Source organism: Streptomyces sp. WMMB303, from assembly GCF_029351045.1.
Taxonomy (GTDB): Bacteria; Actinomycetota; Actinomycetes; order Streptomycetales; family Streptomycetaceae; genus Streptomyces.
In genome coordinates, this window is sequence record NZ_JARKIN010000001.1 from 5,633,022 (window position 1) to 5,689,029 (window position 56,008).

The window sequence follows — 56,008 nt, forward strand, 5'->3', positions numbered from 1 at the left end:
CCCACCGAGTCCGAGGCCGCACCGACCGCGACCGCGAGGACGAGCAGCAGGACGCAGGCGTAGATCTCGTAGCCGTCGAGGAAACCGATCCGCTGGACCACCGTCCACAGATTGAACCGGCCGCCGGTCACCTCGTGCAGGATGCCTCCCGCGCCCTGGGTGAGGAGGACGAAGGACACGAACCCGAGAAAATTCTTCATGGCGGCAGACTGGCCCGCTCGAGCCTGCCGCCGGATCGGGCTTCGGCCCCGGCGGAGGCGACGAAAGTCTGCGAGATCCCACGCCGGTGTCATACCGAAGTCGGCAACCCCCGGCGCACCGGCCCCGACAGCCTCCGGTCCGCCGTAGATTCGCCGCATGGGATTGCTCGGCATCGAACGCGACGAACGGCCACCCGCCGCGGGACGGCTGCTCCACCGCGGCAGCGAACCGGCGCGCCGCGCCGCGCGACGGACACGCCGACCCCTGCGGCACCACGAGGAGGGCGGCACCGCCTCCCGCGCCCTCCGCGGGGTACGGGACCGGGCCGTCGACACCGGCGCGTTCCTGTTCGCCGGGTGCTTCCTGGTACTCACCGCGGACTCGGTGGTGATCGACCCCGGCACCTCAGAGACCGCACTGTTCCTGGACCAACTGACCGGCGCACTGGCCTGCGCGGCGCTGTTCCTGCGGCGTCGGCAACCGGTGGCGCTCGCCGTCGGACTGCTGCTCCTGGAACCCTTCTCGCACTTCGTCACCGGACCGATCCTGGTGGCGCTGTTCACCGTCGCGGCCAACAGACCGCCCCGCGTGACCGGGTACCTGGCATGCATGACCTTCGTGCCGGTGCCGTTCCTCCTGGCGATCGGACCGGCGCCGGACGACCCCAGAACCGCGTCGGCCGCCACCTACTTCGCACTGGTCGCCGGGAGCATCGGCTGGGGGCTGTACGTACGGTCGCGGCGGCAACTCCTCGCCTCGCTGCGCGAGCGGGCCGCACGGGCCGCGGCCGAGGCGCGACGCGAGGCGCGGGAGGACATCGCCCGCGAGATGCACGACGTGCTGGGCCACCGCCTCTCCCTGTTGAGCGTCCACGCGGGCGCCCTGGAGTTCAACCCCGGCGCCGGCCCGCAGGAGATCGGGCAGGCCGCCGCTGTGATCCGCGACAGTGCCCACCGGGCGCTGGAGGACCTGCGGGACGTCATCGGCGTACTGCGTGCCCCGGAGGACGGCAACCGCCCCCAGCCGGTGCTCGCCGACATCGGAGACCTGGCGGACGAGGCCCGGCGGACAGGCGCCACGGTCGCACTCGATGTCGCGGTGACGGGGGGCCCGGACTCGGCACCCGCGGTCGCGGGCCGCACGGCGTACCGCATCGTCCAGGAGGGCCTGACGAATGCCCGGAAGCACGGCGCGCATCCCACCGCGCCCGTCTCCGTGACCGTACGCGGCGCCTCGGGTGAGGGCCTCACCGTCGAGGTCCGCAACCCGGTGCGGCACGACGGGGCCGCCCGCGGCCCCGCCGGTCCGCGGCTCCCCGGCGCGGGGCAGGGCCTCATCGGACTGGCGGAGCGCACACTGCTCGCCGGCGGCACCCTCGAATACGGCAGGGACGGCGCGGACTACCGCCTCTACGCGGCGCTTCCCTGGCCCGGCTGACCGGGCGGGCGGACGGCCGGCACACGCGGGCGGCCCGCACCACCAGCCGCGCCAGCTAGCCGCGCCCGCGGCACCGCCGTCAGCGGCCGGTGATCAGCGACCATCAGCGTCTCGTCCGGATTCGCGCCGAGTTCCCGACAGACCGTCCGGCAGAACGCCGGGTCCGGCTTCTCGGTGGCGTGCTCGTAGGAATGCACCCAGCACGAGAAGCGCATGCACGTCCCCGGCGCGGACCCGGAACCGGTTGCAGCGGGTGTGGGGGTGGTTGCCGGGTGTGGCGGGGAGGGGGTCTGGTGGGGTGGGGGTTGTGAGGCCGCCCATAGGGTCCACGTCACCTACGACCCACCCTCGTATGTCCGAAATGCCGGTATCGGAGTGGGTGAGGGGGTCACGGCCCCGGACCGGCACGGAGGGACGAATACGGGTCGTAGGTCACCTGTTTGCCCGGGTGGGGGGTGCCTCCCGCACGGTGGGCCCCACGCCGCAACCAGACCACCGGCACCCCCACGCCGGAACGCGGCGCCACGTCCCCCCGCGAAAGGTCCCCCGCCCCTCATGCGCACCACTCTCACCGCCCTGAGTACCGTCCGCCCCACCCGCCGCCTGGCCGTCAGCGGCCTGACCGCCCTGGGCGCGGCCGGAATCGCCGCCACCGCCCTGACCGGCACCGCCCACGCCGCCCAGCCCCAGACCCAGACCGCCGGCCCTGCCACCCACCAGGCCGCCGCCACCGCCCAGCACCTGACCGCCCAGGCCGACCACGCCGCCAAGAACACCAAGAGCACCGAGAACGGCAAGGATGGCGGCAAGGGCGAGTACGCCGACAACCTCGACGGCTGGATCCGCGAGGCCCGCGCCATCATGGCCAAGCACGACATCCCCGGCAGCTACGACGGCATCAAGCGCAACATCATCCGCGAATCCGCCGGCGACCCCCACGCCGTCAACGACTGGGACGTCAACGCCAAGAAGGGCACCCCCTCCAAGGGACTCCTCCAGGTCATCCAGCCCACCTTCGACCAGTACCACGTCAAGGGCACCCCCGACGACCTCACCGACCCCGTCGCCAACATCGTCGCCGCCTGCAACTACGCCGCCGACCGCTACGGCACCATGGACAACGTCGACTCCGCCTACTGACGGACACAAACAACACGCCACCGCCACACCCCGGCAACGCGCCACGGAGCGGGCAGGCGGGAGGAACACACCTCCCACCCGCCCGCTCCCTCGCATGTGCTCTGCCGGGACCACCGGTCAGCTGCCGCGCACCTCCTCGCCTCCCTCGTCCGGCGCCGCACTGTCGCCGAAGACGCGGGACACCATCGCCTGGATCAGGCGGTCGGCGCCGAAAGGGTCGCGCAGGATGTCCGGGGCCGTCATGTCGTCGAGCAGCAGGCCCGCCATGGCGAGGTAGAGAAGGGCGACACCCAGGTCGTCGCCGGGCATCCCGGCGTCTCGGTGGTAGCCGAGCAGGCCCTGGAACTCGGCGCGCAGGAAGCCGGACAGCTCCTCGTACAGCTCGGGGCGGCGGGTGGCCTCCAGTCGCAGTTCCAGCATGGCCAGATAGCTGCTGCGGTCGGCGCGCATGCGGGCCAGCAGGTCGCGCATCAGCTCCACTTCGAGCCCGAGCGTGCGCGGGGCGCTCATGCGCGCCGCCAGTGCCGCTTCGTCCGGCGTGAGCCGCTCACGGGTGCGGCGCATGGCCTGGGTGAGCAGGTCGCCGCGGTGGGCGAAGTAGTTGGAGGCGGTGCCGGTGGGCACTCCGGCTTCCTTGTCGACGGCGCGCAGTGTCAGCCCGCGGGAGCCCTCCCGCGCCAGCACCTCGATGGCCGCGTCGAGCAGCGCGGTGCGCCGCTCGGTGTTCTGCCGCATGACGACTCCCTGGTCTCCTGACGGTTGGCGGTTCTTTCCGAACCCCCTTGCACCACTTCACTTGAAGTACTATGTTCAAACCACTTCAACCAGAGTACTCCGCGTGAGGCGCAAAGGTGCCCACCGGCCCGAGACCCGGTCGCGCCGACGGCTCGACCCCACCCGGGATCCCGACGGCACCATCCCCTCACGCCCGGCTCACCCGCGGACACACTCCTCGGCGACGGGGCCGCGGCACCACCTCATCCCGCCCCCGGCAGAACAGCCACCGGCCACGAAGGAGCAACCTCATGCGCAAACTCGTCTACTACGTCGCCGTCACGATCGACGGATTCATCGCGGGCCCGCAGGGCGAGTACGACTTCTTCCCGGTGCCCGACGACTTCGTCGCGGCCACCGTGGAGAATCTGCCCGAGACGCTCCCCACCCCCGCACGGGCGGCGATGGGCCTGTCGGAGGCCCCGAACCGGCGTTTCGACACGGTGCTGATGGGCCGCGGCACCTACGAACCGGCCCTCAGCCAGGGCGTCACCAGTCCGTACGCGCATCTGCGCCAGATCGTCTTCTCCCGCACGCTCCCGACCGAGACGGACCCGGCGGTGGAGATCGTGCGGGACCGGGACCCGGTCGAGGTGGTACAGGAGCTCAAACAGCGGCAGGGCCAGGACATCTGGCTCGCGGGCGGCGGGAAGCTGGCAGGTCCGCTGCTGGAGGAGATCGACGAGCTGATGATCAAGCGCAGCCCCCGGCTGGCCTGCGCCGGAGTCCCGCTCTTCGACGGCGACTTCGCGCCGACCCCGTTCCTGCCCGTGGCCACCCGCGACTTCGCGTCGGGCATCAGCATGACCACCTACGAGCGGGAGCGCTGACCCGGGCGGCAGCACGCCCTTCCGGTCGCGGCGCGGGACCCTTGCCCGGGGTGTCCCGCGCCGCGGACCGGGTGTCAGGCGCTGGTGGTCGAGCCCGGGCGGAGGATCATCAGGATCACCACCGTCGCCCACAGCAGGTTGAAGACGCCGGTCACCATGGCCAGTCGGGCCGTTGCGGCACGCGGGTCGGGTATCCGCGGCACGCTCTCGCCCTCGTCGAGGCCGACACCGGCCGCGCCCAGCAGTCGCGCCTGGCGAGGCAGGACGACGGCGCCGAGGAGGACCGCGGCGAGGGTCGTCAGGACGACGGAGGCGAGCAGCCAGGCGTCGGTGAGGACCCCGAGCTGAGCGCCGGTGGCCACACCGAAGACCGGTACGGCCACACCGAAGACGGCGTAGGCCCGGCAGACGCGGTGCAGCAGCGCCGCACCCGCCGCGCCGCCGGGCGACGCCTCGCCACCCGGGCCACGAGAGGCACCGGAAGCACCCGAAGCACCCGAAGCACCCGAAGCGAGCAACTCCCGGGCTCTGCGCGGGAACATCGAGGCGGCGACGGAGATCGGCCCCACCGCCAGGATCGCGGCCAGGACGTGCAGGGAGAGCAGCAGCTTGGTCACCAGGGCTCCGATTCGACAGGGCGAGGCGGCAGGGCCGCCGACGCGTCCGCTGGGGGCACCGACGTCGATACGTTGGCAGCCAATAGGTAGCACAGCAATATATTCACTGCCTACACTCGACTCATGAAGACGGAAGCGGTACGCGGACACCTCGACGGGCTGCTGCTGGCCGCGCTCGAGGACGGGCCGCTGCACGGATACGCGATCATCACCGCGGTCCAGGAGCGCAGCGGCGGGGTGCTGGAGCTGCGGACGGGCACGGTCTATCCCGCGCTCAACCGGCTGGAGCGGCTGGGTCTGCTGGCGAGCGACTGGCAGTCCGTCGGCGAGAGGCGCAGGCGCTGCTACGCCCTCACCGGAGCCGGGCGGCGGACACTCGCGGACGAGCGCACCGGGTGGCGGCAGTTCACCGCGGCGATCGGCGCGGTGCTCGACCCGTCCGGGTCGACCGGGAACGCCCCCACCAGCGGCCCGGCGGCCCTCGGGCCCGCCCGGCACCGGCCCGCGACATGAGCGCGCCACAGCGGCGCCCCGACCCGCTGCTCGCCTACACCGCGGAGCTGCGCGCGGCACTGCCGGGGCCGGCCCGTGCCGCGTCCCGCATGGTCGAGGAGATCCACCACGGGCTGCTGGACGCGGCGGACACCTACGTCCGGGAGGGCGTACCGCGCGCCGACGCCGCACACCGGGCCGTGCGCGACTCCGGGCCGGTGGCCGAAGTCGCGCCCGCATGCCGGCGGGAACTGGCGCTCGCCCAGACCCGGCACACCGCGCGTGCGGCCGCGCTCTGCGCCCCGCTGCTGCTGGCGTGCTGGGCGCTGGCGCGCACGACCCTCGGCACGGCGGCCGCTCCGCTGGCGCTCCTCGCCGCCGTCAGCGCGCTGCTGGCCGTGGCCGCCCTGGCCGGGACCGGCGGCCCATCGGCGCGCCGGTTCGGCGTCCCCGAGGCGCTGCCCCGGCTGGTCGCCTGGACGGGGACCGGCGCGAGTGCCGCCATGGCGGCGGCCACCCTGACCCTGGCGTGCACCGCCGCCGCCACCGCGCGGTGGCCGCTGCTGCTGCTCGCGGGGGCGCTGTCCGCCGCCTCGCACGCCGTACTGGGCACCTCCGTCCGGGTGTCCCGGCGCTGTCTCGCGCACGCGGGCTGACTCCGCGCCCCGCGAGCCCACATCCTGCTGAATCGGGCGTTCCCGAGGGGTCCGGCCGGCGCTCTCCAGGCCGCCTGGGAGCCTGGGACCATGTGCGTCTCCCTGGGCCCGGCCGACTTCTCCGGCACCACGCTGTACATGGGACGGCTGCACCACCCCGAGCACGGGCTGGTGCACGTCCTCGGCTACCAGAACACCGCCGTCAACCGCGCCGACGGCCCCAACGCCATGTTGCTGCATCTGCCCGCACGGACGATGACACAGGACAACTTCCTCGATGTGGGGCGCAGTTCCGACGTGCTGGAGCGGATGGTGGAGGCCGTACGGCCCCGATCGGTGGCTGCGGGCGGCATGGCCTGGATGGGACACGGCACGCCGACGCCGGAGGTGCAGGTCTTCGAGCACGACATCTACACGGTGCTGCTCGCCTCCGACCCCACGGCGCTGCCCGCCGCGCTGCACCGCGTTCCCGCACCCAGGCGGCCGTCCCTCGACCCGGCGCTGCTGCGGTTCTACGCCGAGCGCTATCCCGGGTACGCGATGGCCGTGTGCTGCTTCGACAACACCGAGGCGGCCCAGGCCAAGCCCCTGCTGATGTGGTACCCGCCGCTCGCGCCCGATGTGCTGACGGCGCCCGCGCTGGACGCCCACACCGGTCGGCCTCCCGGCATGGTGGGCAAGGTGCCGGTCGACCACTGGGTGCTCTACGGCAGTGACGAGACACCACCGGACTGGGGCGCACCGGTGGACTACGGCCGCGGAATGCGCCATCGGCTGCGGGAGTTCCTGCCCGCCGCGGTACGCGGCGAGCACTTCTCCGGGCTGCTGCCCAACGGGGACTTCGCGCTCGGCCACGCCGACCTGCTGTCCGGCGCACCGGGCCGGGTGGCGCGGATCGCCGAGCCGGTGGGCTGAGCGGCCCGTTCACCCCGCGCCGTACACCGGTTCCGGCGGAGGCGACGCGGCGAGCGGTTCGCGCTCCGGCGTTCCGGTGCGGCCGCCTCCCGGCAGCCGCCCGCCGTGCCCGCGGCCTTCCCCACCGGCCGTGGGTCACTCCTGCGGGTGATCCGGGCCCCGGACGGCGGAGCCCGGCCGTGCGGCGGCGGCCGCAGCCGCCGACACTCGAGGCAGAGCGCTCGCGGTGTCAGGTGCGGTGCCCGCGCACCGGAGGCGCCGCCCCGCCGCCGTCCCCGCCCGTGCCACCGCCTCGCCGCCGGAGCCCGTATGGCCAGCAGGAAGAATCTCGTCGCCGACCGGACCGCCCTCGCCCACAAGGCCCGGTACGCGCTGGCGCACCCGCAGCGCGTCCCCGGCCATCTCCGGCGCGCGGGCCGCGACCGGTGGCTGGCGTTCAAGCACCGCGACCACGTCAGCTACTACCGTGCGGTGATGGCCTCCGACACCCGGCGCGATCCGGACGCGGCGGTCGGCAGCCCGACCCGGGAGGGGTGGCTGAAGCTGGGCGAGTTGCAGTTCAGCTATCTGCGGCGGCACGGCCTGGCGCCGTCGGCGCGGATGCTGGACATCGGCTGCGGCAATCTGCGTGCGGGCTGGCGCTTCATCGAGCACCTGGAGGCGGGCCATTACTACGGCATCGACATCTCCCCCGACGTGTTGATCGCCGCGAAGCGCACGCTCACTGAGCGCAATCTCCAGGCCAAGCTTCCCCATCTGACCCTGACCCAGGATCTGACGTTGGATTTCCTGCCGGCCGCGCACTTCGACGTCGTCCACGCGCACAGCGTCTTCTCGCACTCGCCGCTCGACGTGATCGAGGAGTGCTTCGCGCACGTGGGCCGGGTGCTGGCTCCGGGCGGCTTCTTCGACTTCACCTTCGACCGCACGGTCGGTGCCGAGCACCACGTGCTGCGCGAGGACTTCTACTACCGAACCGAGACACTGACCGAACTGGCCGCGCGGCACGGCCTGCGCGCCCGCTTCATGGACGACTGGGAACTCCTGGGGCACGGCCAGTCCAAGATCCGCGCCAGCGCCGGGACCGCCCGGACGACCGGAGCGGCGCCGCCCCTTCCGGCGTGACCGCGTGCCCGGCCCGGCGACGCCGGGCCGGGCACGCGTGAAGGCCGGATCACGGCGGCCGTCCGTGCGCGGCCGCGGCTCAGACCGTCAGCACGACCTTGCCGAACAGGTCGCCCTCCGCCATCTTCGCGAAGCCCTCCCGGGCCCGGTCGAGCGGGAGGACGGAGTCGATGACGGGCCGGATCCCCTTGGCGGCGCAGAAGTTCAGCAGCCCCGCCAGCTCCTCCTTGGTGCCCATCGTGGAGCCCACCACCCGCAGTTCCAGGAAGAAGATCCGGTTCAGCTCGGTCGCGGGCGGATTCGGGCCGCTGGTGGCACCGGAGATGACCAGAGTGCCCCCGGGCCGCAGCGACTTGACCGAGTGCGACCAGGTGGCGGCGCCCACCGTCTCCAGCACCGCGTCCATCTTGTGCGGCAGCCTGGTACCCGCCTCCACCGCCGCCTCGGCGCCGAGTTCCAGGGCCCGCTTGCGTTTGGCCTCCTCCCGGCTGGTGGCGAAGACCCGCAGCCCGGCGGCCGCGCCCAGCACGATGGCGGCGGTGGCCACGCCACCGCCCGCGCCCTGCACCAGGACCGAGTCCCCCGGACTGACCCCGGCGTTGGTGAACAGCATCCGGTAAGCCGTCAGCCAGGCCGTCGGCAGACAGGCCGCCTCCTCGAAGGAGAGTTCCGCCGGCTTCGGCAGTACGTTCCACTGCGGCACGGCGACCCGCTCGGCGAACGTGCCCTGGTAGCGCTCCGTGAGGATGGACCGGGGCTCGCGCGGGCCGACCCCGTGGCCGGACTGCCCGATGACCGAGTGCAGGACGACCTCGTTGCCGTCGTCGTCGACCCCCGCCGCGTCGCAGCCGAGGATCATCGGCAGCGCCTCCTCGCCGATCCCCACGCCCCGCAGTGACCAGAGGTCGTGGTGGTTGAGCGACGCCGCCTTCACCGCCACGGTCATCCATCCCGGAGGCACCTTGGGCTCTGGCCTCTGCCCCAGCTCCAGCCCGCTGAGCGGCTCTTCCTTGTCGATACGAGCGGCGTAAGCAGCAAACATGCCCCGACGCTACGCCGCCTCGCCGACCCACCGACAGACCATCCGACCCCGGAGCGACCGATCTCACGCCGTCGGCGCAGCTCCGTCGGGCCCGGCGTCGCTCCTCGACGCCGCTCAGTCCCGCAGCGGCATGGCCTCGGCCAACGCCCGCCACTCCGCCCGCGGGAGGTCGGTGCCGGTGGCGGCGGTGACCACCTGGAGGGCGATGTGGTCGGCGCCCGCCGCCAGGAACGCGTCCGCCTTGGCGCGTACCGTCTCGGCGTCGCCGATGGCGAACAGCGCGTCGACGAGCCGGTCGCTGCCGCCGCCGTCGAAGTCGGACTCCGCGAAGCCGAGCCGGAGCAGGCTGTTGCGGTAGTTGGCCAGGGCCAGGTACCGGGAGAGATAGTCGCGGGCTGTGGCGTACGCGGCGGCGGGGTCGGCGCCCGGCTGTTGCAGGACCACCTTCAGCTCGGGGGCCAGCAGCGGGTCGGCCCCGAGGATGTCGCGGGCCTCCGCGGTGTGCTCGACGGTGACGAGGTAGGGCAGCGCGCCCAGCGACCGCTCGGCGGCCAACTGCAGCATCTTCGGACCGAGCGCCGCCAGCGCACGCCCGGCGGCGGGCACCGGACGCGGCGCGTTGTCGAGCGTGTCGAGATAGGAGCGCATGGCCGACCGGGGCCGGCCGGCCAGCGGATGGTCCAGCGCGTGCCCGCTGCGCGTCTCCGGGTGGCTGACGCCGAGACCGAGCAGGAAGCGGCCGCCGAACTCGTCCGTCAGCTGCGCGTGCCGGGCGGCGACCTCGGGAGCCGCGTGCTCCCAGATGTTGAGGATGCTGGTGCCGACGGTCGCCCGAGAGGTGGCGGCGAGCAGCCGGTACGCCATGTCCGGCGAGGGGCTGCCGCCGACCCAGAGGGTGCCGTACCCCAGCTCGTCGAGTTCGGCGGCGGCCTCTTCGACCAGAGGGCGCCGCGCCGCGTCGTCGGTACGCAGTGCGGAGGCCCAGATGCCGACCCTGCCCAAGGATGCGTGATGTGCCATGGCGGACACAGCATCACACCGCGCGCCGGTATTCCGGGAACCGCGGTCCGTCCCGGCCCGGCGGGGCGGGACGGACCGGACCGCGGTTCCCGGAGAACGACGGCCTAGATGTATTGCTCTGTGAGGTTGGGGACGCGGCTGGCGGGTGGTTTGCCTGCGAGTGCGGTGTGTCCGCGGTGGTGATTGTAGGTGTGCAGCCACTGCGGGAACGCGTCGCGTCGTTCCTGTTCTGACCGGTAGGGGCGGGCGTAGGCCCATTCGTCGAGCAGGGTGCGGTTGAGGCGTTCGACCTTGCCGTTGGTCTGGGGCCGGTAGGGCCGGGTTCGCTTGTGGGTGATCCCGGCCGCTGCCAGTGTGTCGCGCCAGGTGTGGGACTTGTAGCAGGCGCCGTTGTCGGTCAGGACGCGTTCGACGGTGATGCCGACGCTGGTGAAGTAGGCGTGTGCCCGGGCCCAGAAGCCGGTGGCCGTGTCCTTCTTCTCGTCGGTGTGGATCTCGCTGTAGGCGAGGCGGGAGTGGTCGTCGACGGCGGTGTGGATGTAGCTGTAGCCGGCGTTCTTGCGGGTCTTGCGGCCGGCCTGGCGGCCGAGGACCTTGTGGCCGCCGCCGTCGGGGATGTTGCCCAGTTTCTTGATGTCGACGTGGACGAGCTCGCCGGGATGTTCGCGTTCGTAGCGGCGTATGACGCGGCCGGTCGCACGGTCCAGATGGGTCAGCCGGGCCAGCCCGAACCGCGTCAGCACGCGGTGCACGGTCGAGGGCACGAGGTCCAGCAGGTGCGCGATGCGGGCCGGGCCCCACCGGCGCAGGAGGCGGACCTTGATGATCCTTCGCTCGGTCCGTGTCGGCGTCCGCCGCGGGCTGTGACGGGGACGCGAGGAGCGGTCGGTCATCCCGGCCTCGCCCAGCAGCCGGTAGCGCTCAGCCCACCGCTGAGCCGTGGTCGGCGAGACCTGGAAGCGTTCGGCAGCCCGCCGGAGCGGCCAGCCGTCCTCGACCACGCAACGGGCCAGACGCAGACGTCCGGTCTCGGTCAGGGGTGCATTACGGTGGGGCACGAGGGCCTTTCTGGTCGGTGTAGACGTCGCAATCCACACCGAACCCGGAAGGCCCTCACCCGTTCAAGATCCCTCAGCCGAGACCTGCATCACCCGTCCACAACCTCCCGAGACAGAACACCTAGAGCACCTTCGAGAGGAACGACTTGGTGCGCTCGTGCTGCGGGTCGGTCAGCACGTCCCTGGGGTTGCCGGACTCGACGACGACACCGCCGTCCATGAACACGAGCGAGTCGCCGACCTCCCGCGCGAAGCCCATCTCGTGGGTGACGACCACCATCGTCATCCCGTCCCGGGCCAGCGCCTTCATCACGTCCAGCACCTCGCCGACCAGCTCCGGGTCCAGTGCGGAGGTGGGCTCGTCGAAGAGCATCAGCTTGGGGTCCATGGCCAGCGCCCGCGCGATGGCCACGCGCTGCTGCTGGCCTCCGGACAGCTGCGCGGGGAACGAGTCGATCTTGTCGGCCAGCCCCACCCGGTCCAGCAGCTCCGCGGCCCGCTTGCGCGCCTCGGTGCGCGGGGTCCGCTTGACCTGGACGGGCGCCTCCATCACGTTCTCCACCGCGGTCATGTGCGGGAAGAGGTTGAAGCGCTGGAAGACCATCCCGATGTCGCGGCGCTGGGCCGCCACCTCGCGGTCGCGCAGCTCGTAGAGCCTGCCGCCCTTCTCGCGGTAGCCGACGAGCGTGCCGTCGACGTACAGCCGGCCGGCGTTGATCTTCTCCAGGTGGTTGATGCACCGCAGGAAGGTGGACTTGCCGGATCCGGACGGACCGACGATGCAGAACACCTCGCCGGTCTTCACCTCGAGGTCGATGCCCTTGAGGACCTCGACGTGGCCGAACGACTTGCAGACGCGCTCGGCCCTGACCATCGGGCCGCCGCTCTCCGTCTTCTTGACCGACGTGCTCATGCGCCCTGCGCCCCCGATCCGGTACCGCGCCCGAAGGCGAAGACGTTCTTGCGTACGCGCTGCCACGGGGTCTCGGGCAGTTGGCGCAGGGAGCCGCGCGCGTAGCGCCGCTCCAGGTAGTACTGGCCCACGCTGAAGATGCTCGTGATGACCAGGTACCAGATGGTGGCGACCAGCAGCATCTCGACGACGGCGCTGGAGGTGTTGCCGATGTTCTGCGCCTTGCGCAGCAGTTCCTCGTACATCACGACCGAACAGAGCGAGGAGGTCTTCAGCAGGTTGATGAACTCGTTGCCGGTGGGCGGCACGATCACCCGCATCGCCTGCGGGAGGACGATGCGCCGCATGTTCTGGCCCTGGGTCATCCCCAGCGCCTGGGACGCCTCGGTCTGTCCCTCGTCCACCGACTGGATGCCCGCCCGGCAGATCTCCGCCATGTAGGCCGCCTCGTTCAGCCCGAGGCCGAGGAGCGCCGCCATGAACGGGGTCATGACGTCGGTCATCTCGTCCTTGTAGAGGGGCATCAGGTTCAGCACCGGGAAGATCAGCGCCAGGTTGAACCAGAGCAGCAGCTGCACGTAGACCGGCGTGCCGCGGAAGAACCAGATGTAGCCCCAGGCGACGGACGAGGTCACCGGGTTCTTCGACATGCGCATGACGGCCAGGACGATCCCCAGCACCAGCCCCATGAGCATCGAGAGCACGCTGACGACCAGCGTGTTCCGGACGCCCTCGAGGATCTGGTCGTTGAAGAAGAAGTCCCCCACCGCCTGCCAGCGCAGCCCCTCCGCGGTGGCGAAGGCGCGGATCAGCAGCGCCAGCAGCGCGAGGACCACGACGGCGGAGACGTACCGCCCGTAGTGCCGTACGGGGATGGCCTTGATGGCCTCCGGTGCGTCCTTCGACGGAGGTGCCCCGCCGGAGGGGATCTTGTCGGTGGTGGGTGGTGTCACGGGGGCTTGCCTCTCAGCGTCCTGGACGTCCTGCGGGGTGTGTCTGGTGCGTCGTCGCCGGGCGGCTCAGGAACCGCCGTTGATCGCGGCCTTCTTGACGCCGCCGTCCTCGACGCCCCACTTCTCCAGCGCCTTCTTGTACGAGCCGTCCTCGATGATCGCGTCCATCGCGGCCCGGAGGGCGTCACGGAGCTGCTTGTTGTCCTTGGCGACGGCCATGCCGTAGGGGGCGGACTGCATCTGGTCACCGACGACCTCGAAGTCGGAGCCGGACTTGGCCGCGTTGGCGGCGACCGGGAAGTCCGAGATGTCGGCGACGACACCGCCGGCCTTCAGTCGCACCCGGGCCTCGTCATCGGTGTTGTACGCCTCGATGCCGATCTTCTTCTTGCCGTCCTCGACGCACTTCTTCGTCTGCGTCTTGAGGATCTCGTGCGAGGTGGTGCCGCGCTGGGTGGCCACCTTCTTGCCGCACATCTGGTCGACGGAGTCGATCTTGTCCGGGTTGCCCTTCTTCACCAGGATCGAGGAGCCGGCGGAGAGGTAGTCGACGAAGTCGACGCCCTTGCCGGCCTTCTTCCCCTTGTCGTCCAGGCCCTCCTGGCGGTCCTTGGTGTCCGTCATCGACGACATGATCATGTCGAAGCGGCCGGTCTGCATGGAGGTGATCAGACCGTCGAAGGTTCCGTTGGTGAACTCGAAGCGGACCCCCAGCTTCTCTCCCATCGCCTTGGCGAGGTCGGGGTCCAGACCGACGATGTCGGCCCCTTCCTTGAACTCCATCGGCTTGTACGCGGCGTCGGTGCCGACCTTGATGACGCCGGCGCTGCGGATCCTGTCGGGCAGCTTCGAGCTCAGCTCGGCCTTCTCGCCGGAGCTGCCGCCGTCGGCACCCTCGGTCTGGTCGCCGCAGCCGGTCAGCAGCAGGGCGCCGCCGGCGAGGAGGGCGACGGGGATGATCCCGGCGCGTCGAGCGGCCGTACGTGCGGCCCGGCCGGCGGTCATGCGCCTGCTAGCGGTCATGAGCGGGTCCTCCTGCGATGAGGGAGAGCAGCCGTGGGGTCGGGCACACACCTTCGGATGTCGCGACCGTGTCCGACGGATGAACGGATGAACGATGGGGGGCATCTTGCCATCCGGACAAGCGGCAGCAGGACGCCTCCGAGGTCAAAATCGGATAACGGATACAGGACTCCGGATACAGGGCGGTGGGAACGGCCGTAAAGGGGGTTACGGGCCGGAGTGCGGTCTCTCACATCGCCAGACCGTCTCACCCTGCGGACTTCAAGTCGGAGTCGAGGCGCTTTGCCCCGCATTCCGCCAGCTTGGACACCGGTGCGGCCGGAAGTAGGTCGTCCCCGGCGGCGGGTGTCGGGTAGAAAGGTCGATTACACCCCTCACCCGGGGACCAGGGCGCGTGTGCGGCGCGCCCGGCGTCCGTACCTCCCTCCGGGCAGCGGCAGGCCGCTCGCCCGGGAAGCGGACGCGGTGCCCGCCCGTTCCTCACCGCAGGGAGCGGTCACCCTCACCAGATTCGACTAAGGGGTTCAACACAGTGGCAGCGGAGATCGTCAATCAGAAGGACGGGCTGGAGTCGGACGTGATCGATCCGGCGTTCGCCCTGCACCGGGGCGGCAAGATGGCCGTTCAGGCGACCGTGCCCGTGCGGGACGCGGACGACCTGTCCCTCGCCTACACGCCGGGCGTCGCCAAGGTCTGCAGCGCCATCGCGGAGCAGCCCGAGCTCGTCGACGACTACACCTGGAAGTCCCAGGTCGTCGCGGTGGTGACCGACGGCAGCGCGGTGCTCGGGCTGGGCGACATCGGCCCCGGCGCCTCGCTCCCGGTCATGGAGGGCAAGGCCATCCTCTTCAAGCAGTTCGGCGGCGTCGACGCGGTGCCGCTCGCGCTGGACACCCAGGACACGGACGAGATCGTGGACACGGTCCAGCGGCTGGCGCCCTCGTTCGGCGGGGTCAACCTCGAGGACATCTCGGCACCCCGGTGCTTCGAGATCGAGGCCCGCCTCAAGGAGAAGCTGGATATCCCGGTCTTCCACGACGACCAGCACGGCACGGCCATCGTCACGCTGGCCGCGCTGCGCAACGCGGCGAAGCTGAGCGACCGCGCGCTGGGCTCGCTGCGCGCCGTCATCTCCGGCGCGGGCGCCGCCGGGGTGGCCATCGCGAAGATCCTGGTGGAGGCCGGTATCGGAGACGTGGCGGTCTGCGACCGCAAGGGCGTCGTCTCCCGCGACCGCGGCGACCTCACCCAGGTCAAGCGGGACCTGGCGGGCTTCACCAACAAGGGGAACCGCACCGGTTCCCTGGAGTCGGTGCTCGAGGGCGCCGACGTGTTCATCGGCGTGAGCGGTGGCACGGTGCCCGAGGAGGCCGTCGCGCGGATGGCCGAGGACGCCTTCATCTTCGCCATGGCCAACCCGAACCCGGAGATCCACCCGGACGTGGCGCGCAAGTACGCGTCCGTGGTGGCCACCGGCCGCAGCGACTACCCGAACCAGATCAACAACGTGCTGGCGTTCCCGGGCGTCTTCGCCGGAGCCCTGCAGGTGCGCGCCACGGACATCACCGAGGGCATGAAGCTGGCCGCCGCCGAGGCGCTGGCCGCCGTGGTGGCCGACGAGCTGAGCGCGGACCGGGTGATCCCCTCACCCTTCGACGAGCGCGTCGCCCCGGCCGTGACCTCCGCGGTGGCGGCGGCGGCCCGCGCGGAGGGTGTCGCCCGCCGCTGAGCCCCACCCGGGCCGCCCCGCCCCGCCCAGTGGGCAGGCGGCCCGGGCGCCTGCCCGGACCGGCGCGGGTGCCGGCCCGGCGGCGTACACCGGCCCGGTCGCCCGGACCTGGTGCGGACCGTTCAGCGCAGTCCCAGGACCATGGCGTCGGCGGGCGAGGACCACACCGCGCGGGCCTCGCCGAACCCGACCTCGCGCAGGGCGGCCGCGTGCCACTCGGCGCTCTGGAACTCCTCGTCGTTGTGGTCGCTGTGCCGCACCTCGGCCGGGTTGCCGAACAGGGCGAACCGTTCGGCGGCGACCGCCCCCAGCTCCGGGTCCTCCCCCAGCGCGCGCCACCACCCCTTCCAGTCCTGCGCCCCCTCGGCGGTCCGCCGCGCGCGCCGCTCCTCGTCGAAGACGTGCACCGCGGCGTTGATGCGCGGGGTCGACTCGTCCGGCATGTGGTCGGCGTTCAGGAACACCCCGCCCTCCCGTACCAGACCCACGAGCCGGCCGTAGAGCGCGCGCAGCGGCTCGGTGCGCATCCAGTGCAGGGCCGTGGCCGTCAGGATCGCGTCGTAGGGGCCAGGAGGCAGCGCGGTCGGCCAGTCGGGGTCACTCAGGTCCGCCGTGACGAAGTGCGCCCGCCCGTCCCCCTCGAAGGTGCCGCGCGCGATGGCCAGCAGCGCCGGGTCCCGGTCGACGCCGACGGTGGTCGCGCCCGGCATCCGCCGCAGCACGCGGTCCGAGATACTGCCGTAACGCAGGCGAGGTCGAGCACCCGGGGCTCGGGGCCCACCAGGGCCTCGGTCATGTCGAGCATGACCCGGAACCGCTCCTCGCGGTCGGGCAGATACCACTCCTGCTGCCGGTCCCAACTCTCCTGCCGGCGCCGCCAGTCGGCAGTGCTCCGTGCGTGGGTCGCCATACCCGTCCTCCGCCGTAATACGCTCTAACGACTTTCAACCATTACTGACGATAGACCGCCCGCCGTAAGGACCACAAGTGGAACTGAACTATTACTCAGATCTGGCAGTGCGACTGGTGAACAGCGAGCAGCCCGAGCGCGGCGAAGACACCCTCACCTCCGTCGGCGCCGTCCTCGAACTCTTCGGGTCGCACGGGACCATGGCGCGCCGTGTGACCGAGGCGGACGTCAGCCGGCTGCGCGCCGTACGCACCCGACTGCGCGCCGTCTTCACCGCGGCCGCCGAGGGCGACGAGGTCCGCGCGGTCGACCTGCTGAACGCCCTGCTGATGGAGTTCCCCACGAGTCCGCAGATCTCCGGGCACGGGGACCTGGACGACGAGGGGCGGCCCCGCTGGCACATGCACCTGGCCGAACAGCCCGCCAACGCCACCGCCGCCTACGCGGCGACGGCCTGCATGGGGCTCGCCTTCCACCTCACCGACCTGGGCGTGGACCGGCTGGGCATCTGCCAGGCCACGCCCTGCCGCAACGCCTACCTGGACACCTCCACCAACCGCTCCCGCCGCTACTGCTCCGACCGCTGCGCGACGCGCGCCAACGTGGCGGCCTACCGGGCCCGCAAACGCCTCGAGAGCAGCCCGGCCGCCTCCGAGGGCACGCCGGACCCCGCGGGCGGCCGCGACCGCAGCGGGCCGACCAGCGGGCGCACGGCGGAGACCGCCCAGCGCACCACGGAACCCGGCGAGCGCTGAGCCCCGCGCGGCGGGCGCACCCGCAGCCAGGCCCGGGCCACGACCAGGTCGTCCGGAACCGCGCCGAACTCCCGGCTGTCGTTCTTCACCCGGGGGTTGTCACCGCGCACCCACCACCCGCCGGGGCGCCGTTCGACCGCGCGTTTGACGATGAGCAGGTCGTGCTGGAACGGATGGCGCAGCACCACGACGTCCCCCGGACGCACGGCGGCCCCGTAGCCGACGACCAACTGGTCGCCGGGCAGCAGGGTCGGCCGCATCGAGGGGTTGTAGACCTCGGCCAGCCCGATCCGTTTCAGCGGCCCCTCGTTCCGATCCCCCTCCCGGCGCTCCGTCCCGTGGCTCGGCCCGCGCTGCGGCCTACGCTCCGGCATATCTCCGCCTCCGGTCCCACGGCCGTCTCCGGCCCGCTCACTCCAGCAGATCCAGTCCGTCCTCGGACTTTTGTCCTGAGCCCGTGGGGGCACACGCGAAAAGACTTCCCACACGGAGTAATCTCGCACGTGAGAAGACGATCACGAGGAAGGACGGCTTTTATGCTCTCCCGACTGTTCGCCCCCAAGGTGCAGGTCAGCGCCCATTGTGACCTGCCCTGCGGTGTCTACGACCCGGCGCAGGCCCGGATCGAGGCCGAATCCGTGAAGGCCGTTCAGGAGAAGTACCAGGCCAACGACGACCCGCACTTCCGGACGCGGGCCACCGTCATCAAGGAGGAGCGCGCGGAACTCGCCAAGCACCACGTCTCGGTGCTGTGGAGCGACTACTTCAAGCCGCCGCACTTCGAGAAGTACCCGCAGCTGCACCAGCTGGTGAACGACACCCTCAAGGCGCTCAGCGCGGCCAAGGGCTCCACCGACCCGGCCACCGGGCAGAAGGCGCTGGAGCTCATCGCCGAGATCGACAAGATCTTCTGGGAGACCAAGCAGGGCTGACCCGGCCCGCAGGTCACCCTTCCGCGGGTACACACGGCCGCGCCCGGTCCGCGGGACTCCTGCCGAGTCCCGTCCGGACCGGGTGCGGCCGTTTCCCGTCCCGGCGCCGGACGGGAGTGCCGGCAGCGCGCTGCCGCGCGGGCACCGGAACCCGCCCCGCACCGGCCGCCGCTGCGCTCACCAGGTGACCGGAAGCCCGACCGGTCCTCTGATCAGGACGCTGCCCTGCCAGGCGATCTCCTCGGCGGGCACGGCCGGCCGGAGCCCCGGCAGCCGGCGCAGCAGCGCCGACAGCAGCTCCTCCGCCTCCATCCGGGCCAGCAGCGGTGCCACGCAGTGGTGCGGCCCGTGCCCGAAGGCCAGGTGCGGCGGGCCCTGGCGGTCGATGTCGACCGCGTCCGGGTCGGGGAAGCGGCGCGGGTCGCGGCCCGCCGCCACGTAGGACACCTGCACCACCTCGCCGCGGCGGACCAGCACACCGCCCACCTCGACGTCCTCGGTGGCGATCCTGGGCTGCCCCACCCCGTGCTTGTGCGGGATCCAGCGCAGCAGTTCCTCCACCGCACGCGGCAGCGACTCCGGTTCGGTGCGCAGCCGTTCGCGCAGCTCGGGGCGGATCAGCAGCAGGTAGACCATGTTGGCGGTGTTGTTGCGCACCGCGTGCCACCCGTTGAGCCCGATCAGGGTGGCCAGCGCGAGCAGTTCCTCCTCGTCGATGCGACCGGCGTCCACCGCCGCCACCATCCGCGTCAGCAGGTCGCCGGCCGGCCGGGACCGGCGCAGCTCCGCCAGACCCAGAAAGTACTGCCGGGCGGCGGCCTTCACCTGCCGGGCCCGTTCGGCCGCCGCCTCGTCCGAGGCACGGGTCAGCAGCGTCGAGGCCCAGTCGCGTACCTTCGTGCGGTCCTCGGGCGGTACCCCCAGCAGCTCCCCCACCACGGCCAGCGGCAGCGGTGAGACGACATACCGCACCACGTCGGCCGGGGGCCCCGCCGCCAGCATCCCGTCCACCAGCTCCGCCACGAGCGCCCGGACCCGGGGCCGGAGGCGCTCCACCGCGCCGCTGCCGAACACCGGCGCCACCACGGAGCGCACCCGCGCGTGTTCGGGCGGGTCGACGAAGCTGACGGCGCGGTCGAGCGGGATCAGATGCCGGGTCATGCGCGGGGTGGGGCGGCCGACGATGTCCCGGCTGAACCGGGGGTCCGAGGTGACGAAGCGGACGTCGTCGTACCGCGTGACCAGCCAGCAGTCCCCCTCGCCGTGCGGCAGCCGGATGCGGGACGGCGGGCTCTGCAGCGCCGCCCGCAGGAACGGGTCGAACTCCAGCTCCGGCGGATCGGCCGGGACGTCGTAGAGCGGGCACTCCGTCATGGTCAGCCCTTCTCGGTCCGGTGCGGGGCCTCCTTCGGCGCCGGTCCCGGGGGCGGGCCGTGCCTGAGCGGGGTGAGCTGCTCGATGTCGTAGCGGGCCCGCAACTCGGCGACGGCCGCCTCGTCCGGCGGGCCGTCCGCGGCCAGGATGTCGAGCAGTTCGTCGAAGTACCGCTCGTGGTCGGGCGGCGGTGCCGCCTGGAAGAACATCCGCGCGGGGGAACCGGTCGGGTTGGCGAACGCGTGCGGGCAGCCCGGCGGCACCAGCACGGTGGTGCCCGCGGTGGCGCGCACGGGCCGGTCTCCGGCGGCCGACTCCCACTCCCGCCAGCCGTCCCGGGTGCGCACCCGGGGCTCGAAGGCGAGCAGCTCCAGCTCGCCCTCCAGCACGTAGAAGAGTTCCTCGCTGCGGGTGTGCACATGGGCGCCCACGTCGAAGCCGGGCGGTACGACGACCTCGAAGCTGGAGGCGGCCCGGGAGTGCTGCCCGGTCACCTTGAAGGTCACCTGCTGGGCGGCGGTGCGCAGGGTGCGGCCCTGACCCGGCGGTACGACCAGGCCGCTGGGCGGCCGGGCTCGGCGCTCCGAGCCGGGCTCCGCTGCTCCGGTGAAGGTCATGACGGGCTCACTGCTCCTTCCGGTGGGTTCTCCGGGCGGGGGCCGGGGGGCCTCTCCGTCCCGGCGGGCGGCGGGACGTGCCGGGTTCCGGGGCGGTGCCGGACGGCGTCCGCCGGGCCGGCCTGTGCCGTGGCGCTTCCCCATCGCCCCAGGGCCATCTCCGCGGTGATGCCGGGACCGAACCCGGCCAGCAGCCCGCGCGCGCCCTCCCCGGGTCCGCCCTCGTCGAACAGCCTGCGGAGGGCGTCCAGGACGACGACGCTGGCGGTGTTGCCGTACTCCGTCAGCGTGGCCCGGCTGAACCGGAAGGCGTGCTGCGGCACCTCCAGGTACTTCCCCAGGTCCAGCAAGATCCGCGGACCGCCGGCGTGCACGATGTAGAAGTCCAGCTCGGAGGCGTTCCAGCCGTGCCGGGCCGCCAGTTCGCACAGCGCGGGCGCCAGCGGGCCCATGGTCGAGGGCACCCGCTTGTCCAGCAGGAAGTGGAAGCCGGTGGAGCGCACGTCGTAGGAGATCCACTCCTCGGTGTCCGGGATCAGGTAGGACCCGTTGCGCAGCAGCCGGATGCCCGTTCCGCCCGAGCCTCGGACCACGGCTGCCGCCACCCCGTCCCCGAAGAGGCCGTCCGAGAGCAGCGCGCCGACGCCGACGTCGGTGGGCTGGTAGCACAGGGAGCAGAACTCGCACGCGACGATCAGCGCGTTGGCCTCGGGGTAGGCCGTGCAGAAGTCCTGTGCCCGGTTGATGGCCGCACCGCCGCCCGCGCAGCCCAGTTGTGCGATGGGCAGTTGGCGGGTGGTGGAGCGGAACCCCAGCGTGTTGATCAGCCAGGCCGTCAGCGAGGGCATCATGAAGCCGGTGCAGGAGACGTAGACGATGAGGTCGATCTCCTCGGCCTCCAGTTCGGCGGCGGCCAGCGCCCGGCCGACGACCCGCGGCACCCGGGCCTTGGCCTCCGCCTCGTAGACCGAGTTCCGTTCCGCGAAACCCGGATGACGGAGGGTCAGTTCCAGGGGTTGGACGAGATGTCTGGTCCGGACTCCGGTGTTCTCGATCAGCCGCAGCACGAGCGGGAGCTGAGGATGTTCCGCGTGCTGGGAACGCGCCAGTGCGAGCGTGTCCGCCATCGTGATCACGTGTGGCGGGACCTGTACAGCAGGTCGGCACAGAGTCGCCATGACAGGCACAACGAGAGGCCGACGCGGCACGATACTCCACTATAGGGTGGGAAATCAATCTCAACCAACTCCATAGTAGTCAACTGCCCCATAAAGGACAGAGGTTGCGTACCCGGCGGCGCGTGCCCGGGAGTCAGCGGTCCGTCCCCCGGGGCGGCGCGGCCGCCCCGGGTAAATCCGTGGCCCGCACGGCACCGCCTGTGGAACCGTCCCGCTCATGACGCCCCACAGCACCGGCACCGTCGAGATCACCCGCCTCGCCGACCGGCCCGAACTGACCGGCAGGCTCGACGAGATCGCCGACGACTGGCCGGCCTTCGTCGCGCACGACCTGGCCGCCGGCACTCTGCTCCCGCGGGTCCCGGAGGACTTCCCGGAGTACTGCGTCGTCGCCACGGACGGGGACCGCGTCGTCGCACGCGGGTACGGCGTGCCCTTCGACGCCCACTCGGCCGGCCGCGAGGAGACCCCCGACCAGGGGTGGGACAGGGTGCTGACGTGGGCCTGCGCCGACCGGCGGCGCGGCCGTCCGGCCACGGCGGTGAGCGCGCTGGAGATCACCGTCGACCCGGCACACCGGGGCCGCGGGCTCTCCTACCGGATGCTGGAAGGACTGCGCGCGGCGGCGCACCGGCAGGGGCACCGGGAACTGGTGGCCCCGGTACGCCCGACGGCCAAGCAGCAGCGGCCGGATGTGCCGATGGCCGACCACATCGGCGAGTTGCGCGCCGACGGGCTGCCCGCCGATCCGTGGCTGCGGGTACACGTCCGCGTGGGCGGCACCGTGGAGAAGATCGCGCCCGCCTCCATGACGGTCAGCGCGTCCCTCGCCCGGTGGCGGGAGTGGACGGGCCTGCCGTTCGACCGCGCGGGGGAGGTGCGGGTGCCGGGTGCGCTGGCGCCGGTGCACTGCGATCCGGTGCGGGGGCACGCCGTCTATGTGGAACCCAACGTCTGGGTCCGGCACCGGTCGGCGGGGCCGAAGGGCTGACCCGCGGCAGGGCGGGCCGACCGCGGCCGGTGCGGCGGGTACGGCGGGTGCTGTCGATCCGGCGGGCGCAGCCGTCGGCGGCTCAGCCGGCCGCCGGGCGCAGCCGCCACAGCCGCGTCGTCTCGGCGGCCCTGGCCGCGTGCAGGGGCGCCTCCGGGTCCTCCGCCCTGCCGTGCCGGGGCCGCGCGTCCAGCCGGCCGGCCACCTCCAGTCCGGCCCCGGCGATCCACTCCAGCAACTGCTCGCGGGGGCGCAGGCCCAGGTGCTCGGCGAGGTCGGAGAGGATGAGCCAGCCCTCGCCGCCGGGGGCGAGCCGCTCGGCCAGCCCCGCGAGGAAGCCCCGGAGCATGCGGCTGTCGGGGTCGTAGACCGCCTGCTCCAGCACGGACGTCGGTTTGGCGGGCACCCACGGAGGGTTGCAGACCACGAGGTCGGCGCGCCCGGCGTCCGGGGATGGGAACAGGTCGGAGCGTACGACCTCGACCGCCTGCGCCACGCCGAGCCGCGCCGCGTTCTCGCGCGCGCACTCCACCGCCCGCTCGCCCAGATCGGTGGCGATCACCCGGCCCACTCCGCGCCGGGCCAGCACCGCGGCCAGCACGCCTGTCCCGGTGCCGACGTCGAAGGCCAGCAGCCCGGCAGCCGGCCGGTCCGGCAGCGGAGCCCGCGCGACCAGGTCGACGTATTCGCCGCGCACCGGCGAGAACACCCCGTGGTAGGGGTGGATCCGGTCGCCGCCCAGCGCGTCGACGGGCACCCCGTTGCGCCACCACTCGTACGCGCCGAGCACGCCCTGCAGTTCGCGCAGCGACACCAGCGCCACGTCGCCCACGGCGCCGGGCGCGCCGTAGGCCGCCACACAGGCGGGGCCCACCTCGGGCGCGCGGCGCAGCGGCACGGCCCACGAGCCGCCGGGTGCGGTCTCCAGCGGGACCAGCAGCATGCCGAGGATCCGGGCACGGCGCGAGCGGGCCTGCCGGTGGAGGTGGAAGCCCTCCAGGGGGGTGGCCCCCGGTTTGGGCTGCTTGCGGTCCACCCGGCGGCCGAGCGCCGCCAGCAGTTGCCGGGCGCCGTGGTAGTCGCCGCGCCACAGCAGCGCGGTCCCCTCGCAGACCAGCTTGTAGGCGAGGTCGGCGGCCATCCGGTCGTCGGCGACGGCGATCCGCCGCGGCGGCCGGGCCCTGCTCTCCGACCGCCACGCGGCGGTCCGCTCGCGGCCTCCCTCGTCCCACCGGACGGTGCCGTCCCCGGCCTCTGGCTGTGCGTTCACCGGACAACCGTAACCGCGCCCGCCGGTGCCCCCTCCGCCGCCGCCGGGCACCGGCCCCCGCGGCGCCCCGAAGGACCGTCGGGCGATCGTGTGAAATGGACTGACCAGCCGGTTCGGCGCAGCCGGGGACGGCGGGGAACCGGCTGATCACGGCATACGTTGACGGGTGTACCGGAGCCGACCCGGCCGGTAGAGCCGTACACGACGGAGGCAGGACCATGGCAGGCTTTCTCGACCGCGCCAAGGAGCAGGCTCAGCGGGGCATCGCGCAGGGCAAGGAGAAGGTGGGGGAGGTCCAGGCCCAGCGCGCCGGCAACGACCTGCTGCGCCGCCTGGGGGCCGCCTACTACGCGGAGCAGCAGGGCACCGGTTCTGCGCAGGAGGTCCAGCGGGCGCTCGCCGCCGTCCAGGAGCACGTGGCGCAGAACGGCGACGACTTCCTCAGGAGCTGAGGCCACCGGGCTCGGGCCGCTCCTCACCGGCCGAGGGGCGGCCCGAGCCGGCTCACCCGAAGCGGACGCGGTGGAGCATCAGCAGCGCCGCGGCCATGTTCGCCGCGGGGACCTCGCCCGCGGCGATGAGGTCGGGCACCTCCTTGAGCGGGACCCATTCGCGCTTCTCGGACTCGAAGTCGTCCTCCGGAGGGCCCACGTAGTCGGCCCCCGGCGACCAGTACATGTGGTGCCGGGCGTCGGTGAGTCCGTTGGACGGCTCGACGGTCATCAGGTGACGGAGCGGTCCGGGGCGCCAGCCGGTCTCCTCCAGCATCTCCCGGGCCGCCGCCTCGACCAGATCCTCGCCCTCCTCGACGACGCCCGCCGCCAGCTCCCACCCCCAGCTGTCCGTGATGAAGCGGTGCCGCCACAGCAGCAGCACCTCGTTGCGCTCGTTGACCGCGGTCGCCGCGGCGACGGGCCGCAGTCGGATCAGGTAGTGATCCAGGTGGCGCCCGTTCGGCAGTTCCACATCCGCCAGATTCACCCGAAGCCACTGGTTCTCGTACACAGTGTGTTCACCCAGGTTCTTCCATCGCACGTATGTGCCCCCTTCCCGACGGAGGTTGGGCACATCCCAGCATGTCGTGCGCTCCCGCTGACAGGGGCGCAGTGTGCGCCCCGGCTCAGAACGGCACGCTCAGCGAGTCCTCGATGAGCTTCGCCGCTTCGACCGCCGAAGTCCCGGGGTGCTGCTCCAGCCGCTTCCTGACCCTGCGCATGCGCCCGCGCAGCCGCTGCGACTCGATGCCCTGCGCGGTGTCCACCATCTGCGCGGCGGTGACCGCGGCGCGTTCGGGTTCCCCGGCGTGCAGCGCCACGTCGGTGAGGGTGGCGAGCCGATTGACCCGACCGCGGGCGTGCGCGGGCGCGCGCGCCGCCCGCTGGGCGTACTCGGCAGCCGCGGACAGCTCTCCCAGGAGGATCAACGCCTCGGCCAACCGCACCTCGACCAGCCCCGGTTGGACGTAGCTGGTCTCCTCGGGCTCCTCCTCGGGGCGGATGCGCTCGGAGTACGCCTCGGCCCGGCGCATGCAGGCGTGCGCGCTGCGCCGGTCCCCGAGCCGGGCGTACGCACCGGCCTGCATCGCGTACACATCCGTGGCGAGCGCGGCGCTGATGCGCGGACCCGTGGTGCGCAGCAGCGCCTCGGAACAGGCGAGCGCGTGCCGGGTGTCGCCGAGGAACAGCGCCTGATTGACGAGGAGAGCGACCACGTAGCCGCCGAAGACCAGGTCGCCGGACGCCTTGCCCAGCCGCAGCGCCTGGTGGAAGTAGCGCTGGGCCAGCCCTTGCGCGTCGGCGTCGTAGGCGCAGATACCGCTGATGGCCGCCAGCGAGCCGGCGGCACGGCACAGCGCCCGGCCGATGGTGTCGTCGTAGCTGCCGCGCAGCAGCGGGGCGACCTCACCGTGCAGGAAGCCGACCACCCGGCCGCGGGTGGCGACTCCCCCGGCGTTGCGGTACAGATGCTCGTAGTGGCCGCGGGCGGCGTGCAGTACGCCCACATCCGCGCCGGTGACCTCGGCGCCGCCGGTGCGCGAGACGTCCCGGTCCTCGGGCGGGTTCTCCCATTCCCACACCGGTGCGACAGCGGCGCCGCCGGTCAGCAGGGCGGGGCCGAGCCGGTCCCCGTGCACCCGGTCGGAGCGCCACAGGGAGGCCGCGCGCTCCACGAACCGGTCCAGGCCGGCCGCCTCGGAGCCGAGCGCGGGCCCGGGAAGCCGGCCGTCCGTCGGGACATCCATGCCGATGTCACTGAGTGTGAGGGTTCTGTCGAGCTGGTGCCCGAGGATCTCACAGATCAACTCGGGGACCCTGCCACGTGGCCGTTGTCCCTTCAACCAGCGCGCCACGGCCGTGTGATCGTAACGCAGGGTTATCCCTGCTTGGTCGCCTAATCGATTGATTCTCGCCGCAAGACCGGCTCGGGACATCCCTGCCTGGTCAAGGAGCGCGTCCAGCTGGCTGTTGGGCTCCATGCCGCCCTCCGTCGGGTCCAACGTGTCGTTTCGCAGAGTAATGGACCTGCTTTCACACGGGGTGTGAAAGCACCACGCAGTCGTGCGCCCGGCACATGCTCCCGCAGCGGGAAGCGATGCGGTTCCCTGAAAACGTCCGGGTGCATGACAGCACATCAAGCACACGGAGAGCTACGGAAAGACATCACCTGATTCCGGAAGTGAGGCAGAACAGTGAACGACCCCCTCCGGTTCCACCCCAGGAACAACCATGCGACCCGCTGACCCCGTACGCGTCACGGCGTCCCCGAGCACCGGTTCCCGCATCCGCACCCCCAACCGCGCGCTGCGCGCCCTGCTGGAGGAGAGCGAGTGGACGCAGGCGGCGTTCGCGCGGGCTCTGGCTCGTCTCGGCGCCGAGGTCGGCATCCACCTCCGGTACGACAGAACTTCAGTCGCCCACTGGCTGCGCGGCAGCCGCCCCGACCCCCGGGTGCAACACCTGATGGCGGAGGCGCTCTCGCGCCGCCTCGGCCGCCGGATCACGGTGGCGGACCTGGGCATGCTCGGTGCGCGCGGCTGCCGCCCCGGCACGGCGGCCCGCCCGCGCGGCGACAGCGGCGGCGGGGACGACACCTCCGACCCGGCGGAGGAAGGACCACGGCCGGCTGCCGGACCCGCACCGACCGGGCACCGGGAGCGGCTCCGGGAGCAGCGCGGCTCCGGCGCCCCGGCGGCCGACACCGAGGCCCTGGCAGGGGGCCGGGAACATCCGGTGGACGCCCGCCTGTTCGGCCTCGGCAGGCCGTTGGCCCCGGCCGACCAGCTCACCGCGCTCACCGCGCCGGTGATCCCGCCGCCCCGCGCGGACACCCCGCCCCCGGCGCCGTACAGCCTGCGGCTGCTCACCGAAGCGGCACCCGGGCACCGGGACGGCCGTGCGGACGATGCCCCGCCGGACCCGGGCGGCGATCCGGCCGCAGACGAACCTGCCACCGCACCGGGTTCCCCCACGCCGGCGCCGCTGCCCGGTGCCCGGAACGGCTGCACGGCCCGCGGCTCCCGCTCCGTGCGCACCCCCGAGCCGGGCCAGGTCGCCTCGGTCCACGAGCACGCCCGGTTCTTCGCGCTGCAGGCCGACCGGTACGGCGGCGGTCATATCCGCACCCCGCTCGCCGCCTGCCTCTCGGGGCTCGTCCGCTCGCTGCGCCGCGGCGAGGAGGGCGTGCACCAGCGCGGCATCCAGGCGGGGGCCGCACGGCTCAGCTTCCTGCTGGCCCGGGTCTATGTGGACGAGCAGCGGCACGGGCTCGCCCAGCGCGCGTTCCTCACCGCGGCGGAACTCGCCGCGGAGGCCGCGGACCCGGAGGGGGTCGCGCTGGCCCGCCGGGCCCTCAGCTCGCAGGCGCACCAGCTGGGGCACCCGCGCGAGAGCCTGCTGCTCGCCCGGGCGGCCCTGGCCGCGGCGCCCGCGGACACCGACCCCTCGGCGCGCGCGTTCCTGTATGCCGGACTGGCCGTCGCGGACGCGGCCTGCGGTCGGGAGGGCCGGGCGCTGGAGGCACTGGAGCGCGCCGAGCGGCAACTGGCCCGGTCCCCGGTGGATCTGACCACCGGCCCGGAGAGCCCCACCGGAGAGCCCGTCGGCACGTATCGGAGTGCGGCGCTGCGCTACCAGGCCGGCCAGGTGCGGGCGGCGCTGGGCGACCGCGAAGGCGCCATCGACGACCTGCGCGCCTCGCTGCACGCCCGGCCCGCGAGCGAGCGCCGCACCCGCGCCGTGTGCCAGGCGGAACTGGCCGAACTGCTGCTCTCCCGCGGCCGGCTGGAGGAGGCGTGCGCCGCGTGGACCGGATTCCTCGAGGTGTCCGCGCAGGTCCGCTCCGGCCGGGTACGGGCGGCCCGCTCCCGGATACCGGGGCTGCTGCGGCCCTACGGGCGGGACCCCCGGGTGCGGGACCTCCTCGTACAGGTGATCCCCGCCGCGGGTGCGGCCCGGCGCGGCTAGAAGCGGCGCCGCAACGGGTATGTCCCCGGGACAGGTTCCGGCCACGGCCGGACACCCGGCAGCCGGAGGCGAGCATGGCCACACCCATCACCGCGACCGCGTTCGTCCGGGCCCTCCGGAAAGAGGGGGCCCGGGTCGAGGAGGTCCGGGACTGGCGCAACCACAACCGCAACCAGCAGGGGCCGTGGGGCCCGGTGCACGGTGTCGTGATCCACCACACCGTCACCAGCGGCTCGTCCGCGACGGTCGATCTGATCTACGACGGCCGCCAGGACCTGCCGGGACCGCTCGCCCACGGCTGCGTCACCAAGGACGGCACCGTGCATCTGACCGGCCACGGCCGGGCCAACCACGCGGGCTCCGGCGACGACGACGTGCTGCGCGCCGTTGTCGCCGAGCGCGCCACCCCGCGGCCGAACCAGCAGAACACCGACGGGAACCGGTACTTCTACGGCTTCGAGTGCGAGAACCTCGGAGACGGCGAGGACCCGTGGCCGGAGGAGCAGCTGGAGGCGATCGTGCGGGCCGCGGCAGCGCTGTGCCGGCACCACGACTGGGGCGCCCGGTCGGTCATCGGCCACCTGGAGTGGACGGACCAGAAGAGCGACCCCCGCGGCTTCACCATGGACGCCCTGCGGGAGCGGATCGAAGAGCGCCTGAAGTGACCGGCCCCGCGGTGTCCCCGCGGCCGGGAGGTGAGCCGGAGTCCGCTGACGCCTGAGCCCGGCCGCCACAATGGAGGGGTGAGCCACCCCGTCGACATCGCCGCGGCCCTGCGGCCCCGCCCGCCCTCCCCGCTCCAGGAGGTCGAGGACGAGCGCTTCACCCGCCGGGGCGTGCGGCTGCTGCTGAAGCGGGAGGACCTCGTGCACGCGGCGGCCGGTGGCCCGGCGGCGCCGGGACCCGTGGACCTGTACCCCTCCGGCAACAAGTGGCGCAAACTCGCCCCCAATCTGCGGGCGGTGGCCGAGAGCGGCCACCGCCGGCTGCTGACCTTCGGCGGGGCCTACTCCAACCATCTGCGCGCCACCGCGGCGGCGGGCAGGCTGCTCGGGGTGCGCACGGTCGGGGTGGTCCGGGGCCACGAGCTGGCCGACCGGCCGCTCAACCCGTCCCTCGCCCGCTGCGCCGAAGACGGCATGCTGCTGCACTTCGTCACCCGCGCCGACTACCGCCGCCGCGCCGACCCGGCGTTCCACCACGAGCTGCGTGCCCGCTTCGGCCCCTGCGCCGTCGTCCCGGAGGGCGGCAGCAACGCGGCGGCCGTGCGCGGGTGTGCGGCGCTGGGCGCGGAATTGCGCGGGCATACCGATGTGGCTGCCGTCGCCTGCGGTACCGGCGGCACCCTCGCGGGCATGGCGGCGGGCCTTTCGGCAGGTCAGCGCGGTCTCGGGGTGCCGGTGCTGAAGGGCGGCTTCCTCGCCGGGGAGATCGCGCGGCTCCAGCGGGAGTCCTTCGGGGGACCGCGCGGTGACTGGTGGCTGGAGGAACGTTTCCACGGCGGCGGTTACGCGAAGACGGGACCGGAGCTGTCGGACTTCGCGGCGGATTTCGCCCGGCGGCACGGGCTGCCCGCGCTGGAGGAGACCTATGTGGCCAAGCTGTTGTTCGCGCTCACCCGGCTCGCCCAGGAGGGCGCCTTCCCCCGGGGCGGCACGGTGACCGCCGTCGTCACCGGCCGGGCGTTCCCCTCGAAGCGGTGACACAACGTGAGGATTTCCTTCACTCTCCGCGCATGGATCCGCACCGCATCTCCTCCCGTCTTCACGCTGAGTAGCCACCCCTCGCGCCTCTCGGGCACCTCCGGCCCGTTTCGGGGTCGGTCACAGGGGCGGGTTTCGGCCCTTGTCGGAGGGTGTGCCGCGAGGGGCTATGAACGCATCAGGTGACGGGTACTGACATGGCAGGCCCTTCCGGCGTCGCCGAGGCACCCCCGACCGGCCACACAGGGTGGCCGCGGGGACTTCGGGAGTCGCTCCGGAAAGCGGCCCACGGCGACCCCATGAGGCCAACACAGCGTAATCGCGGCGGATTTGGGGCCTCCACCCTCTAGCCACGGAAAGTACCCATATGTTTACTATGGGTGACGCTCAGGAATGAGGCGGCAGTGATCGATGCGTGCGGCATCGTGACACGGATCGCGATAGCGTCACTGACGAAACGAATCAACAGCCGCTTCGGCCCGTGAGGCCCGACCGGCTCGTGCCACCTTGGAGGTGAGGGTGTCCCAGATCGCAGGAGAGCCCGCATCGCAGGACTTCGTCGAGGTCCGGCTGCCGGCTGCGGGTGCCTATCTGTCGGTGCTGCGGACGGCCACCGCCGGGCTCGCTGCCCGCTTGGACTTCACCCTCGACGAGATCGAGGATCTGCGGATCGCCGTGGACGAGGCGTGCGCGATCCTGCTCCAGCAGGCCGTCCCCGGTTCCGTACTCAGTTGTGTCTTCCAGCTCGTCGGCGACTCGCTGCACGTCACCGTCTCGGCGCCGACGACCGATGGCCGCGCTCCCGAACGCGACACCTTCGCGTGGACGGTGCTCTCGGCCCTGGCCGGTGAGGTGGGTTCAGCAGTGTCGGATGACCGTACGGTCAGCATCAGCCTGCACAAGAAGCGCGGTGCGGGCCCCGGAGCATCGTGACCGAGCACGAGGCAAGTCAGATGTGGTCAGGCCGCCCGGGGGCGGTCTCCCGGGGCGTTCCCGAGCAACAGCCCCGGCCGCACCCGGCCGACCCCAGCATGCAGCGACCCAAGCAGGCAGAGCGGGCGGACGCTATGGACCAGCAGCAGCACGAGCGGCGTGAGCGGGCCGCCGGCCACGACGCGGGCGAGCCCCACGGGCTCGACCCGCAGGAACGCGGCGGCGCGCGGGCGCTCTTCGTCCGGCTGCGCACGCTGCCGGACGGGCCCGAGCGCGCCGAGCTGCGCAACCACCTGGTGCGTATGCACCTGCCCCTCGTCGAGCATCTGGCCCGCCGCTTCCGCAACCGCGGCGAGCCGCTGGACGACCTGACGCAGGTCGCGACGATCGGTCTGATCAAGTCGGTCGACCGTTTCGACCCCGAGCGCGGCGTCGAGTTCTCGACGTACGCGACGCCCACGGTCGTCGGCGAGATCAAGCGCCACTTCCGCGACAAGGGCTGGGCCGTGCGCGTGCCCCGGCGGCTCCAGGAGCTGAGGCTGTCCCTCACCTCCGCGACCGCCGAGCTCTCCCAGCTCCACGGGCGCGCCCCGACCGTGCACGAACTGGCCAAGCGGCTCGCGATCTCCGAGGAGGAGGTCCTCGAGGGTCTGGAGTCCGCGAACGCCTACAGCACCCTGTCGCTCGATGTACCCGACACCGACGACGAGTCCCCGGCCGTCGCCGACACCCTCGGCGCCGAGGACGACGCCCTGGAGGGCGTCGAATACCGGGAGTCCCTCAAACCGCTGCTGGAGGAGCTGCCGCCGCGGGAGAAGAAGATCCTGCTGCTCCGATTCTTCGGCAACATGACCCAGTCCCAGATCGCCCAGGAGGTCGGCATCTCCCAGATGCACGTCTCCAGGCTCCTGGCGAGAACCCTGGCGCAACTGCGGGACCGCCTGCTGGTGGAGGAGTGATCCTCCGGCTCCGCCCCTTCCCCTGACCCGGGGCGCGTCCCGCGGGTGGCGGGAAGGGGCGCTGCGCACCGGACGGGCCGGCCCCGGGACTCAACCCCGGCCGATCCCGAGCGCCTCGGTGGCCTTCGGATTCACCAGACACCCCAGTACGACGACGGCCGCCAGGCCCAGCACGACGGCGGCGGCCAGCGAACCGCCCCCGTTCCGGCCCAGCTGCCAGGCGACGGGCAGTGCGATGAGCTGCACGATCATCGAGGGTCCCCGGCTCCAGCGGCGCCGGAGCCACAGCCCGCGGGCCGCGGCCAACGGCAGTACGGACAGCGCGAGGACGGTCACGGCCAGAGTGACGGCCTGTGTCGTGTCATCCGGCCGCCGGGTGACCAGCAGTACCAGCGAGACGACCCCGAAAGCGGCGACGACCAGCCCTTCGGCACCGGTCAGTACGGCGGCGACGACGATCCTGCGCGGCCCGCGCGCCTCCTGCCGCAGCCCCGTCGCCTCGTCCTCGCCCGCTTCCGTGGCGGCGTCCGCCCGCTTCGACCTTTCGCTCACCATGGCAGCGTAGCCCTCCGGCGCCGACGGGGCTGGGCCGTGTACCCCGCGGTAGGTACGCTCACTCCATGCGCGCACTCCTCGTGGTCAATCCGGCAGCCACCACCACCAGCGCCCGGACCCGTGACGTGCTGGCGCATGCCCTCGCGAGCGATCTCAAATTGGAAGTGGCCACCACCCGGTACCGGGGCCACGCCCGGGACCTCGCGCGGCAGGCCGCCCAGGGCGGCACCACCGAGCTGGTCATCGCGCTCGGCGGGGACGGCACGGTCAACGAGGTGGTGAACGGGCTGCTGCACGACGGTCCCGACCCGGAGCGGCTGCCCCGGCTGGCCGTCGTCCCGGGCGGCTCCACCAATGTCTTCGCACGCGCCCTGGGGATGCCCAACGACGTGGTGGAGGCCACCGGGCACCTGCTGGACGCGCTGGAGGCCGGCTCGGAGCGGACGGTCGGGCTGGGGATCGCCGGGGGCGTACCGGGCTCGGACGACGCGGAGATCCCCGACCGCTGGTTCACCTTCACCGCGGGGCTGGGGTTCGACGCCGGGGTGATCGGCAGAGTGGAGCAGCAGCGGGAGCGCGGAAAGCGCTCCACGCATCCGCTGTACGTGCGCCAGGTCGTACGGCAGTTCCTGAACGAGCCGCACCGCCGTACCGGGACGATCACCCTGGAGCGCGAGGACGCCGAACCGGTCACGGAGCTGGCGCTCTCGATCGTGTGCAACACCGCGCCCTGGTCGTACTTCGGGAACAAGCCGCTGTACGCGGCACCGGAGGCGTCCTTCGACACCGGCCTCGACGTGCTGGGACTGCAGAGACTGACGCCGCTGGCCGTGAGCCGCTACGGCACCCAGTTGCTGACCTCCAGCCCGGAACGGGGGCCCCGCGGCAAGCACGCGGTGACACTGCACGACCTCACCCGGTTCACCTTGCATTCCCAGGCGCCATTGCCGTTTCAGATGGACGGTGACCACCTGGGACTGCGAACGAGCGTGAGCTTCACAGGCGTACGGCGTGCACTGCGTGTGATTGTGTAAGTGGAAGGGGCCAAAGTCCTTCCACTCGAACGTTTAGGCCAGGATCCACCCCCTCGAATGACGGCTGTGAGCTAGTCGACACCAAGGATTCAAAAAAAAGTTTCCGGAAGGGGTTGTATCCGCCGCCGAGGTTTGCGAGTCTCTTCATGGCGATCGGGACGGCCCCGCCATCAGGGCCCCCTTGAGAGCCGGAATCCCCTTCTTTGACTTCAGTGGGACCCGCATCACATTTGTGAGGCCCCACTTCCCCCGTCAAGGGATTCGTGAAAGCGTTCACATTCACAAGCAAGCCACACACGAGGAGAGGTAGCAGCCATGGACTGGCGTCACCACGCCGTTTGCCGCGAGGAAGACCCCGAGCTGTTCTTCCCCATCGGCAACACCGGTCCCGCGCTGCTGCAGATCGAGGAAGCCAAGGCTGTCTGCCGCCGCTGCCCCGTCATGGAGCAGTGCCTGCAGTGGGCTCTGGAGTCGGGTCAGGACTCCGGTGTCTGGGGTGGTCTGAGCGAGGACGAGCGCCGCGCGATGAAGCGCCGTGCCGCCCGCAACCGGGCGCGGAACAACGCCGCGACCGCCTGACACACCTGACACGCAGCCCTGCACCAGCGGCAGCCCGAGACGCAGCACGCAGTGCCCTCGGAGCGCCCAGCAGTACGCGGAGCGCCCGCACAACTCAAAGCAGAACGTGAAGCTCAAAGCAGAGCATGAACGTGAAGCCCAAAGCAGAGCGTTGAAGCGCCGAGCCCCCCGTCCTCGCCCAGGGACCCGGGGGGCTCGGCGCTTTCGTCGCGCTCCCCCGGGGATTCCCCGGAACTCCCCGGGCCCGCTTCCGGGCCACCGGGGGCACTAGCCCGCGGCCACCGGAAGGTCGAAGAGCACCCGGGTGCCGCCCGTGCTGCCGGGGAGCATGTCGAAGGTGCCGCCCAACTCCCCTTCCACCAGCGTCCGGACGATCTGCAGCCCGAGATTTCCGCCGCTCCTGGGGTCGAAGTCCGCAGGCAGACCACGGCCGTTGTCCTGCACCGTGACCAGCAGCCGCGCCCCGTCCTGCCCGGTGGCCGCTCCGCGCACGGCGTGCACCTCGACGGAGCCCTGCTCCTCGGCGCCGAACCCGTGCTCGATGGCGTTCTGCAGGACCTCGGTGAGCACCATGGACAGCGGGGTGGCGACCTCGGCGCCGAGAATCCCGAAGCGCCCGGTACGGCGTCCGGTGATCCGGCCGGGTGAGATCTCCGCCACCATCGCGAGCACCCGGTCGGCGATCTCGTCGAAGTCCACCCGCTCGTCCAGGTTCTGGGACAGCGTCTCGTGCACGATGGCGATCGAGCCGACCCGCCGCACCGCCTCGCCGAGCGCCTCTTTGCCCTGCTCCGAGTCCATTCGGCGAGCCTGCAGACGCAGCAGCGCGGCCACCGTCTGAAGGTTGTTCTTCACCCGGTGGTGGATCTCCCGGATGGTGGCGTCCTTGGTGATCAACTCGCGTTCGCGGCGGCGCACTTCCGTGATGTCCCGCAGCAGGATGAGCGAACCGATCCGGGTGCCCTTGGGCTTGAGCGGGATGGCGCGCAGTTGCACGATGCAGTCGTTGGCCTCCACCTCGGCTCCGCGGGGCGCCCAGCCGCTGGCCAGCTTGACCATGGCCTCGTCGACCGCCCCGCGGGCGGGGGCCAGTTCCGCGGTGGCCTCGCCGAGATGCAGCCCGACCAGGTCGGCGGCGAGTCCCAGCCGGTGGTAGGCGGACAGCGCGTTCGGGGAGGCGTACTGCACGTGGCCGTCGGCGTCCAGCCGGATCAACCCGTCCCCCACCCGCGGGACGTGGTCCATGTCCACCTCGTGCCCCGGGAACGGGAAGCTTCCCGCGGCGATCATCTGTGCGAGGTCGGAGGCGCTCTGCAGATAGGTCAGCTCCAGCCTGCTGGGCGTGCGGACCGTCAGCAGATTGGTGTTACGGGCGATGACCCCCAGGACCCGGCCCTCGCGGCGGACCGGAATGGACTCGACCCGCACCGGCACCTCCTCGCGCCACTCCGGGTCCCCTTCCCGCACGATCCGGCCCTCGTCCAGCGCGGCGTCCAGCAGCGGCCGACGCCCGCGGGGCACCAGGTGGCCGACCATGTCGTCCTGGTGCGAGGTGGGGCCGGTGTTCGGGCGCATCTGGGCGACCGAGACGTACCGGGTGCCGTCCAGGGTGGGCACCCACAGCACGAGGTCGGCGAAGGAGAGGTCGGCGAGGAGCTGCCACTCGGACACCAGCAGGTGCAGCCACTCCAGCTCCACGGCGGAGAGGGTGGTGTGCTGGCGTACGAGGTCGTTCATGGAGGGCACGGGGCCGAGGGTACGGCAGGCCGCCGCGCCGGCCGACGCCGGTCGGCCCCCGTCCGGCGCGCGGCGGGCCGGAGCGGGTGCGGGGAGGCGGAAACGCCCGATCCGTAGACAGACAGCCGTGGTCTAGTCCAGAATCCTTCCGGAAGAACTTCTGTCCTCCCCGCACAGGAGGGCGGATCGAGGCCCGCGGCGCTCTCTGCCCTGACAGCGCCGGGGCCTTGCAGCTCCGGGCTGCGGTGCCGGACGGGTTGAGGGTCCCGTACCGGCGCCGCGGCCCGTAGTGCGTTCCGGCTCCGTAGTGCGTTCCGGCTCCGCAGTGCGTTCCGGGCCCGTGGCGCCTTCCCGGCCGGCTCTCCCGGCCTTCCATGACGTCCGGGGCCGCTGCCGGCTCCCCGTGGCTCCCCCGGCCTCCGGCGTCCGCGAAGCGGAGCCGCGGGAGATGTTCCCACGGCTGCGGGCGGGGCTCAGGCGTGCCGGATCGCCTCGTCCGCCGGTACCGGGAAGCGCGTCGTGCGGTCCCCCAGCAGCAGTGCCCGGTAGGTGGCCGTGGCCGCCTCCTCCAGGTTCATCGCCCGCCGGAAGGCCATCCCGACGTCTTCGCCCAGCGCCGAGCAGCCGTGATGCGCCAGCAGCACGCAGTTGTGCTCCTTGGCCTGCTCGGCGGCGGTGTCGGCGAGTTCGTCCGAACCGTTCGGGTAGAAGTCGGTACGGCCGACGGAGCGCACGTACACCGCGTGGTCCAGGGTCAGCAGCCGGATCTCGTGGCCGAGCGCGTCGACCAGCACCGCGTGCTGCGGGTGCATGTGGACGATGGCGTTGACGTCCTCGCGTACCCGGTAGGTGCGCTGGTGGAGCTTCCACTCGCTGGAGGGCTCCGGGTTGCCGCCGACGACTTCGCCCGCCATGTTCATGACGGTGAAGTGCTCGGGTGTCAGCCGGTCCAGCCAGGTACCCGCACCCGTGACCACGAACTCCTCGGAGCCGGGCAGTCGGGCCGACAGATTGCCGCCGCTGGCGAGGACGAAGCCACGCCGCACGGCGGTCGCCCCGACGTCGATGAGCTGCTCCACCAGGCTGTCCGCGGTGCTCGGCTGCTTCATGGACGGCTGCGCCATACCGCGCCCCCGCTCAGCGGGTCTCGGTGACCTTGGCGAGGGAGCGGGGCGCGTCCGGGTCCTGACCGCGGGCCATGGTGACCTCGTAGGCGAGCATCTGCAGCGGAAGGATCTGGATCAGCGGCTGCAGTTCCTCGGGCAGCCCCTCGGTGGGGAGCGCGAAGCCGGCCGACGCCCGCTCCACCTCCTCGCGGCGGCCGATGACCATCAGGTCGGCTCCCCGGTCGCTGAGCCGCTCCAGCACCGGCTGCAGGGCCTCGCCGCCCTTGCCGTCGGCCACCACGGCGATCACCGGCGAGATGTTGTCCACCATCGCCAGCGGACCGTGCAACAGGTCGGCACCGGAGTAGGACAGTGCCGGGATGTAGCTGGTCTCCATCAGCTTCAGCGCGGCTTCCTTCGCCGTCGGGTAGCCGTAGCCGCGCGAGGTGAGCACCATGCGCTCGGCGAACCGGTAGCGCGCCGCCAGCGCCTTGACCTCGGCCCTGCGGTCCAGCACCGCCTCCGCGAGCCCGGGCAGCGCCTTGGCCGCCTCGGTGCCGCCTCCGCCGCGCAGACCGTCCACGAACAGGTAGAGCGCCAGCAGCTCGGCCGTGTAGGTCTTGGTGGCGGGCAGCGCCTTCTCCGGGCCGGCCAGCACGTCGATGTGGAACTCGCTCACCCGTGCGAGCGGCGAGTCGGCGTTGTTGGTGACGGCGAGCGTGATCGCGCCCGCCTCCCGGGCCGCCTCCGTCGAGGCCACCAGGTCCGGGCTGCCGCCGGACTGGCTGATGGTGATCACCAGGCAGTCGGTGAGGTCGGGGCGCGCGCCGTACGCGGTCGTCGTCGACATGGAGGTCAGCCCGCACGGAGTGCCGAGCTGGATCTCCAGCAGGTACTTCGCGTACAGCGCGGCGTTGTCCGAGGTGCCGCGCGCCGTCAGCAGGACGAAGCGGGGGTTCTTCGCGGCGATCCGCTCGGCCACCTCGCGGATGGCGGGAGCGCCCTCGTCCAGGATGCGGCGCAGCACGGCCGGCTGCTCGGCCATCTCACCGGACATGACGGTGCCCGGCTCGGACGGGGCGTTCGAGGACATGCGGGTCCCTCCCAGGGGTGATGTTCACGTGCGGTCGCGGTTCGATCCTACGGCGTGGCGGTTGGGCACGTTTTGCCCCGGGTCGGCTCCGGGTCCCGGTCCCGGGCCCCGGCCCTGGCGTGGGACCGGGTCTCAGCCGCGGGCGATGACCTCGGCCGCGGCCCGCCCGCAGACCCGGGCCGCACCGTGCGTCGCGATGTGCAGGGCACCTTGCGGCGGCGCCTGGGGCAGGCCCATCTCGACCACGACGGTGTCCTCGCGTGCGGCCACGAGCCGGGCCACCGCGTCCGCCATCCACGGGTGCCGGTGCAGGTCGCGGACGACCACGATCACGGGCCGCTTCCCCGCGTCGCCGAGCACCGCGGCGGCCACGTCCTCGTCGGCGGCCCGGTAGGTGCCGGTCCGGGTGCCCGGCACCATCCGCTCCAGTTCGGCGGCGGGTCCCCAGGGGGTCTCGTCACCGACCGCGATGTTGGCCACCGAGGTGAGCGCCGCGACGTACAGCGGCCCGGGCGGACGGCGGTAGCGCTCCAGCCCGGTCACCGCCAGCGCGCGCCGCGCCGCCTCCAGCCCGATGCCCGCTTCGGGAGCGGCCGGGTCCGCGCGGAGGGCGGGGTCGGCCAAACCCCCCGTGTCCGGCCGCCGCACCCCCCGCGCCCACGCGGCCAGGCCGCGCACCCGTGCCGCGGCGTCGGCGAGCCGCTCCTCGGCCAGCTCGCCGTCGCGCACCGCGCGCACCAGCGCGTCGCGGAGCCCCAGCACGGTGTCCTCGCCGGCCAGTCCACCGCCGACGCAGATCGCGTCGGCCCCGGCGGCGAGCGCGAGGACGCTGCCGCGTTCGAGGCCGTAGGTCGCGGAGATGGCCCGCATCTCCATTCCGTCGGTGACGATGAGCCCCTGGTGGCCCAGGCCGCCCTGGTCGCGGGGTGCCCGCAGCAGCCCGGTCAGCGCGGCGGGGCTGAGGGTGCCGGGGCGCGCGGCGTCCAGCGCCGGGAGCAGGATGTGGGCGCTCATCACGCACTTGCTGCCCGCCTCCACCGCCGCGGCGAACGGGACGAGCTCGCGGGCCCGGAGGGTCGCCAGGTCGGCGTCGATGCGGGGCATGTCGTGGTGCGAGTCGACGGCGGTGTCCCCGTGCCCGGGGAAGTGCTTGACGCAGGCGGCGACCCCGGCCGCCTGGAGGCCCTCGATGTAGGCGACGGTGTGCCGGGCGACGAGCTGCGGGTCGCCGCCGAAGGAGCGCACACCGATGACGGGGTTGTCCGGGTTGGAGTTGACGTCGCCGGAGGGCGCCCAGTTGAGGTTGATGCCGGCCGCGGCGAGCCTGCTGCCCAGCTCGAAGGCCACCGCCCGGGTCAGGTCGGGGTCGTCGACGCGGCCGAGGGCGAGGTTGCCGGGGTAGGAGGAGCCGGTCCGTACCTCCAGCCGGGTGACGTCGCCGCCTTCCTCGTCGATGGCGACCAGCAGGTCCGGGCGGACGTCGCGGAGCTGCTCGGTGAGCAGGGCGAGCTGCTGGGCGGACTCGATGTTCCGCCCGAACAGGCCGACCGAGGCGAGGCCTTCCTCCAGGTGCCGCAGCAGCCAGGCGGGTGCGGAGGTGCCGGCGAAGCCGGGCTGGAGGACGGCGAGGGCGTCGCGGGTGAGGGTGTCGGAGGCTCGGAGTGAGGTGGTCATGCGGCGCGGTGTCCCTTCACTTCACTGCTGTGCCGTGGGGTCGGGCGGCGGTGTCGCACAGTTGTCCCTGTCTTCCCGGTGTCCCGTTGTCCTGCGGCCTATCCCTTGACCGCTCCGGAGGCCAGGCCGGCGACGGCCTTGCGCTGGAGATAGAGGAAGAGCAGCAGGATCGGCACGGCGAAGAGGGAGGCTGCCGCCATGGTCGCGCCCCAGTCGTCGCCGAAGGCGGTCTGGAACTTCGACAGCCACAGCGGCAGCGTCTGTGCCTCGTCGTCCTTGTTGAGGATGAGCACCAGGGGGAACTCGTTCCACGCCGTGATGAATCCGAACAGCGAGGTGGCCATCAGGCCGGGGGCCAGCAGCGGGAAGATCACCCGGCGGAACGCCTGGAGCCGGGTGCAGCCGTCGACCATGGCAGATTCCTCCAGGTCCTTGGGCACGGCGGCGACGTAGCCGCGCAGGGTGATGATCGTGAGCGGCAGCACCATGACGGTGTAGAACAGCGTGAGCGGCACCAGGCTGTTCAGCATCTCGGCGTCGCGCACGATCATGTAGATCGCGATGACCATGACCTCCCAGGGCGCCATCTGGGCGACCATGAAGGTCAGCAGGATGCCCTTGCGGCCCTTGAACCGCATCCGGGCGAGCGCGAAGGAGGCGAAGAGCGCCACGAGCAGCGAGAGTCCGACGGCCAGCACCGTGACGGTGACGGAGTTGCGGACCAGCGTCCAGAAGTTCTCGGCGTTGACCGCCGTGCTGAAGTGCTCGAAGGTCGGCGAGGTGGGGAACCAGACGGGGTCCTCGCTGATGATCTGCCCGTTCGGCTTGAACGCCGTGTTGAACATCCAGTACACGGGAAAGGCGAACGCCACGAACAGCACCAGTGCGGTCGCGTTCGGCCATATCCGGCCCAGCAGTGACCGTCGCATCAGGCCCTGCCCCCCTTGCTCTTCTCGGAACCCTCGGCCTCGTCCGCGCTCTCCTGCCGGATCACCAGCCGCAGGTAGTAGGACATCAGGGCCAGCAGGATCAGGATCGTCAGGACGGAGATCGCCGCACCGGCTCCGTAGTGCTGGTTGCCGACGCCCTCGACGAACGCGTACACCGGCAGCGTCTCGGTGAGCCGGTCGGGGCCGCCCTGGTTGATGGCGAACACGTGCGGGAACGCCTTGAAGATCCAGATGACTTCGAGGAACGTGGCGACCATCAGGAACGGCTTGAGGAACGGGAAGGTGACGTTCTTGAAGCTCTGCCAGGCCCCCGCGCCGTCCAGCGCCGCGGCCTCGTACAGCTCCTGGGCGATGGTCGTCGTCGCGGCATAGAGGTTGATCGCGACGAACGGGACGGACGTCCACACCAGCAGCAGCGAGATGACGAAGAACGTGGACAGCTGCGTCCCGGTCCAGTTGTAGTCGGCCATCGAGTCGAAGCCGAGCTTGGCCAGCACCCAGTTGACGACACCGAACCGCTGGGCGAACAGCCACTGGTAGACGGTGGTGGCGGCGATGATCGGCATCGCCCAGGCCAGCACCAGGGCGATCGAGAGCAGCAGCCGCATCTTGGACCCGAGCCGCGCGAGCAGCAGTCCGACCAGGGTGCCGACCACGATGATCACGACGACATTGACGACGGTGAAGATCACCGATCGCAGGGTGACCCGCCAGAACGTGTCGTTCCCGAGCGCGTCGGCGTAGTTCGCGAACCCGTTCCACTCGGTGACGTGCTGGATCAGCTGCGTCATGTTGAGGTTCTGGAACGACAACATGCCGTTGGTGACCAGCGGATACCCGAGGAAGACCGCGGTCAGCCCGAGGGCGGGCAGCAGCAGGAGGTAGGGCAGGGTGCCCTTCCTGGTGACCCGGCTGCCGCGCGACGGCGGGCCGGACACCTCCACCGTCCTGACGGGCGTCCTGCCACGAGGAGGCGCCGCCTCATCGGTTTTCACAGACATTCAAACTCCCACCCGGTTGTGGGGGCGGTGCCAGGCACCGCCCCCACCCCCGCCCTGGCGAACGGGTCACTGCTGCTGCGACAGCCTCTTGTTCATCTCGTCCTCGACAGCCTTGGCTGCGGCGGCGTGCGACTTCCCCTTCAGGACCGACGTCATATAGGTCTTGATCGGGTTGGGCGGGTTCTCCACGGCACCCCACTCAGGAATGAGCGGCGTCAGGCCGCCGCCCTCGACCGCGGGGGCGGCGGCCTCGGCGGCCGGGTTGCCCTTCAGATTGCTCTGCAGCGCGGCCTTGTTGGGGATGACCCCGCCCTCCTTGGCGAGCTCGCCCTCGTACTTGTCGGACAGCGCGATCTTGAGGAACTCCTTGGCGAGCTCCTGCTTCTCGCTGCCGGCCGCGACGGCGAGGTTCGAACCGCCGAGGAAGACACCCTCGGGCTCGTCGGCGGTCTCACCCGGGATGGTGAAGTAGCCGATGTCCTTCTCGATCTTCTTGTTGGCCTTGATCGCGGTGGCCGCTTCCCAGCTCAGCCCGATGAAGGCACCGGTCTTGCCCTTGGCGAAGACCTCGGCCTGCTGCGGGGTGGCCTCGTCCTTGTCCTTGGGCGCCTCGGAGTAGGAGGCGTACTTCTTGTAGATGTCCATGGCCTTGCCGACCTTCGGGTCGGCGAGGTTGGAGACCCACTTGCCGCCCTTCTTCTTCACCAGGTCGGCGTCCTGGCCGATGAGCAGGCCGTCCAGGAAGTACCAGTTCTGGCCGGGCATGTAGAGGGGCTCGGCGTCGGTCTTCTTGCCGATTTTCTCGAGCGCGTCGAAGAATTCCCGGCGGGTCTTCGGCGTGCCCTTGATGCCCGCTTCGGACCAGATCTTCTTGTTGTAGATGACGGTGCGGTTGACGGCGAACCAGGGTGCCGCGTACTGCTTTCCGTCGTAGACCGCGGACTTGTTGAGGGAGGGCGTCCAGTCCTTGCCCACCCCCTTCTTCAGGTCGCTGAGCTCGGCCAGTCCGCCGGTGCGCGCGTACGCGGGGGTCTGGGTGTTGCCGACCTCGATCACGTCCGGCGGGTCGGACTCGGAGAGGGCGGTGGTGATCTTCTGCTGAATGCCGTTCCACTGCTGGACTTCCAGCTTCAGCTTGGCACCGGTCTTCTTCTCGAACGCCGCCTTGACGTCCTTGGTCCACTGATCGGGCGTGGAGCCGTCCATCGCCCAGAGGGTCAGGGTCTGGCCCTTGAAGCTCTCGGGGCCGTCCTTCTTGTCGCCGTCCGACCCGCAGGCCGCGACGTTCACCATCAGCGCCGCGACACCGGCCGCGGCAATGAGGCCCCTATGTATGCGTACCACAGCATTCTCCCCTGCACACTGGAACGCTCCGCACCGCAAATCCGGAGTGGCTTCCGGACGGAGTTGGTTTAGACCAATGAGATGAAGAGAGCTTGGCCTAGACCTTTAGGGGTGTCAACGGTGTATAAAGCTCGCTGTCGGTTCCGTTATCGGAACGACATCTGAGCTGGGACGCCCGCCCGGACCGGGGCCGTGCCACGATGTGAGCCGCTACGTAACACGGAGGAAGCCGGTGACGGCAGCACCACAGGAGTCGGGAAGGCGGGCCATGAGCACGGACGGGGGCGGCGCGGTGGCGCCGGCCGCTGCGGACACCGGATCCGCGGGCGGCAACGGACCGGCGGCCCGCACCGCGCGCGTGCCCAAGTACTACCGGCTGAAGCGGCACCTGCTGGAGATGACCGAGACCCTGCCACCGGGCACCCCGGTACCGCCCGAGCGGACCCTGGCCGGCGAGTTCGACACCTCGCGCACCACCGTGCGGCAGGCGCTCCAGGAACTCGTCGTCGAGGGCCGCCTGGAGCGCATCCAGGGCAAGGGCACCTTCGTCGCCAAGCCCAAGGTCTCGCAGGCGCTGCAACTCACCTCCTACACCGAGGACATGCGGGCCCAGGGGCTCGAACCCACCTCGCAACTGCTGGACATCGGCTACGTCACCGCCGACGACCGGCTCGCCGTGCTGCTGGACATCCCCGCGGGCGGCCGCGTCCTGCGCATCGAGCGGCTCCGGCTGGCCAGCGGCGAACCCATGGCGATCGAGACCACCCACCTGTCCCAGAAGCGGTTCCCCGCGCTGCGCCGCAGCCTGGTCAAGTACTCCTCGCTCTACACCGCGCTCGCCGAGGTCTACGACATCCACCTGGCGGAGGCCGAGGAGACCATCGAGACCTCGCTGGCCACCCCGCGCGAGGCCGGACTGCTGGGCACCGACGTCGGACTGCCGATGCTGATGCTCTCGCGGCACTCCCGGGACACCGCCGGGGAGCCCGTGGAGTGGGTGCGCTCGGTCTACCGCGGCGACCGCTACAAGTTCGTGGCCACCCTCCAGCGCCCCACGGCCTGACTCCGCCGCCCCGCCGGCGCCACCGGCCGCCCACCGCAACCAGCGGGACCGCGCCGCGGGTTCCCGGTTCCGCGCCGCGGATCGCGGTTCCCCCCTCCTGAGGTATGGCGCTGATCAAGTCGGTGTTCTACGGTCGGCCTGCCGTCGTGGGAGGCGCGCCACCTCGAATGGTGCGCAGGTGAGGTCGAGGAGGGACGCACGTGCCCAGCACTGCACAACCGGCCGGCAAGCTCAGTCCACGATCCATAGCCGTCTGGACCGCCGTCGCGCTGATCGGCGCGGCAGGCTGGGCCATGCTCGCCCTCGCCCGCGGCGAGGAGGTCTCCGCCGCGTGGATGGTGGCGGCCGCGCTCGGCTCCTACGCCATCGGCTACCGCTTCTACGCACGCTTCATCACCACCCGGGTGCTGCGCGTCGACAAGACGCGGGCCACGCCCGCCGAGCGGCTCGACAACGGCATCGACTTCCACCCCACCGACCGGCGCGTGCTGCTCGGCCACCACTTCGCCGCGATCGCGGGTGCCGGACCGCTGGTCGGCCCGGTGCTGGCGGCCCAGATGGGATACCTGCCGGGCACCATCTGGATCGTCGTCGGCGTGATCCTGGCCGGCGCCGTCCAGGACATGGTGACGCTCTTCTTCTCCATGCGGCGGGACGGCAAGTCGCTGGGCCAGATGGCGCGCGAGGAGATCGGGCCGATCGGCGGTGCGGCGGCGCTGCTCGCCGTCCTCGCCATCATGATCATTCTGCTGGCGGTGCTGGCGCTGGTCGTCGTCAACGCGCTGGCCGAGTCGCCCTGGGGCACCTTCTCGATCGGTATGACGATCCCGATCGCGCTGTTCATGGGGTTCTATCTGCGGGTGCTGCGCCCCGGACGGGTCACCGAGGTCTCGCTGATCGGCATCGCGCTGCTGCTGTTCGCCCTGGTGGCCGGACGGTGGGTCGCCGAGTCGTCCTGGGCGGACACCTTCACGCTGGAGCCCGGCACCCTGGTCATCTGGATCCTGGTCTACAGCTTCATCGCCTCCATCCTGCCGGTCTGGATGCTGCTGGCGCCGCGCGACTACCTGTCGACGTTCATGAAGATCGGCACCATCGGGCTGCTGGCCGTCGGCGTGGTGGTGACCCTGCCGACGCTGAAGATGGCGGGCATCACCGACTTCGCCGGGGTGGGCGACGGACCGGTGTTCGCCGGTTCGCTCTTCCCGTTCGTCTTCATCACCATCGCCTGCGGAGCCCTCTCCGGCTTCCACGCGCTGATCTCCTCGGGCACCACGCCGAAGATGATCCAGAAGGAGACCCAGATCCGGATGATCGGCTACGGCTCCATGCTGATGGAGTCGTTCGTCGCCATCATGGCGATGGTCGCCGCCAGCATCATCGACCCGGGCCTCTACTTCGCCATGAACGCGCCCGCCGGTGTCATCGGCGACAACGTGCAGGCCGCCTCGGAAGCGGTGCGCAGCTTCGGGTACAGCATCTCCCCCGACCAACTGGCCGCCGCCGCCAAGGCCGTCGAGGAGCAGTCGCTGCTCTCCCGGACGGGTGGCGCGCCCACCCTGGCGATCGGGGTGTCCAACATCTTCTCGGAAGTCGTGGGCGGCTCCGGGATGAAGGCGTTCTGGTACCACTTCGCCATCATGTTCGAGGCGTTGTTCATCCTTACCGCGCTGGACGCCGGCACCCGCGTGGGCCGGTTCATGCTCCAGGACATGCTCGGCAACGTATACAAGCCCTTCCGCCGGGTGAGCTGGTGGCCGGGCCTGCTGCTGTCCAGCGGCGTCATCGTGGCGCTGTGGGGCTACTTCCTGTGGGTGGGCGTCCACGAGCCGCTCGGCGGGATCAACCAGCTCTTCCCGCTCTTCGGTATCGCCAACCAGCTGCTGGCCGCCGTGGCCCTCGCGGTCTGCACCACGCTGCTGGTCAAGTCCGGTCGGCTGAAGTGGGCCTGGGTCACCGCCGTACCGCTGGCGTGGGACGCGGTCGTCACACTGACGGCCAGCTGGCAGAAGGTCTTCTCCACCGATCCGAAGATCGGCTTCTTCCAGCAGCGCGCCGACTACCAGGAGGCCATCGACCAGGGGAAGATCATCGCCCCCGCCAAGAGCATGGACGACATGCACACGGTGGTCACCAACTCGACCGTGGACGGCGTCCTCTCGGCGCTCTTCGCGCTGCTGGTCGTCGTCGTCCTCGCCGACGCGGCCCGCACCTGCGTGCGCGCGGTGCGCGACCCGGAAGGCACCCGAATGCACGAGGCGCCCTACCGGAAGTCGACACTGACGGCGCCCGCCGGGCTGATCGCCACCAAGGAGGAGAAGGCCGAGATGGCCGAGATGGCCGGGTCGGCCGCCACCGGGCCGTCCGGCGGCGGAGCGGACGGGGACTCCCGGTGAGCGCGGCCGGTGCCGACCGGGTGGTGCGCCCGGTGCTGCGGGCCGGGCGCTGGGTGCGCTGGTACGTACGTGAACTGACCGACGAGAGCGCCTACGACCGGTATGTGGCCCATGTGCGCCGGCACCAGGGCCCGGACGCGGAGGTCCCCAGCAGGAAGGAGTTCGAGCGGCGCCGCACCGATGCCCGCGAGAGCGATCCGCGCGAGGGCTTCCGCTGCTGCTGAGCGGGCGCCCGCGGAGCGGTTGACCGCGGCGCCGCCAAACGCCCGGGCGGCGGGCCGCGCTGTCGGTGGTGTGGCGGATGATGGCCGGCATGGACATCACCGTGAGAACGGCCAGGCCCGAGGAGCACCCGGAGCTCGGTGAGTTGGTCGCCCGGGCCTACCTCAGCGGCGGGCTGCTGGACCGCGGAGAGGCGGACCCGTACCTGGAGACCCTGCGGGACGCGGCGGGCCGCGCCGACCACGCGGAGCTGCTCGTGGCCGCGGGGCACCAGGGCGAACTGCTGGGCACCGTCACCTTCGTCGGCCGCGGCGGGCCCTTCGCGGAGCGTGCGCGCGAGGGTGAGGGCGAGTTCCGGATGCTCGGCGTGCGCGAGTCGGCCCGCGGGCGCGGGGTGGGAGAGGCGCTGGTGACGGCCTGCTCGGATCGGGCACGCGCGCTGGGCCTTTCGGGGCTGGTGCTCTCGACCCAGCCGACCATGCACGCCGCCCACCGCCTCTATCGGCGCCTCGGGTTCCACCGGGACCCCGACCGGGACTGGAGCCCGGTCCCGGGCGTCACGCTGTGGGCCTACGCACTGCGCCTGTGAACGCTCCCCCGCCCCGGCCACGCGCCGCGCCCGGTCCGGGTGGCGGGTCTTCGCTCCCGGCCCGCGTGCCGCCCCCGCGGCGCGCCGCGGGGGACGGGAGCCCTTGCCCGACACGACCCGGGGCGGCACAAGATATGGGGTGTCCGCTTAGGCCGAGCACAAGATGTATGGTGTCTCACGGCTGTCGCCCTCGATGCAGGGGAATCCGGTGCGAATCCGGAACTGTCCCGCAACGGTGAGGGGCCGGCGCAAGCCCGCCCGCGAGTCCGAGTACCTGCCGGCGGCGGCCAGACGATCGTCCAGGTCTCGTGGGTTGGACCGGTGGGCGGAGCGCGCCGTGCCCTGAACAGGGGTCCGGGCCCGGGACCGGGCTCGGTGCCCGAGCGGGGCAGCCGGGCGCGCGCCTCTCCCTCCGTGCCGCTGCCCACGGCCAGTGAGCAGCGAGGGAGAGCACCGCGTGACCGTCACCACCGCCCCCACCCTTCCGGCACCCGCCGCCCCCGGCTCCGCCACGGGGGACGAGGCCGCCGAAGACCCTTCGGCCGCCGCATTGCGCGCGACCCTCGCCGCGCTCACCGCCGACCTCCCGGACACGGACCCGGCGCCGGTACTGGCCGCGGCGCTGCGCGGCAGGCAACCGGGCGCGGACGCGGTGGAACTGCGCACCCTGGCCATCGAGTCCGCGGCCAGCCGCATCAGCGAGGACCCCGGGTACTCCCGGCTGGCGGCGCGGCTGCTGACCCTCGCGATCCGGGACGAGGCGGCGGCGGAGGGCGTCGTCTCGTTCTCCGACGCGGTGGCGCTGGGCCACGCGGAGGGGCTGATCGCGGACGGCACGCACGCGTTCGTCCGCCGGCACGCCGATCGGCTGGACGCGCTGGTGCACGAGGCCGTCGAGGACGGCGCCGACGACCGGTTCGGCTACTTCGGGCTGCGGACGGTCCACTCCCGCTATCTGCTGCGGCACCCGCTCACCCGGCGCCCCGTCGAGACGGCGCAGCACTTCCTGCTCCGGGTGGCCTGCGGACTGGCCGCGGACGAGTCGCCGCAGGCCCTCGCGGAGGTGGCGGACTTCTACCGGCTCACCAGTTCGCTCGCCTACCTGCCCTCCTCCCCCACGCTCTTCAACTCCGGCACCCGCCACCCGCAGATGTCCTCCTGCTACCTGCTCGACTCCCCCCAGGACGAGCTGGACTCGATCTACGAGCGCTACCAGCAGGTCGCGCGGCTGTCCAAGCACGCGGGCGGCATCGGCCTGTCGTACTCCAGGATCCGCTCCCGCGGGGCGCTGATCCGGGGCACCAACGGGCACTCGAACGGCATCGTGCCGTTCCTGCGCACGCTGGACGCGTCCGTGGCGGCGGTCAACCAGGGCGGCCGCCGCAAAGGGGCGGCCTGCGTCTACCTGGAGACCTGGCACGCGGACATCGAGGAGTTCCTGGAGCTGCGGGACAACACCGGGGAGGACGCGCGCCGCACCCACAACCTGAACCTGGCGCACTGGATCCCGGACGAGTTCATGCGCCGGGTCGAGGCTGACGGGCAGTGGTCGCTCTTCTCCCCGTCCGAGACGCCGGAGCTGGTGGATCTGTGGGGCGAGGAGTTCGACGCCGCCTACCGCCGCGCCGAGGCCGAAGGGCGCGCGGTCAAACGGCTGCCGGCGCGGCAGCTGTACGGCGCGATGATGCGCACCCTCGCACAGACCGGAAACGGCTGGATGACGTTCAAGGACGCCGCGAACCGCACCTCCAACCAGACCGCGGAACCGGGCAGCATCGTGCACTCCTCGAACCTGTGCACGGAGATCCTGGAGGTCACCGACGACGGGGAGACCGCCGTCTGCAACCTGGGCTCGGTGAACCTGGCCGCGCACCTGAGCGAGGACGACGGCGGCGCGCTGACGGACCGGATGGACTGGGAGCGGCTGGACGCCACGGTCCGCACGGCGGTGACGTTCCTGGACCGCGTGGTGGACATCAACTTCTATCCGACCGGTCAGGCCGCCGCTTCCAACTCCCGCTGGCGGCCGGTGGGCCTGGGGGTGATGGGCCTGCAGGACGTCTTCTTCCGGCTCGGGCTGCCCTTCGACTCCCCGGAGGCCCGCGAGCTGTCCACCCGGATCGCCGAGCGCATCATGCTGGCCGCCTACGAGACGTCCGCCGAACTGGCCGAGCGGCACGGGCCGCTGTCCGCGTGGGAGGCGACCCGCACGGCGCGCGGCGTACTGCACCCCGACCACTATCCGGCGACGGCCGGGGAGCGCGCCTGGCCGCAGCGGTGGGAGGCGCTGCGGCAGCGGATCGCCCGGACCGGGATGCGCAACTCGCTGCTGCTGGCGATCGCGCCGACGGCCACCATCGCCTCGATCGCGGGGGTGTACGAGTGCATCGAGCCGCAGGTCTCCAACCTGTTCAAGCGCGAGACGCTCAGCGGCGAATTCCTCCAGGTGAACACCTATCTGGTCGCGGAGTTGAAGCGGCGGGGGCTGTGGGACGCGCGCGCCCGGGAGGCGCTGCGCGAGGCCAACGGCTCGGTACAGGAGTTGGAGTGGGTCCCCGCGCAGGTCCGCGCGCTCTACCGGACGGCGTGGGAGACCCCGCAGCGGGCGCTGATCGACATGGCCGCGGCCCGCACCCCGTATCTGGACCAGAGCCAGTCGCTGAACCTCTTCCTGTCCTCGCCCACCATCGGGAAGCTCAGCTCGATGTACGCCTACGCCTGGAAGCGCGGCATCAAGACCACGTACTACCTGCGGTCGCGCCCCGCGACCCGGATCGCGCAGGCGGCCGGAGCCACCGCTTCGGTGCCCGCGCCCGCCCCCGCCCTCGCGACGGCCGACGAGGCCCTCGCCTGCTCCCTGGAAAACCCCGAGTCCTGCGAGGCATGCCAGTAATGACGAGCGACCCGACAGCCGCCAAGAACCTGCTCGACCCGGGTTTCGAACTGACGCTGCGCCCGATGCGCTACCCGCACTTCTACGAGCGCTACCGCGACGCGATCAAGAACACCTGGACCGTGGAGGAGGTCGACCTCCACTCCGACGTCGCCGACCTGGCCAAGCTCACCCCGGGCGAACAGCACATGATCAGCCGGCTGGTGGCGTTCTTCGCCACCGGGGACTCGATCGTCGCCAACAATCTGGTGCTGACGCTCTACAAGCACATCAACTCGCCCGAGGCGCGGCTGTATCTGTCCCGGCAGCTGTTCGAGGAGGCCGTGCACGTCCAGTTCTATCTGACCCTGCTGGACACCTACCTGCCCGACCACGACGAGCGCGCGGCGGCCTTCGCCGCGGTGGAGAACATCCCCTCCATCCGGGAGAAGGCCCAGTTCTGCTTCCGCTGGATGGATGCCGTCGAGAACATCGGCGAGCTGGCCTCCCGCGAGGACCGGCGCCGCTTCCTGCTCAACCTGATCTGCTTCGCCGCCTGCATCGAGGGGCTGTTCTTCTACGGCGCGTTCGCCTACGTCTACTGGTTCCGCTCGCGCGGGCTGCTGCACGGGCTGGCCACCGGGACCAACTGGGTGTTCCGCGACGAGTCGATGCACATGTCCTTCGCCTTCGACGTGGTGGACACCGTGCGGCAGGAGGAGCCGGAGCTCTTCGACGCGGAGTTGGAGAAGGAGGTCACGGCGATGCTGGAGGAGGCCGTCGAGGCGGAGCTGCAGTTCGCCTGCGACCTGTGCGGGGACGGCCTGCCGGGGATGAACACCGACTCCATGCGCGAGTACCTCCAGGCGGTCGCCGACCAGCGGCTGCGCCGGCTGGGCTTCCCGGAGCGCTACGGCTCCGGCAACCCCTTCTCGTTCATGGAGCTGCAGAACGTCCAGGAACTGACGAACTTCTTCGAACGCCGCCCCTCGGCCTACCAGGTGGCGGTGGAGGGGTCGGTCTCCTTCGACGACGAGTTCTGAGGAACGCCCCACAGACCCCGGGCGGGGGCCAGGTGGCCCAGGCTCCCGCCCGGTTTCCGCTGCCGCACACCGGCGGCCCGGCCGCTCGGCCCGGGCCGCTCGGCTCACTCGTTGGGAACCGTCTCGTAGCGGGGCGTGCTGTCGGCCATCTGCCGGAGCACGTCCTTGCGCTCGCGCTTGGAGAGCCGGTCGATGTAGAGGTAGCCGTAGAGGTGGTCGGTCTCGTGCTGCAGGCACCGGGCGAAGTAGCCGGTGCCGCGCACGGCGATCGGCTTGCCCTGCGCGTCCCGGCCCCGCACCACGGCCTGGTCGGGGCGGGCGAGCGGGTGGTAGGCGCCGGGCACCGAGAGGCAGCCCTCGCTGCCGTCGTCCAGCACCCGTCGCTCGGCGGGGAGCTGGTCGAGCACCGGGTTGCAGACCACGCCCACGTGCCGTACACCCGCGTCGTCGTGGCAGTCGTAGACGAACACCTTCAGGTCGACGCCGATCTGGTTGGCGGCGATGCCGACCCCTTCGGCGGCGCGCTGGCTGGCGAACATGTCGTCGATCAGTGCGGCCAGCTCGTCGTCGAACTCCGTCACCTCCCGGCACTCCCGGTGCAGCACCGGGTTGCCGACGACGGTGACCGGCCGGGCCGTGCCCCGCTCGGTGTGCGCCTCCTCGCGAGCCGCCGCGTCCGTCACGTCGTCGACGAACTCGCCCTCGGGGGCAGCGGCCGCCCCGGCCGTCGTTTCCTGCTGCTGCGCCATGCCGTCGTACGCCTTCCTGCGACCCGTGAGAGCTGAGAGCGGCCGGTGATCCGGCTCGTCGGGCCCCGTGCGGACCCGCCCTACAGGGTACGGGCCCGCCGCCGACGGCTCAGCAGACCTCCTCAAGATCCCGCCACTCGCGGGTGTCCGGGCTGTCGGCGACCCAGCCGTCCAGCAGCCCGTGCACCAGCGCGGCGGGCGCCGCCAGCCCGCACTCGCGCTCGGGCACCCACAGCTCACCGGGCCCGCCCTGTGTCATATGCCCCAGCGGGCCGGGATGACCGGGCGAACTGTGGTCGTGCGGATCCAGATGGACGGTGCCGTCGCCCTCGTCGGCGGGCATGGCGCTCTCCGAGCAGGCCCGGCACAGCAGCCGCACCGAGGAGGACCAGTCCTCGGCGGCGAACCCGGCGTCGGCCGCGAGCCGCTCCAGTGCGTCCCGGTCGCTCTCCGTGGCCGCCTCCAGCAGGACCACCCAGGTGGGCACCGGCGAGGGCGCCCACAGCTCGATCTCGTCGAAGACCGGGTACGACGGCCCGGCCGCGGTGGTGCGCTCGCCGTGCGGGACACCGTCGTGCAGCACGACCTCGCCCCAGCGGCGCCCCGAGGAAGGCAGCGGGATGCTCTGGATCTCCATGCGCGCCGGATCGATACGGCGGCCCCACACCACTTCCGCCTCGCCCTCCGGAGAGAGCCGTACGGCGGCGCTGCCGAGCTGCATCCCGGTGGGTTCCTCGGCAGTGGCCGCGCCGTGCGAGGGACCGGCCACATGCAGCCCGTACGCCTGCCAGGCCCGGCGGGCCAGCGGCCAGTCCTGGAGCGCGGTGGCCGCGATGCCCACGTTCCACCAGTCGGGCGCCCCGGACTCGCGGTCCAGCAGCGCCACGGCGCGCAGCCCCGCCGTGCGGGCCTGCTCCCAGTCATGCCGGAACTTGTACAGCAGCGCGAGGTTGAACCAGGACTCCGAGAGCCACGGCTCCAGGTCGGCGGCACGGGTGAGCAGGGCGCCCGCGTCCTCGTAGCGCCCGTCGCCGATAAGCGTGAAGGCCCGGTCCGTCGCCTGCCGCCATGAGGCGGAGGGCCGGTGCCGCACCTTGCCGAAGATCCTCAATGTGCTCCCGCCGATCCCGCCGTTCCGCCTGTCCTCGGGCCCGGCCCGCGCCCGGCCCGCCGTCTGCCGATGGGGTTGTGCACTCCGGGCGCCGCTCGCCCGTCCTCGCCTCTCGCGGTTCCCCCTTCGCATCCAACCATGCCCGCTCGGGTGCCCGCTCATTACCCGTGCGTCAGACCTCCGCCGCCCTCGACACGACCCGTGACAAGGCCTCCACCACGCGTGGTTCGTGATCACGCGTGGCCGCGCGCAGCCGGTGCAGGGCCCGCGCACGGGCCATGGCACCGGCTGTCCCGCTGTCGCCGACGAGGTCGTCGTAGGCGTTGACCGTGCGGAGCACCCGCGCGGTCACCGGCTGCTCCCGATACGGATCGGCCTGCGCCTCCACCGCCGAGGCCACCCGTCGGCGGACACCCGCCTGCCGCAGCACCGCACCGCCCAGCAGGGCCACCCGGCGCTGGCTGCCGGGGTCCAGCACCGCCGTGGCACCACCGGGCACCGGGTCGGCCGGTGAGAGCTGCCCCACATCGTGCGTGAGGGCCGCGTACTCCAGCGCGGTGAGTTCCCCGCCGGTCAGATTCAGCTCGCGCCCCACGGCGCGGCTGAGGTCCGCCACCCGGCGCGCATGCCCGCGCGGGGTGCAGCCCGCCACCTCGGGGGCCCGCGCGAGGGAGGCGAGGGTGGGCCGGTGGGTGGCCCGGGCGGAAGCACGGCGGCGCAGGGCGAACTGGATGACGAGGACGGGGGCGCAGCACAGCGGCAGCGCCGGGAGCCCGGCGGCGGCGACGGCCAGCGCGAAGAGCACTGCGGTCGCGGCGAGCGCGGGCACCGTGGCCAGGTGGTCCCGCAACGGGTGGCGCGCGGCCCGGCCGTGATGCCCCGCCGAAGCGGCCCCGGAGCCCTCGGCGCGCACGGCGGCGGCGGCCAGGACCGCGTCGAGGCAGCCGACGAGCAGGGCCACCGCCGGCAGGCACAGCGGCAGGAGCCCGTCCGGCACCGCGACGCCGTCCGACCGGCCCCGGTCGTACAGCGGTTGGCAGCACCAGGCCGCCGCGCCCACTCCGAGCACGAGCCGGGCGAGGGCCTGCGGCGGCGGCGCCTGCCCCAGGGCCACCAGCGGGGTCAGTCCGACCAGGGAGCCGACGAGAGCCACCGCGACGGCCTGCGCGGGACCGTGCCCGGCGGACGCGCCGGCCACCTGGCCGCAGAGCGCGTAACCGAGCGCCGCGGCGCCGGAGAGCAGCCCGGTGGTACGGACAGCGGCGCGCTCCTCGGGCAGCCGCACCCGGGCCAACTCCCCGGCTGCGACCAGCAGTCCGAAGGCCAGCGCGGCACCGGGCCGGGCGAGACCTCGCCACAGGGTGACGCCCAGGGCACCGCACACCACCAGTGCGGCAGCCGCGTTGCCGAGGGCGACCAGCCGCGCCGCCGTGCCCCCGGTCATACGGCGACGCCGCCGATCCGCGCTCCGGCAACCTGGGCGGCGCTCCGGCAGCCGATCGGCGATGCCGCCGCGCGTACCCCGGAGACCTCGGCGAACGGCCAGCCGTGCCGACTCAGCGCCCGGCCGAGCGCCGCGACCATCCGGGGGTCGAACTGGGTGCCCGCGCAGCGCTCCAACTCTTCCAGCGCCGCGGCGACGGGCCGCCCCGGGCGGTAGCAGCGGGTGGAGGTCATCGCGTCGAACGCGTCGGCGACGGCGACGATCCGGGCCGCCTCCGGGATCTGCGCTCCGGACAGCCCCCGCGGATACCCGGTCCCGTCCATCCGCTCGTGGTGGTGGAGGACCGCGGCCCGGGCCTCCCCCAGGAAGTCGAGCCCGCGGACGATCTCCGCCCCCTGCTCGGGGTGCCGTTCCATGATGCGGCGCTCGGCGGGGGTGAGCGGGCCGGCTTTGCACAACAGTCCTGCGGGGACGCCGAGTTTGCCGATGTCGTGCAGGACGCCCGCGCAGCGCAGCGTCTCGGTGCGCTCCTCGTCCAGACCCAGTTCGCGGGCGATCAGAACGGCGGCGAGGCCGACCCGTTCGCCGTGGCCGCGGGTGTAGTGATCCTTGATCTGTACCGCCTGGGAGAGCGCCCGCACCGCGGTCTGCCGGGCCACGCGCTCGGGGCGGCACCACCGCAGCCCCCACCAGCCCAGCCACACCGGTCCCAGCGCGGGGAGTACGGCGAGTGGACCGTAGGCGCTGCGCCACAGGACGATGGCCACCGGCACGGTCAGCAGGACGGCCAGCACGAGTGCCGCGCGATTGCCCTCCGCCGTCCCGATCGTCCGTGCGGGCGCCGAACCGTGCGCCGTCGCCGCGGCGGCCGCCGCCTCGGGCCTGCTCCTCGTGAGCCGCATCTCCGGCCTCCTCCCCGCCTGCTGCATGGCGGGGACACTAGGAGCAGTTTGCGGGGCGGCTCACGGCACTCCGGCAGGTTCCCCCGTACGAGACAGCCCTTCCTCACCCGAAGGAAGGAGAAAGGCGGTCCCCTGCACATCCCGTACCAGCCGTCGACAGGTCGCGCCCGGCGCGAACTGGGGACAGCGGCCGCGTTCTTGACGTCGTGCGGTACTCAACGGCGCTGTCGGCGTCCTTCGGTGCCCGGCCGGGCTGCTCGACGCCCCTGGTGCTCACCGGGGCCGGTGCCGCCTGGCGGTCAGCCGGGGTTCTTGTCGTCCCGGGAGCCGCCCGCGTCGGCGGTCTCGGCCGCCGCGCCGCCGGATGCGGGCCGGGGGGCAGCCTCCTGGCCCGAGCCGGCGTCCGCGACCTCGCGGGCCTCGCCCTGGCGGATCACCTCGATCCGTCCCATGACCTTGGACCTCAGGTCGGAGGGGACGTCGTCCTGACCGCAGCAGCGCTTGACGAGCTTCTTGACCTCGCGCTCCAGACCG

Annotated in this window: 52 protein-coding genes, 3 pseudogenes and 1 riboswitch (2 of these 56 only partly in view); of the genes and pseudogenes, 25 read left to right on the forward strand and 30 right to left on the reverse strand. The window is 72.1% G+C overall.

Annotation, left to right across the window (positions count from 1 at the left end):
- Nucleotides 1-200, reverse strand: partial view of a hypothetical protein gene (locus P2424_RS24420; protein ID WP_276477863.1) — the 5' portion only. Its footprint begins 13 nt before the window's first position; only the first 200 of its 213 coding nucleotides appear in the window; it begins with the start codon at nt 198-200; the stop codon falls past the left edge of the window.
- Nucleotides 201-357: 157 nt separating this feature from the next.
- Between P2424_RS24420 and P2424_RS24425 the strand changes: the two genes are divergently transcribed.
- Together P2424_RS24425 and P2424_RS24430 are read left to right on the forward strand one after the other, a co-directional pair.
- Nucleotides 358-1,638 (forward strand): histidine kinase, encoded by a 1,281-nt coding sequence (locus P2424_RS24425; RefSeq protein WP_276477864.1) that lies wholly within the window; start codon nt 358-360, stop codon nt 1,636-1,638.
- Nucleotides 1,639-2,193: 555 nt separating this feature from the next.
- Nucleotides 2,194-2,778 (forward strand): transglycosylase SLT domain-containing protein, encoded by a 585-nt coding sequence (locus P2424_RS24430; RefSeq protein ID WP_276476010.1) that lies wholly within the window; start codon nt 2,194-2,196, stop codon nt 2,776-2,778.
- Between the two features lie 117 nt (nt 2,779-2,895).
- Here the strand turns inward: P2424_RS24430 and P2424_RS24435 are convergent, their stop codons facing one another.
- Entirely contained in the window at nt 2,896-3,513 is a 618-nt protein-coding gene (locus P2424_RS24435; protein ID WP_276477865.1) for a TetR/AcrR family transcriptional regulator, read from the reverse strand.
- A gap of 290 nt (nt 3,514-3,803) precedes the next feature.
- On the opposite strand from P2424_RS24435, the gene P2424_RS24440 reads away from it, so the two are divergent.
- Nucleotides 3,804-4,382 carry a dihydrofolate reductase family protein gene (locus tag P2424_RS24440; protein ID WP_276477866.1) on the forward strand — a complete coding sequence of 193 codons (579 nt, stop codon included), beginning with the start codon at nt 3,804-3,806 and terminating at the stop codon, nt 4,380-4,382.
- Nucleotides 4,383-4,456: 74 nt separating this feature from the next.
- On the opposite strand, the gene P2424_RS24445 is transcribed toward P2424_RS24440, so the two are convergent.
- Complete coding sequence (locus tag P2424_RS24445; protein WP_276477867.1) at nt 4,457-4,999, reverse strand: hypothetical protein; 543 nt, start codon at nt 4,997-4,999, stop codon at nt 4,457-4,459.
- Between the two features lie 123 nt (nt 5,000-5,122).
- Here P2424_RS24445 and P2424_RS24450 point away from each other — a divergent pair, with 123 nt between their 5' ends.
- The 4 genes from P2424_RS24450 (at nt 5,123) to P2424_RS24465 (ending at nt 8,187) form a co-directional block, all read left to right on the forward strand.
- Entirely contained in the window at nt 5,123-5,512 is a 390-nt protein-coding gene (locus tag P2424_RS24450; protein WP_276477868.1) for a helix-turn-helix transcriptional regulator, read from the forward strand.
- The gene (locus P2424_RS24455; RefSeq protein ID WP_276477869.1) at nt 5,509-6,147 is read left to right on the forward strand and encodes a permease prefix domain 1-containing protein; all 639 of its coding nucleotides are present in this window, start codon (nt 5,509-5,511) and stop codon (nt 6,145-6,147) included. Before P2424_RS24450 ends, P2424_RS24455 begins: the two co-directional genes overlap by 4 nt.
- Nucleotides 6,148-6,237: 90 nt before the next feature.
- Nucleotides 6,238-7,062, forward strand: a complete 825-nt coding sequence (locus tag P2424_RS24460) for a hypothetical protein (RefSeq protein ID WP_276477870.1) — start codon at nt 6,238-6,240, stop codon at nt 7,060-7,062.
- Between the two features lie 309 nt (nt 7,063-7,371).
- On the forward strand, nt 7,372-8,187 hold the full coding sequence (locus tag P2424_RS24465; protein WP_276477871.1) for a class I SAM-dependent methyltransferase: 816 nt from the start codon (nt 7,372-7,374) through the stop codon (nt 8,185-8,187).
- A 79-nt stretch (nt 8,188-8,266) separates the two neighbouring features.
- Here P2424_RS24465 and P2424_RS24470 read toward each other — a convergent pair whose 3' ends face one another.
- From P2424_RS24470 to P2424_RS24495, 6 genes are all read right to left on the reverse strand, one after another.
- Complete coding sequence (locus P2424_RS24470; RefSeq protein ID WP_276477872.1) at nt 8,267-9,229, reverse strand: zinc-binding dehydrogenase; 963 nt, start codon at nt 9,227-9,229, stop codon at nt 8,267-8,269.
- A gap of 114 nt (nt 9,230-9,343) precedes the next feature.
- A complete protein-coding gene (locus tag P2424_RS24475) occupies nt 9,344-10,249 on the reverse strand; it encodes a TIGR03620 family F420-dependent LLM class oxidoreductase (RefSeq protein ID WP_276477873.1) in 906 nt (301 codons plus the stop codon).
- Nucleotides 10,250-10,353: 104 nt separating this feature from the next.
- A complete protein-coding gene (locus P2424_RS24480; RefSeq protein WP_276475919.1) occupies nt 10,354-11,307 on the reverse strand; it encodes an IS481 family transposase in 954 nt (317 codons plus the stop codon).
- Between the two features lie 121 nt (nt 11,308-11,428).
- Nucleotides 11,429-12,220, reverse strand: coding sequence for an amino acid ABC transporter ATP-binding protein (locus P2424_RS24485; protein ID WP_276477874.1), 792 nt, complete (start codon nt 12,218-12,220; stop codon nt 11,429-11,431).
- Complete coding sequence (locus tag P2424_RS24490) at nt 12,217-13,173, reverse strand: amino acid ABC transporter permease (protein WP_276477875.1); 957 nt, start codon at nt 13,171-13,173, stop codon at nt 12,217-12,219. Before P2424_RS24490 ends, P2424_RS24485 begins: the two co-directional genes overlap by 4 nt.
- 66 nt (nt 13,174-13,239) lie before the next feature.
- Nucleotides 13,240-14,196, reverse strand: a complete 957-nt coding sequence (locus tag P2424_RS24495; RefSeq protein WP_276477876.1) for an ABC transporter substrate-binding protein — start codon at nt 14,194-14,196, stop codon at nt 13,240-13,242.
- 532 nt (nt 14,197-14,728) lie between these two features.
- Here P2424_RS24495 and P2424_RS24500 point away from each other — a divergent pair.
- Complete coding sequence (locus P2424_RS24500) at nt 14,729-15,925, forward strand: NADP-dependent malic enzyme (protein WP_276477877.1); 1,197 nt, start codon at nt 14,729-14,731, stop codon at nt 15,923-15,925.
- A gap of 122 nt (nt 15,926-16,047) precedes the next feature.
- Here the strand turns inward: P2424_RS24500 and P2424_RS24505 are convergent.
- Nucleotides 16,048-16,835 (reverse strand): annotated as a pseudogene (locus P2424_RS24505) (class I SAM-dependent methyltransferase).
- Nucleotides 16,836-16,942: 107 nt separating this feature from the next.
- Between P2424_RS24505 and P2424_RS24510 the strand changes: the two are divergent.
- Nucleotides 16,943-17,401 (forward strand): annotated as a pseudogene (locus tag P2424_RS24510) (ABATE domain-containing protein); the annotation flags it as partial.
- A gap of 44 nt (nt 17,402-17,445) precedes the next feature.
- On the opposite strand, the gene sodX reads toward P2424_RS24510, so the two are convergent.
- The gene (sodX, locus tag P2424_RS24515) at nt 17,446-17,964 is read right to left on the reverse strand and encodes a nickel-type superoxide dismutase maturation protease (RefSeq protein ID WP_276477878.1); all 519 of its coding nucleotides are present in this window, start codon (nt 17,962-17,964) and stop codon (nt 17,446-17,448) included.
- A gap of 162 nt (nt 17,965-18,126) precedes the next feature.
- Here sodX and sodN point away from each other — a divergent pair, with 162 nt between their 5' ends.
- Nucleotides 18,127-18,522 (forward strand): superoxide dismutase, Ni, encoded by a 396-nt coding sequence (sodN, locus tag P2424_RS24520; protein WP_019354527.1) that lies wholly within the window; start codon nt 18,127-18,129, stop codon nt 18,520-18,522.
- 177 nt (nt 18,523-18,699) lie between these two features.
- On the opposite strand, the gene P2424_RS24525 is transcribed toward sodN, so the two are convergent.
- Genes P2424_RS24525 through P2424_RS24535 form a run of 3 tightly spaced genes read right to left on the reverse strand, consistent with a single transcriptional unit; the run spans nt 18,700 to nt 21,691 of the window.
- On the reverse strand, nt 18,700-19,896 hold the full coding sequence (locus P2424_RS24525) for a cytochrome P450 (RefSeq protein WP_276477879.1): 1,197 nt from the start codon (nt 19,894-19,896) through the stop codon (nt 18,700-18,702).
- 2 nt (nt 19,897-19,898) lie between these two features.
- Nucleotides 19,899-20,513 (reverse strand): cupin domain-containing protein, encoded by a 615-nt coding sequence (locus P2424_RS24530; protein ID WP_276477880.1) that lies wholly within the window; start codon nt 20,511-20,513, stop codon nt 19,899-19,901.
- A complete protein-coding gene (locus P2424_RS24535; protein WP_276477881.1) occupies nt 20,510-21,691 on the reverse strand; it encodes a type III polyketide synthase in 1,182 nt (393 codons plus the stop codon). Before P2424_RS24535 ends, P2424_RS24530 begins: the two co-directional genes overlap by 4 nt.
- 217 nt (nt 21,692-21,908) lie before the next feature.
- On the opposite strand from P2424_RS24535, the gene P2424_RS24540 reads away from it, so the two are divergent.
- Nucleotides 21,909-22,682, forward strand: a complete 774-nt coding sequence (locus P2424_RS24540; protein ID WP_276477882.1) for an N-acetyltransferase — start codon at nt 21,909-21,911, stop codon at nt 22,680-22,682.
- Between the two features lie 82 nt (nt 22,683-22,764).
- Here the strand turns inward: P2424_RS24540 and P2424_RS24545 are convergent, their stop codons facing one another.
- On the reverse strand, nt 22,765-23,952 hold the full coding sequence (locus P2424_RS24545; RefSeq protein ID WP_276477883.1) for a class I SAM-dependent methyltransferase: 1,188 nt from the start codon (nt 23,950-23,952) through the stop codon (nt 22,765-22,767).
- A 218-nt stretch (nt 23,953-24,170) separates the two neighbouring features.
- Here P2424_RS24545 and P2424_RS24550 point away from each other — a divergent pair, with 218 nt between their 5' ends.
- Nucleotides 24,171-24,404 carry a hypothetical protein gene (locus P2424_RS24550; protein WP_276477884.1) on the forward strand — a complete coding sequence of 78 codons (234 nt, stop codon included), beginning with the start codon at nt 24,171-24,173 and terminating at the stop codon, nt 24,402-24,404.
- Between the two features lie 52 nt (nt 24,405-24,456).
- On the opposite strand, the gene P2424_RS24555 is transcribed toward P2424_RS24550, so the two are convergent.
- Nucleotides 24,457-24,987 carry an NUDIX hydrolase gene (locus P2424_RS24555; protein WP_276477885.1) on the reverse strand — a complete coding sequence of 177 codons (531 nt, stop codon included), beginning with the start codon at nt 24,985-24,987 and terminating at the stop codon, nt 24,457-24,459.
- Between the two features lie 85 nt (nt 24,988-25,072).
- Nucleotides 25,073-26,428 (reverse strand): transcriptional regulator, encoded by a 1,356-nt coding sequence (locus P2424_RS24560; protein WP_276477886.1) that lies wholly within the window; start codon nt 26,426-26,428, stop codon nt 25,073-25,075.
- A gap of 250 nt (nt 26,429-26,678) precedes the next feature.
- Between P2424_RS24560 and P2424_RS24565 the strand changes: the two genes are divergently transcribed.
- The 5 genes from P2424_RS24565 to P2424_RS24585 all read left to right on the forward strand — a co-directional run bounded on the left by P2424_RS24565 (nt 26,679) and on the right by P2424_RS24585 (nt 32,010).
- Entirely contained in the window at nt 26,679-28,415 is a 1,737-nt protein-coding gene (locus P2424_RS24565) for a hypothetical protein (RefSeq protein ID WP_276477887.1), read from the forward strand.
- Nucleotides 28,416-28,489: 74 nt separating this feature from the next.
- Nucleotides 28,490-29,080 carry a peptidoglycan recognition family protein gene (locus P2424_RS24570; protein ID WP_276477888.1) on the forward strand — a complete coding sequence of 197 codons (591 nt, stop codon included), beginning with the start codon at nt 28,490-28,492 and terminating at the stop codon, nt 29,078-29,080.
- A gap of 78 nt (nt 29,081-29,158) precedes the next feature.
- Entirely contained in the window at nt 29,159-30,118 is a 960-nt protein-coding gene (locus P2424_RS24575; protein ID WP_276477889.1) for a pyridoxal-phosphate dependent enzyme, read from the forward strand.
- A gap of 519 nt (nt 30,119-30,637) precedes the next feature.
- On the forward strand, nt 30,638-31,051 hold the full coding sequence (locus P2424_RS24580; RefSeq protein WP_019354516.1) for an anti-sigma regulatory factor: 414 nt from the start codon (nt 30,638-30,640) through the stop codon (nt 31,049-31,051).
- 20 nt (nt 31,052-31,071) lie between these two features.
- Nucleotides 31,072-32,010: an RNA polymerase sigma factor SigF gene (locus P2424_RS24585; RefSeq protein WP_276479111.1), complete on the forward strand. Its 939-nt coding sequence runs from the start codon at nt 31,072-31,074 to the stop codon at nt 32,008-32,010.
- A 90-nt stretch (nt 32,011-32,100) separates the two neighbouring features.
- On the opposite strand, the gene P2424_RS24590 is transcribed toward P2424_RS24585, so the two are convergent.
- The gene (locus P2424_RS24590; protein WP_276477890.1) at nt 32,101-32,562 is read right to left on the reverse strand and encodes a hypothetical protein; all 462 of its coding nucleotides are present in this window, start codon (nt 32,560-32,562) and stop codon (nt 32,101-32,103) included.
- Between the two features lie 68 nt (nt 32,563-32,630).
- On the opposite strand from P2424_RS24590, the gene P2424_RS24595 reads away from it, so the two are divergent.
- Both P2424_RS24595 and P2424_RS24600 read left to right on the forward strand, forming a co-directional pair.
- Nucleotides 32,631-33,599 (forward strand): diacylglycerol kinase family protein, encoded by a 969-nt coding sequence (locus tag P2424_RS24595; protein ID WP_276477892.1) that lies wholly within the window; start codon nt 32,631-32,633, stop codon nt 33,597-33,599.
- Nucleotides 33,600-33,914: 315 nt separating this feature from the next.
- Nucleotides 33,915-34,178, forward strand: a complete 264-nt coding sequence (locus tag P2424_RS24600; RefSeq protein WP_016469673.1) for a WhiB family transcriptional regulator — start codon at nt 33,915-33,917, stop codon at nt 34,176-34,178.
- Nucleotides 34,179-34,445: 267 nt separating this feature from the next.
- On the opposite strand, the gene P2424_RS24605 is transcribed toward P2424_RS24600, so the two are convergent.
- From P2424_RS24605 to P2424_RS24635, 7 genes are all read right to left on the reverse strand, one after another.
- Nucleotides 34,446-35,915 (reverse strand): PAS domain-containing sensor histidine kinase, encoded by a 1,470-nt coding sequence (locus tag P2424_RS24605; protein ID WP_276479112.1) that lies wholly within the window; start codon nt 35,913-35,915, stop codon nt 34,446-34,448.
- A gap of 473 nt (nt 35,916-36,388) precedes the next feature.
- Nucleotides 36,389-37,024 carry a class II aldolase/adducin family protein gene (locus tag P2424_RS24610; RefSeq protein ID WP_276477893.1) on the reverse strand — a complete coding sequence of 212 codons (636 nt, stop codon included), beginning with the start codon at nt 37,022-37,024 and terminating at the stop codon, nt 36,389-36,391.
- Between the two features lie 28 nt (nt 37,025-37,052).
- A complete protein-coding gene (locus P2424_RS24615; protein ID WP_276477894.1) occupies nt 37,053-38,114 on the reverse strand; it encodes an SIS domain-containing protein in 1,062 nt (353 codons plus the stop codon).
- Between the two features lie 132 nt (nt 38,115-38,246).
- Nucleotides 38,247-39,788: a glycoside hydrolase family 3 N-terminal domain-containing protein gene (locus P2424_RS24620; RefSeq protein ID WP_276477895.1), complete on the reverse strand. Its 1,542-nt coding sequence runs from the start codon at nt 39,786-39,788 to the stop codon at nt 38,247-38,249.
- Between the two features lie 98 nt (nt 39,789-39,886).
- Complete coding sequence (locus P2424_RS24625; RefSeq protein WP_276477897.1) at nt 39,887-40,717, reverse strand: carbohydrate ABC transporter permease; 831 nt, start codon at nt 40,715-40,717, stop codon at nt 39,887-39,889.
- Nucleotides 40,717-41,739 (reverse strand): sugar ABC transporter permease, encoded by a 1,023-nt coding sequence (locus P2424_RS24630; protein WP_276477898.1) that lies wholly within the window; start codon nt 41,737-41,739, stop codon nt 40,717-40,719. Before P2424_RS24630 ends, P2424_RS24625 begins: the two co-directional genes overlap by 1 nt.
- Nucleotides 41,740-41,805: 66 nt before the next feature.
- Nucleotides 41,806-43,074 carry an extracellular solute-binding protein gene (locus P2424_RS24635; RefSeq protein WP_276479113.1) on the reverse strand — a complete coding sequence of 423 codons (1,269 nt, stop codon included), beginning with the start codon at nt 43,072-43,074 and terminating at the stop codon, nt 41,806-41,808.
- A 277-nt stretch (nt 43,075-43,351) separates the two neighbouring features.
- Here P2424_RS24635 and P2424_RS24640 point away from each other — a divergent pair, with 277 nt between their 5' ends.
- The 6 genes from P2424_RS24640 to P2424_RS24665 all read left to right on the forward strand — a co-directional run bounded on the left by P2424_RS24640 (nt 43,352) and on the right by P2424_RS24665 (nt 51,268).
- Nucleotides 43,352-44,146: a GntR family transcriptional regulator gene (locus P2424_RS24640; protein WP_276477899.1), complete on the forward strand. Its 795-nt coding sequence runs from the start codon at nt 43,352-43,354 to the stop codon at nt 44,144-44,146.
- 293 nt (nt 44,147-44,439) lie between these two features.
- A complete protein-coding gene (locus P2424_RS24645) occupies nt 44,440-46,542 on the forward strand; it encodes a carbon starvation CstA family protein (protein ID WP_276479114.1) in 2,103 nt (700 codons plus the stop codon).
- The gene (locus P2424_RS24650) at nt 46,539-46,766 is read left to right on the forward strand and encodes a YbdD/YjiX family protein (protein ID WP_276477900.1); all 228 of its coding nucleotides are present in this window, start codon (nt 46,539-46,541) and stop codon (nt 46,764-46,766) included. Before P2424_RS24645 ends, P2424_RS24650 begins: the two co-directional genes overlap by 4 nt.
- A gap of 89 nt (nt 46,767-46,855) precedes the next feature.
- A complete protein-coding gene (locus P2424_RS24655; RefSeq protein ID WP_276477901.1) occupies nt 46,856-47,353 on the forward strand; it encodes a GNAT family N-acetyltransferase in 498 nt (165 codons plus the stop codon).
- 161 nt (nt 47,354-47,514) lie between these two features.
- Nucleotides 47,515-47,650: riboswitch (cobalamin riboswitch) on the forward strand.
- A 160-nt stretch (nt 47,651-47,810) separates the two neighbouring features.
- Complete coding sequence (locus P2424_RS24660; protein WP_276477902.1) at nt 47,811-50,246, forward strand: ribonucleoside-diphosphate reductase subunit alpha; 2,436 nt, start codon at nt 47,811-47,813, stop codon at nt 50,244-50,246.
- On the forward strand, nt 50,246-51,268 hold the full coding sequence (locus tag P2424_RS24665) for a ribonucleotide-diphosphate reductase subunit beta (protein WP_276479115.1): 1,023 nt from the start codon (nt 50,246-50,248) through the stop codon (nt 51,266-51,268). Before P2424_RS24660 ends, P2424_RS24665 begins: the two co-directional genes overlap by 1 nt.
- Nucleotides 51,269-51,372: 104 nt before the next feature.
- Here the strand turns inward: P2424_RS24665 and def are convergent, their stop codons facing one another.
- From def to rsrA, 5 genes and pseudogenes are all read right to left on the reverse strand, one after another.
- Entirely contained in the window at nt 51,373-52,017 is a 645-nt protein-coding gene (def, locus tag P2424_RS24670; RefSeq protein ID WP_276477903.1) for a peptide deformylase, read from the reverse strand.
- Between the two features lie 109 nt (nt 52,018-52,126).
- The gene (locus P2424_RS24675; RefSeq protein WP_276477904.1) at nt 52,127-53,128 is read right to left on the reverse strand and encodes a tetratricopeptide repeat protein; all 1,002 of its coding nucleotides are present in this window, start codon (nt 53,126-53,128) and stop codon (nt 52,127-52,129) included.
- A gap of 172 nt (nt 53,129-53,300) precedes the next feature.
- Nucleotides 53,301-54,572 carry a hypothetical protein gene (locus P2424_RS24680; RefSeq protein ID WP_276477905.1) on the reverse strand — a complete coding sequence of 424 codons (1,272 nt, stop codon included), beginning with the start codon at nt 54,570-54,572 and terminating at the stop codon, nt 53,301-53,303.
- A gap of 98 nt (nt 54,573-54,670) precedes the next feature.
- Nucleotides 54,671-55,330, reverse strand: a pseudogene (locus tag P2424_RS24685) (HD-GYP domain-containing protein); the annotation flags it as partial.
- A gap of 443 nt (nt 55,331-55,773) precedes the next feature.
- A protein-coding gene (rsrA, locus tag P2424_RS24690; protein ID WP_276477906.1) for a mycothiol system anti-sigma-R factor crosses the window boundary here: on the reverse strand, nt 55,774-56,008 show its 3' portion. It continues 143 nt past the right edge of the window; only the last 235 of its 378 coding nucleotides appear in the window; the start codon falls outside the window, past its right edge; it ends in the stop codon at nt 55,774-55,776.

Coding starts and splice junctions, on each gene's coding strand:
- sodN (WP_019354527.1), top strand. CDS start 18,127: ATGCTCTCCCGACTGTTCGCCCCCAAGGTGCAGGTCAGCGCCCATTGT.
- P2424_RS24535 (WP_276477881.1), bottom strand. CDS start 21,691: ATGGCGACTCTGTGCCGACCTGCTGTACAGGTCCCGCCACACGTGATC.
- P2424_RS24655 (WP_276477901.1), top strand. CDS start 46,856: ATGGACATCACCGTGAGAACGGCCAGGCCCGAGGAGCACCCGGAGCTC.
- P2424_RS24625 (WP_276477897.1), bottom strand. CDS start 40,717: ATGCGACGGTCACTGCTGGGCCGGATATGGCCGAACGCGACCGCACTG.
- P2424_RS24565 (WP_276477887.1), top strand. CDS start 26,679: ATGCGACCCGCTGACCCCGTACGCGTCACGGCGTCCCCGAGCACCGGT.
- P2424_RS24430 (WP_276476010.1), top strand. CDS start 2,194: ATGCGCACCACTCTCACCGCCCTGAGTACCGTCCGCCCCACCCGCCGC.
- P2424_RS24460 (WP_276477870.1), top strand. CDS start 6,238: ATGTGCGTCTCCCTGGGCCCGGCCGACTTCTCCGGCACCACGCTGTAC.
- P2424_RS24645 (WP_276479114.1), top strand. CDS start 44,440: ATGCTCGCCCTCGCCCGCGGCGAGGAGGTCTCCGCCGCGTGGATGGTG.
- P2424_RS24570 (WP_276477888.1), top strand. CDS start 28,490: ATGGCCACACCCATCACCGCGACCGCGTTCGTCCGGGCCCTCCGGAAA.
- P2424_RS24640 (WP_276477899.1), top strand. CDS start 43,352: ATGAGCACGGACGGGGGCGGCGCGGTGGCGCCGGCCGCTGCGGACACC.
- P2424_RS24615 (WP_276477894.1), bottom strand. CDS start 38,114: ATGTCCTCGAACGCCCCGTCCGAGCCGGGCACCGTCATGTCCGGTGAG.
- P2424_RS24495 (WP_276477876.1), bottom strand. CDS start 14,196: ATGACCGCTAGCAGGCGCATGACCGCCGGCCGGGCCGCACGTACGGCC.
- P2424_RS24485 (WP_276477874.1), bottom strand. CDS start 12,220: ATGAGCACGTCGGTCAAGAAGACGGAGAGCGGCGGCCCGATGGTCAGG.
- P2424_RS24435 (WP_276477865.1), bottom strand. CDS start 3,513: ATGCGGCAGAACACCGAGCGGCGCACCGCGCTGCTCGACGCGGCCATC.
- P2424_RS24450 (WP_276477868.1), top strand. CDS start 5,123: ATGAAGACGGAAGCGGTACGCGGACACCTCGACGGGCTGCTGCTGGCC.
- P2424_RS24425 (WP_276477864.1), top strand. CDS start 358: ATGGGATTGCTCGGCATCGAACGCGACGAACGGCCACCCGCCGCGGGA.
- P2424_RS24530 (WP_276477880.1), bottom strand. CDS start 20,513: ATGACCTTCACCGGAGCAGCGGAGCCCGGCTCGGAGCGCCGAGCCCGG.
- P2424_RS24630 (WP_276477898.1), bottom strand. CDS start 41,739: ATGTCTGTGAAAACCGATGAGGCGGCGCCTCCTCGTGGCAGGACGCCC.
- P2424_RS24540 (WP_276477882.1), top strand. CDS start 21,909: ATGACGCCCCACAGCACCGGCACCGTCGAGATCACCCGCCTCGCCGAC.
- P2424_RS24440 (WP_276477866.1), top strand. CDS start 3,804: ATGCGCAAACTCGTCTACTACGTCGCCGTCACGATCGACGGATTCATC.
- P2424_RS24465 (WP_276477871.1), top strand. CDS start 7,372: ATGGCCAGCAGGAAGAATCTCGTCGCCGACCGGACCGCCCTCGCCCAC.
- P2424_RS24470 (WP_276477872.1), bottom strand. CDS start 9,229: ATGTTTGCTGCTTACGCCGCTCGTATCGACAAGGAAGAGCCGCTCAGC.
- P2424_RS24595 (WP_276477892.1), top strand. CDS start 32,631: ATGCGCGCACTCCTCGTGGTCAATCCGGCAGCCACCACCACCAGCGCC.
- P2424_RS24600 (WP_016469673.1), top strand. CDS start 33,915: ATGGACTGGCGTCACCACGCCGTTTGCCGCGAGGAAGACCCCGAGCTG.
- P2424_RS24585 (WP_276479111.1), top strand. CDS start 31,072: ATGTGGTCAGGCCGCCCGGGGGCGGTCTCCCGGGGCGTTCCCGAGCAA.
- P2424_RS24620 (WP_276477895.1), bottom strand. CDS start 39,788: ATGACCACCTCACTCCGAGCCTCCGACACCCTCACCCGCGACGCCCTC.
- P2424_RS24665 (WP_276479115.1), top strand. CDS start 50,246: ATGACGAGCGACCCGACAGCCGCCAAGAACCTGCTCGACCCGGGTTTC.
- P2424_RS24455 (WP_276477869.1), top strand. CDS start 5,509: ATGAGCGCGCCACAGCGGCGCCCCGACCCGCTGCTCGCCTACACCGCG.
- P2424_RS24475 (WP_276477873.1), bottom strand. CDS start 10,249: ATGGCACATCACGCATCCTTGGGCAGGGTCGGCATCTGGGCCTCCGCA.
- P2424_RS24680 (WP_276477905.1), bottom strand. CDS start 54,572: ATGACCGGGGGCACGGCGGCGCGGCTGGTCGCCCTCGGCAACGCGGCT.
- P2424_RS24605 (WP_276479112.1), bottom strand. CDS start 35,915: ATGAACGACCTCGTACGCCAGCACACCACCCTCTCCGCCGTGGAGCTG.
- def (WP_276477903.1), bottom strand. CDS start 52,017: ATGGCGCAGCAGCAGGAAACGACGGCCGGGGCGGCCGCTGCCCCCGAG.
- sodX (WP_276477878.1), bottom strand. CDS start 17,964: ATGCCGGAGCGTAGGCCGCAGCGCGGGCCGAGCCACGGGACGGAGCGC.
- P2424_RS24550 (WP_276477884.1), top strand. CDS start 24,171: ATGGCAGGCTTTCTCGACCGCGCCAAGGAGCAGGCTCAGCGGGGCATC.
- P2424_RS24525 (WP_276477879.1), bottom strand. CDS start 19,896: ATGACGGAGTGCCCGCTCTACGACGTCCCGGCCGATCCGCCGGAGCTG.
- P2424_RS24560 (WP_276477886.1), bottom strand. CDS start 26,428: ATGGAGCCCAACAGCCAGCTGGACGCGCTCCTTGACCAGGCAGGGATG.
- P2424_RS24610 (WP_276477893.1), bottom strand. CDS start 37,024: ATGAAGCAGCCGAGCACCGCGGACAGCCTGGTGGAGCAGCTCATCGAC.